Annotated in this window: 57 protein-coding genes, 1 tRNA gene, 3 pseudogenes and 1 riboswitch; of the genes and pseudogenes, 22 read left to right on the forward strand and 39 right to left on the reverse strand. The window is 47.4% G+C overall.

Annotation, left to right across the window (positions count from 1 at the left end):
* Nucleotides 1-267 precede the first annotated feature (267 nt).
* Both IEW48_RS06780 and IEW48_RS06785 read right to left on the reverse strand, forming a co-directional pair.
* Nucleotides 268-2,376 (reverse strand): heavy metal translocating P-type ATPase, encoded by a 2,109-nt coding sequence (locus IEW48_RS06780; RefSeq protein WP_188623126.1) that lies wholly within the window; start codon nt 2,374-2,376, stop codon nt 268-270.
* Between the two features lie 6 nt (nt 2,377-2,382).
* Nucleotides 2,383-2,787, reverse strand: a complete 405-nt coding sequence (locus IEW48_RS06785; RefSeq protein WP_188623127.1) for an ArsR/SmtB family transcription factor — start codon at nt 2,785-2,787, stop codon at nt 2,383-2,385.
* Nucleotides 2,788-3,045: 258 nt separating this feature from the next.
* Here IEW48_RS06785 and IEW48_RS06790 point away from each other — a divergent pair, with 258 nt between their 5' ends.
* The 4 genes and pseudogenes from IEW48_RS06790 (at nt 3,046) to IEW48_RS06810 (ending at nt 6,342) form a co-directional block, all read left to right on the forward strand.
* Nucleotides 3,046-3,408: a hypothetical protein gene (locus IEW48_RS06790; protein ID WP_188623193.1), complete on the forward strand. Its 363-nt coding sequence runs from the start codon at nt 3,046-3,048 to the stop codon at nt 3,406-3,408.
* An 87-nt stretch (nt 3,409-3,495) separates the two neighbouring features.
* Nucleotides 3,496-4,020: an ImmA/IrrE family metallo-endopeptidase gene (locus IEW48_RS06795; protein WP_188623128.1), complete on the forward strand. Its 525-nt coding sequence runs from the start codon at nt 3,496-3,498 to the stop codon at nt 4,018-4,020.
* A gap of 201 nt (nt 4,021-4,221) precedes the next feature.
* Nucleotides 4,222-4,995: a recombinase family protein gene (locus IEW48_RS06800; RefSeq protein WP_188623129.1), complete on the forward strand. Its 774-nt coding sequence runs from the start codon at nt 4,222-4,224 to the stop codon at nt 4,993-4,995.
* A 42-nt stretch (nt 4,996-5,037) separates the two neighbouring features.
* A pseudogene (locus IEW48_RS06810) lies at nt 5,038-6,342 on the forward strand (ISNCY family transposase).
* A 418-nt stretch (nt 6,343-6,760) separates the two neighbouring features.
* Here the strand turns inward: IEW48_RS06810 and IEW48_RS06815 are convergent.
* A tRNA-Pro gene (locus IEW48_RS06815) sits at nt 6,761-6,837 on the reverse strand.
* Between the two features lie 99 nt (nt 6,838-6,936).
* On the opposite strand from IEW48_RS06815, the gene IEW48_RS06820 reads away from it, so the two are divergent.
* From IEW48_RS06820 to IEW48_RS06830, 3 genes are all read left to right on the forward strand, one after another.
* The gene (locus IEW48_RS06820; RefSeq protein WP_188623132.1) at nt 6,937-8,166 is read left to right on the forward strand and encodes an alanine racemase; all 1,230 of its coding nucleotides are present in this window, start codon (nt 6,937-6,939) and stop codon (nt 8,164-8,166) included.
* 111 nt (nt 8,167-8,277) lie between these two features.
* A complete protein-coding gene (locus IEW48_RS06825) occupies nt 8,278-8,469 on the forward strand; it encodes a hypothetical protein (RefSeq protein WP_188623133.1) in 192 nt (63 codons plus the stop codon).
* A 90-nt stretch (nt 8,470-8,559) separates the two neighbouring features.
* Nucleotides 8,560-8,715 (forward strand): hypothetical protein, encoded by a 156-nt coding sequence (locus IEW48_RS06830; protein ID WP_188623134.1) that lies wholly within the window; start codon nt 8,560-8,562, stop codon nt 8,713-8,715.
* On the opposite strand, the gene IEW48_RS06835 is transcribed toward IEW48_RS06830, so the two are convergent.
* Nucleotides 8,712-8,957 (reverse strand): DUF1450 domain-containing protein, encoded by a 246-nt coding sequence (locus IEW48_RS06835; protein ID WP_503826749.1) that lies wholly within the window; start codon nt 8,955-8,957, stop codon nt 8,712-8,714. The two genes, IEW48_RS06830 and IEW48_RS06835, sit on opposite strands and share 4 nt — an antisense overlap.
* A gap of 164 nt (nt 8,958-9,121) precedes the next feature.
* Here IEW48_RS06835 and IEW48_RS06840 point away from each other — a divergent pair, with 164 nt between their 5' ends.
* Nucleotides 9,122-10,189 (forward strand): NAD(P)/FAD-dependent oxidoreductase, encoded by a 1,068-nt coding sequence (locus IEW48_RS06840; RefSeq protein ID WP_188623136.1) that lies wholly within the window; start codon nt 9,122-9,124, stop codon nt 10,187-10,189.
* A gap of 133 nt (nt 10,190-10,322) precedes the next feature.
* Here IEW48_RS06840 and IEW48_RS06845 read toward each other — a convergent pair whose 3' ends face one another.
* The 3 genes from IEW48_RS06845 to cysK all read right to left on the reverse strand — a co-directional run bounded on the left by IEW48_RS06845 (nt 10,323) and on the right by cysK (nt 14,575).
* Nucleotides 10,323-12,362 carry a penicillin-binding transpeptidase domain-containing protein gene (locus IEW48_RS06845; RefSeq protein WP_188623137.1) on the reverse strand — a complete coding sequence of 680 codons (2,040 nt, stop codon included), beginning with the start codon at nt 12,360-12,362 and terminating at the stop codon, nt 10,323-10,325.
* Between the two features lie 152 nt (nt 12,363-12,514).
* Nucleotides 12,515-13,648, reverse strand: a complete 1,134-nt coding sequence (locus IEW48_RS06850) for a bifunctional cystathionine gamma-lyase/homocysteine desulfhydrase (protein WP_188623138.1) — start codon at nt 13,646-13,648, stop codon at nt 12,515-12,517.
* A gap of 3 nt (nt 13,649-13,651) precedes the next feature.
* The gene (gene cysK, locus IEW48_RS06855; RefSeq protein WP_188623139.1) at nt 13,652-14,575 is read right to left on the reverse strand and encodes a cysteine synthase A; all 924 of its coding nucleotides are present in this window, start codon (nt 14,573-14,575) and stop codon (nt 13,652-13,654) included.
* A 210-nt stretch (nt 14,576-14,785) separates the two neighbouring features.
* On the opposite strand from cysK, the gene IEW48_RS06860 reads away from it, so the two are divergent.
* Together IEW48_RS06860 and IEW48_RS06865 are read left to right on the forward strand one after the other, a co-directional pair.
* Nucleotides 14,786-15,013, forward strand: a complete 228-nt coding sequence (locus tag IEW48_RS06860) for a NifU family protein (RefSeq protein WP_007504412.1) — start codon at nt 14,786-14,788, stop codon at nt 15,011-15,013.
* 123 nt (nt 15,014-15,136) lie between these two features.
* Nucleotides 15,137-15,628: a phosphatidylglycerophosphatase A family protein gene (locus IEW48_RS06865; protein WP_188623140.1), complete on the forward strand. Its 492-nt coding sequence runs from the start codon at nt 15,137-15,139 to the stop codon at nt 15,626-15,628.
* A 40-nt stretch (nt 15,629-15,668) separates the two neighbouring features.
* Here IEW48_RS06865 and nucF read toward each other — a convergent pair whose 3' ends face one another.
* Entirely contained in the window at nt 15,669-16,466 is a 798-nt protein-coding gene (nucF, locus tag IEW48_RS06870; RefSeq protein WP_188623141.1) for a 5' nucleotidase NucF, read from the reverse strand.
* Nucleotides 16,467-16,491: 25 nt separating this feature from the next.
* Nucleotides 16,492-16,950 (reverse strand): DUF86 domain-containing protein, encoded by a 459-nt coding sequence (locus IEW48_RS06875; protein WP_188623142.1) that lies wholly within the window; start codon nt 16,948-16,950, stop codon nt 16,492-16,494.
* Nucleotides 16,951-17,155: 205 nt separating this feature from the next.
* Here IEW48_RS06875 and IEW48_RS06880 point away from each other — a divergent pair, with 205 nt between their 5' ends.
* Nucleotides 17,156-17,422, forward strand: a complete 267-nt coding sequence (locus IEW48_RS06880) for a DUF3055 domain-containing protein (protein ID WP_007504402.1) — start codon at nt 17,156-17,158, stop codon at nt 17,420-17,422.
* A gap of 27 nt (nt 17,423-17,449) precedes the next feature.
* Here IEW48_RS06880 and IEW48_RS06885 read toward each other — a convergent pair whose 3' ends face one another.
* Nucleotides 17,450-17,746: a YutD family protein gene (locus IEW48_RS06885; RefSeq protein WP_188623143.1), complete on the reverse strand. Its 297-nt coding sequence runs from the start codon at nt 17,744-17,746 to the stop codon at nt 17,450-17,452.
* Between the two features lie 140 nt (nt 17,747-17,886).
* Between IEW48_RS06885 and IEW48_RS06890 the strand changes: the two genes are divergently transcribed.
* A complete protein-coding gene (locus tag IEW48_RS06890; RefSeq protein WP_188623144.1) occupies nt 17,887-18,750 on the forward strand; it encodes a YhcN/YlaJ family sporulation lipoprotein in 864 nt (287 codons plus the stop codon).
* A gap of 70 nt (nt 18,751-18,820) precedes the next feature.
* Here the strand turns inward: IEW48_RS06890 and lipA are convergent, their stop codons facing one another.
* On the reverse strand, nt 18,821-19,735 hold the full coding sequence (gene lipA, locus IEW48_RS06895) for a lipoyl synthase (protein WP_188623145.1): 915 nt from the start codon (nt 19,733-19,735) through the stop codon (nt 18,821-18,823).
* Nucleotides 19,736-19,956: 221 nt separating this feature from the next.
* On the opposite strand from lipA, the gene IEW48_RS06900 reads away from it, so the two are divergent.
* Entirely contained in the window at nt 19,957-20,982 is a 1,026-nt protein-coding gene (locus IEW48_RS06900; RefSeq protein WP_276529773.1) for a M23 family metallopeptidase, read from the forward strand.
* A gap of 8 nt (nt 20,983-20,990) precedes the next feature.
* On the opposite strand, the gene yunB is transcribed toward IEW48_RS06900, so the two are convergent.
* Entirely contained in the window at nt 20,991-21,701 is a 711-nt protein-coding gene (yunB, locus tag IEW48_RS06905; RefSeq protein WP_188623146.1) for a sporulation protein YunB, read from the reverse strand.
* 369 nt (nt 21,702-22,070) lie between these two features.
* Here yunB and IEW48_RS06910 point away from each other — a divergent pair, with 369 nt between their 5' ends.
* The 3 genes from IEW48_RS06910 to IEW48_RS06920 all read left to right on the forward strand — a co-directional run bounded on the left by IEW48_RS06910 (nt 22,071) and on the right by IEW48_RS06920 (nt 24,814).
* Nucleotides 22,071-22,829, forward strand: coding sequence for a metal ABC transporter ATP-binding protein (locus IEW48_RS06910; protein ID WP_188623147.1), 759 nt, complete (start codon nt 22,071-22,073; stop codon nt 22,827-22,829).
* Entirely contained in the window at nt 22,829-23,713 is an 885-nt protein-coding gene (locus IEW48_RS06915; protein WP_188623148.1) for a metal ABC transporter permease, read from the forward strand. The genes IEW48_RS06910 and IEW48_RS06915 overlap by 1 nt, the downstream gene beginning before the upstream one ends.
* A 138-nt stretch (nt 23,714-23,851) precedes the next feature.
* Nucleotides 23,852-24,814 carry a metal ABC transporter substrate-binding protein gene (locus IEW48_RS06920; RefSeq protein ID WP_188623149.1) on the forward strand — a complete coding sequence of 321 codons (963 nt, stop codon included), beginning with the start codon at nt 23,852-23,854 and terminating at the stop codon, nt 24,812-24,814.
* A 124-nt stretch (nt 24,815-24,938) separates the two neighbouring features.
* Here the strand turns inward: IEW48_RS06920 and thyX are convergent, their stop codons facing one another.
* The 19 genes and pseudogenes from thyX to IEW48_RS07015 all read right to left on the reverse strand — a co-directional run bounded on the left by thyX (nt 24,939) and on the right by IEW48_RS07015 (nt 43,073).
* Nucleotides 24,939-25,661 carry an FAD-dependent thymidylate synthase gene (thyX, locus tag IEW48_RS06925; protein ID WP_007504922.1) on the reverse strand — a complete coding sequence of 241 codons (723 nt, stop codon included), beginning with the start codon at nt 25,659-25,661 and terminating at the stop codon, nt 24,939-24,941.
* 60 nt (nt 25,662-25,721) lie between these two features.
* Complete coding sequence (locus IEW48_RS06930; protein WP_188623150.1) at nt 25,722-26,024, reverse strand: YunC family protein; 303 nt, start codon at nt 26,022-26,024, stop codon at nt 25,722-25,724.
* Between the two features lie 130 nt (nt 26,025-26,154).
* A complete protein-coding gene (locus tag IEW48_RS06935) occupies nt 26,155-26,409 on the reverse strand; it encodes a DUF6154 family protein (RefSeq protein ID WP_188623151.1) in 255 nt (84 codons plus the stop codon).
* 3 nt (nt 26,410-26,412) lie between these two features.
* The gene (locus IEW48_RS06940) at nt 26,413-27,882 is read right to left on the reverse strand and encodes a bifunctional metallophosphatase/5'-nucleotidase (protein WP_188623152.1); all 1,470 of its coding nucleotides are present in this window, start codon (nt 27,880-27,882) and stop codon (nt 26,413-26,415) included.
* Nucleotides 27,872-28,681, reverse strand: coding sequence for a sulfite exporter TauE/SafE family protein (locus IEW48_RS06945; protein WP_188623188.1), 810 nt, complete (start codon nt 28,679-28,681; stop codon nt 27,872-27,874). The genes IEW48_RS06940 and IEW48_RS06945 overlap by 11 nt, the downstream gene beginning before the upstream one ends.
* A 267-nt stretch (nt 28,682-28,948) precedes the next feature.
* Nucleotides 28,949-29,074 (reverse strand): annotated as a pseudogene (locus IEW48_RS17635) (MerR family DNA-binding transcriptional regulator); the annotation flags it as partial.
* A gap of 84 nt (nt 29,075-29,158) precedes the next feature.
* Complete coding sequence (gene sufB, locus IEW48_RS06955) at nt 29,159-30,556, reverse strand: Fe-S cluster assembly protein SufB (RefSeq protein ID WP_188623153.1); 1,398 nt, start codon at nt 30,554-30,556, stop codon at nt 29,159-29,161.
* A gap of 58 nt (nt 30,557-30,614) precedes the next feature.
* On the reverse strand, nt 30,615-31,073 hold the full coding sequence (gene sufU, locus IEW48_RS06960; RefSeq protein ID WP_188623154.1) for a Fe-S cluster assembly sulfur transfer protein SufU: 459 nt from the start codon (nt 31,071-31,073) through the stop codon (nt 30,615-30,617).
* Nucleotides 31,057-32,283: a cysteine desulfurase gene (locus IEW48_RS06965; RefSeq protein ID WP_188623155.1), complete on the reverse strand. Its 1,227-nt coding sequence runs from the start codon at nt 32,281-32,283 to the stop codon at nt 31,057-31,059. Before IEW48_RS06965 ends, sufU begins: the two co-directional genes overlap by 17 nt.
* Nucleotides 32,283-33,584 carry a Fe-S cluster assembly protein SufD gene (sufD, locus tag IEW48_RS06970; protein ID WP_188623156.1) on the reverse strand — a complete coding sequence of 434 codons (1,302 nt, stop codon included), beginning with the start codon at nt 33,582-33,584 and terminating at the stop codon, nt 32,283-32,285. The genes IEW48_RS06965 and sufD overlap by 1 nt, the downstream gene beginning before the upstream one ends.
* Nucleotides 33,585-33,607: 23 nt before the next feature.
* Nucleotides 33,608-34,393, reverse strand: a complete 786-nt coding sequence (gene sufC / locus IEW48_RS06975; RefSeq protein ID WP_007504898.1) for a Fe-S cluster assembly ATPase SufC — start codon at nt 34,391-34,393, stop codon at nt 33,608-33,610.
* 354 nt (nt 34,394-34,747) lie between these two features.
* A complete protein-coding gene (locus IEW48_RS06980) occupies nt 34,748-35,998 on the reverse strand; it encodes a peptidase U32 family protein (protein ID WP_188623157.1) in 1,251 nt (416 codons plus the stop codon).
* Between the two features lie 48 nt (nt 35,999-36,046).
* Nucleotides 36,047-36,976, reverse strand: coding sequence for a peptidase U32 family protein (locus IEW48_RS06985; protein ID WP_308747464.1), 930 nt, complete (start codon nt 36,974-36,976; stop codon nt 36,047-36,049).
* A gap of 177 nt (nt 36,977-37,153) precedes the next feature.
* Nucleotides 37,154-38,032 (reverse strand): MetQ/NlpA family ABC transporter substrate-binding protein, encoded by an 879-nt coding sequence (locus IEW48_RS06990; protein ID WP_007504893.1) that lies wholly within the window; start codon nt 38,030-38,032, stop codon nt 37,154-37,156.
* 52 nt (nt 38,033-38,084) lie between these two features.
* On the reverse strand, nt 38,085-38,762 hold the full coding sequence (locus IEW48_RS06995; RefSeq protein WP_276529774.1) for a methionine ABC transporter permease: 678 nt from the start codon (nt 38,760-38,762) through the stop codon (nt 38,085-38,087).
* Nucleotides 38,759-39,775 carry a methionine ABC transporter ATP-binding protein gene (locus IEW48_RS07000; protein ID WP_188623159.1) on the reverse strand — a complete coding sequence of 339 codons (1,017 nt, stop codon included), beginning with the start codon at nt 39,773-39,775 and terminating at the stop codon, nt 38,759-38,761. Before IEW48_RS07000 ends, IEW48_RS06995 begins: the two co-directional genes overlap by 4 nt.
* 99 nt (nt 39,776-39,874) lie before the next feature.
* A riboswitch (SAM riboswitch) is annotated at nt 39,875-39,986 on the reverse strand.
* 129 nt (nt 39,987-40,115) lie between these two features.
* Nucleotides 40,116-41,525 carry an anti-sigma factor domain-containing protein gene (locus IEW48_RS07005; protein ID WP_188623160.1) on the reverse strand — a complete coding sequence of 470 codons (1,410 nt, stop codon included), beginning with the start codon at nt 41,523-41,525 and terminating at the stop codon, nt 40,116-40,118.
* 2 nt (nt 41,526-41,527) lie between these two features.
* On the reverse strand, nt 41,528-42,358 hold the full coding sequence (gene sigI / locus IEW48_RS07010; RefSeq protein ID WP_188623161.1) for an RNA polymerase sigma-I factor: 831 nt from the start codon (nt 42,356-42,358) through the stop codon (nt 41,528-41,530).
* Nucleotides 42,359-42,650: 292 nt separating this feature from the next.
* Nucleotides 42,651-43,073, reverse strand: coding sequence for a hypothetical protein (locus IEW48_RS07015; protein WP_007504887.1), 423 nt, complete (start codon nt 43,071-43,073; stop codon nt 42,651-42,653).
* Nucleotides 43,074-43,251: 178 nt separating this feature from the next.
* Between IEW48_RS07015 and IEW48_RS07020 the strand changes: the two genes are divergently transcribed.
* Entirely contained in the window at nt 43,252-43,680 is a 429-nt protein-coding gene (locus tag IEW48_RS07020) for an FAD-dependent oxidoreductase (RefSeq protein WP_229703970.1), read from the forward strand.
* 123 nt (nt 43,681-43,803) lie between these two features.
* On the opposite strand, the gene trpB is transcribed toward IEW48_RS07020, so the two are convergent.
* The gene (gene trpB / locus IEW48_RS07025) at nt 43,804-44,976 is read right to left on the reverse strand and encodes a tryptophan synthase subunit beta (protein ID WP_188623162.1); all 1,173 of its coding nucleotides are present in this window, start codon (nt 44,974-44,976) and stop codon (nt 43,804-43,806) included.
* A 345-nt stretch (nt 44,977-45,321) separates the two neighbouring features.
* Here trpB and IEW48_RS07030 point away from each other — a divergent pair, with 345 nt between their 5' ends.
* The 4 genes from IEW48_RS07030 to IEW48_RS07045 all read left to right on the forward strand — a co-directional run bounded on the left by IEW48_RS07030 (nt 45,322) and on the right by IEW48_RS07045 (nt 49,092).
* Nucleotides 45,322-46,461 (forward strand): NRAMP family divalent metal transporter, encoded by a 1,140-nt coding sequence (locus IEW48_RS07030; RefSeq protein ID WP_229703976.1) that lies wholly within the window; start codon nt 45,322-45,324, stop codon nt 46,459-46,461.
* A gap of 157 nt (nt 46,462-46,618) precedes the next feature.
* Nucleotides 46,619-47,347 carry a 5-oxoprolinase subunit PxpB gene (pxpB, locus tag IEW48_RS07035; protein WP_188623163.1) on the forward strand — a complete coding sequence of 243 codons (729 nt, stop codon included), beginning with the start codon at nt 46,619-46,621 and terminating at the stop codon, nt 47,345-47,347.
* Nucleotides 47,344-48,114 (forward strand): LamB/YcsF family protein, encoded by a 771-nt coding sequence (locus tag IEW48_RS07040; RefSeq protein WP_188623164.1) that lies wholly within the window; start codon nt 47,344-47,346, stop codon nt 48,112-48,114. Before pxpB ends, IEW48_RS07040 begins: the two co-directional genes overlap by 4 nt.
* A 24-nt stretch (nt 48,115-48,138) precedes the next feature.
* Nucleotides 48,139-49,092 (forward strand): 5-oxoprolinase subunit C family protein, encoded by a 954-nt coding sequence (locus IEW48_RS07045; protein WP_188623191.1) that lies wholly within the window; start codon nt 48,139-48,141, stop codon nt 49,090-49,092.
* Between the two features lie 324 nt (nt 49,093-49,416).
* Here IEW48_RS07045 and IEW48_RS07050 read toward each other — a convergent pair whose 3' ends face one another.
* The 6 genes from IEW48_RS07050 to IEW48_RS07075 all read right to left on the reverse strand — a co-directional run bounded on the left by IEW48_RS07050 (nt 49,417) and on the right by IEW48_RS07075 (nt 55,239).
* The gene (locus IEW48_RS07050; RefSeq protein WP_188623165.1) at nt 49,417-50,328 is read right to left on the reverse strand and encodes a dihydrodipicolinate synthase family protein; all 912 of its coding nucleotides are present in this window, start codon (nt 50,326-50,328) and stop codon (nt 49,417-49,419) included.
* A gap of 82 nt (nt 50,329-50,410) precedes the next feature.
* Nucleotides 50,411-51,190, reverse strand: coding sequence for an IclR family transcriptional regulator (locus IEW48_RS07055; RefSeq protein ID WP_188623166.1), 780 nt, complete (start codon nt 51,188-51,190; stop codon nt 50,411-50,413).
* A gap of 69 nt (nt 51,191-51,259) precedes the next feature.
* Nucleotides 51,260-52,273 (reverse strand): ureidoglycolate dehydrogenase, encoded by a 1,014-nt coding sequence (gene allD / locus IEW48_RS07060; protein ID WP_188623167.1) that lies wholly within the window; start codon nt 52,271-52,273, stop codon nt 51,260-51,262.
* A 42-nt stretch (nt 52,274-52,315) separates the two neighbouring features.
* Nucleotides 52,316-53,599, reverse strand: a complete 1,284-nt coding sequence (locus tag IEW48_RS07065) for a TRAP transporter large permease (protein WP_371874840.1) — start codon at nt 53,597-53,599, stop codon at nt 52,316-52,318.
* A gap of 2 nt (nt 53,600-53,601) precedes the next feature.
* Nucleotides 53,602-54,120, reverse strand: coding sequence for a TRAP transporter small permease (locus IEW48_RS07070; RefSeq protein WP_188623169.1), 519 nt, complete (start codon nt 54,118-54,120; stop codon nt 53,602-53,604).
* 84 nt (nt 54,121-54,204) lie between these two features.
* Nucleotides 54,205-55,239, reverse strand: a complete 1,035-nt coding sequence (locus IEW48_RS07075) for a TRAP transporter substrate-binding protein (RefSeq protein ID WP_188623170.1) — start codon at nt 55,237-55,239, stop codon at nt 54,205-54,207.
* Nucleotides 55,240-55,432: 193 nt separating this feature from the next.
* Between IEW48_RS07075 and IEW48_RS17015 the strand changes: the two are divergent.
* Nucleotides 55,433-55,705: pseudogene (locus IEW48_RS17015) on the forward strand (transposase family protein); the annotation flags it as partial.
* A gap of 18 nt (nt 55,706-55,723) precedes the next feature.
* Here IEW48_RS17015 and IEW48_RS07080 read toward each other — a convergent pair.
* The gene (locus IEW48_RS07080) at nt 55,724-56,713 is read right to left on the reverse strand and encodes a C-terminal binding protein (protein WP_188623171.1); all 990 of its coding nucleotides are present in this window, start codon (nt 56,711-56,713) and stop codon (nt 55,724-55,726) included.
* Between the last annotated feature and the right edge of the window lie 114 nt (nt 56,714-56,827).

Here is a 56,827-nt window from a genome sequence, read left to right on the forward strand (position 1 = left end):
TCTGCGGTACGGGAAGTTCTAGTTCTTACGGAAGAGAAGTTTCAAGAGCTTTTCGATCAGTTTTTGTCGAGTTTGCCCAATTATATCAAGGGTTTACTCGGTGTTTCTGTCTGCGAAAGTTGAGTAATTAGTTTTAAAGGGAGGTGTGTGAAAAGCAAAAGAGGCTGTAAAGAATTGAAATCAAGAGGATCCTAGTCTGTAGACTTACGATATTTCTTTTTATCCAGGGAAGTCCCGCTTGCAGGACTTCCCTGGATAATTATACCTTTAATCTTTCACTTTCAATAATCGTATTCCATTTAATGTCACTAGAATTGTTGCCCCCATATCTGCAAGAATTGCCAGCCAAAGTGTAAGCCATCCCGGGAAAACGAGCAGAACAGCAATCAACTTCGTAATGAGCGCGAAGGAGATGTTCTGTTTAATCACGCGGACAGCATTTCTTCCTAGTCGAATCATGAACGGAAGTTTCGAAAGATCGTCAGCCATCAATGCGATATCTGCAGTTTCCAAAGCCGTGTCGGTTCCTGCTCCACCCATCGCAATGCCAACGGTAGCAGAAGCGAGAGCGGGCGCATCATTTACGCCGTCGCCAATCATGGCCACTTTACCGTACTTCTCGCGCAGTTCTTTAATTTTGGCCAATTTATCCTGTGGCAATAATTCCCCATAGTATTCATCAACACCAACCAATTTGGCGATTGCAGCTGCTGTTTGGTTGTTGTCCCCGGTCAGCATAATCGTTTTGGCGATTCCTGCTTTTTTCAATTCAGCAACGGCTTGTACGCTTTGTTCCCTTACCTGGTCAGCGACGGCAATCAAACCGAGGATCTTATCTTTGGTTCCCAGGATCATCACTGTTTTGCCCTGTTGCTGTAAAGAAGAAATCCTTTCTTTAACAGAGTCAATATTGTCATGCAGTTCTTCAAATAAACGGGGGTTTCCGATATAATACGTTTCCCCGTCGATTTTTCCGGAAGCTCCTTTTCCGGTAATGGCTGAAAACTCTTCAGCCGGCTGCGGAGTTATTTTGCTTTCAACTGCCCTTTTCACAATGGCTTTGGCCAACGGATGCTCGGACAATTTCTCAAGGCTGGCGGCGATCTCCAAAATCTCCGCTTCACTTTTGCCGTTCAGAGCTTCAATATCCGTTACAGCAGGTTCGCCTTTTGTCAATGTGCCGGTTTTGTCGAAGGCGATTGCCTTCAGATTGCCTGCTTCCTCCAAGTATACTCCGCCTTTGATCAATACACCGCTTTTCGCCGCCCTTCCGATGGCGGTTACGATCGCAACGGGTGTCGATACGACTAACGCACATGGACAGGCAACGACCAGCAATGCCAAGCCTTGATATAGCCAGCGCTCCCAATCGCCGCCGAAAAGCGGGGGAACAATCGCGATTGCGATTGCCAACGTCATCACAACAGGAGTGTAATACTTCGCAAACCGATCGACGAATGCTTGGGAAGGGGCACGTTCGTTTTGGGCTTCCTCCACCAGGTGAATGATTTTGGCGATCGTGGTATCCTCGACCAGTTTGGTCACACGGACGCGAATGGCTCCTTGTTGATTCAACGTTCCGGCATAAACGGGATCGCCCACGGTTTTTTCCACCGGCATGGATTCGCCGGTAATGGCCGCTTCGTTGATCGAAGAGGTCCCTTCAATAATCTCGCCGTCAATGGCAATCTTCTCACCCGGTTTCACGAGAATAACATCGCCCACCACCAGTTCTTCAACCGGCAGCCTGATTTCTTTCCCATTTCGGATGACCGTTGCTTCTTTAGGAGCGATTTCCATTAACGAGCGGATCGATTGCCGTGCTTTTTCCATCGAGTACGATTCGAGCATCTCGCTTACCGCGAAGAGAAAAACGACTATAGCCGCTTCTTTCCACTCCCCGATAAACAAAGCGCCAATAACGGCGACTGTCATGAGCACAAACATGTCGAAGCTCAAACGAAGCAGGTTGCGAATCCCCTTCAGCATCATCGAATGGCCGCCGATGAGGATAGAAAGCAAGAGGAACGTTTTGCTTAAGAAATCATTCTCTTGCAAAAGCAATCCGATAACCAACGCAACCAAAGAAATGCCTGTGGTAATCGCTTTACGGTTTGATTCCCAAAACGATTTTCCAACCGTTGATTCGGGAGCGCCTACAGGATGAATCGTAACATCTTCAATCTTCTTTATTTCCTTTTGCAGTTCGTCATCGGGGATGGCTCCGACAATGGTCAGTTTAGCTGCTGCAAAGTTCAGTTTTGCTTCCTTAACGCCAGGCAACGCCTGGACATGCCGCTCGATCTTGGCGGCACAATCCGCACAGGTCAATCCTCTTAACCGATATTGTCTTTGGACTGCAGAAGTTTCGGCCATATTGAGTTACCTCCTTTCTTTTAGGCGAAGTGCTTCATCGATCAAATGGCGCACGTGCCCGCTTTCCAGACTGTAAAAAACCATTTTTCCCTCTTTACGGTGTTTGGCGAGGCCCATATTGCGCAGCATTCGCAGATGGTGAGATGCCGCTGCGTTGGTAGAACCGATAATCGTGGCCACGTCACAGACACAAAGTTCATCTTCCCGGCTTAGAGCGTATATGATTTTCAGCCGTGTCTCATCGGCCAACACTTTAAATAAAGGGGCCAGGCCTTCTGTCCGATCAACTTCCTGTTGTCGGCGCGCTACCTTTTCTGGATCAAAGATGAATGTTTCACAGGTATCGTCTTGTTTGGTTTTGGATATCTTGATCCCAATCCCCCTTTTGCTTATGATTGACTTTTCTTCCATGTTAAAATCCCTCCTTCTCTTACCAATACTCAAATAATCAAACAATCATTTACTCGTTACAAAATTATTATGTACTAAATGACATTTATGCGTCAACATCTAAATATACATTTGATTATTTTATCAAATGATGGGAAGGGATTGAGAACAAACCCTTATCATATGAATTCTTTTAGATATCCGGTTCCTGTTTCTTCAGTTTTTCCGTTTGTACTCAAAAAGGATGGATAGCTCTCGCGATAGAGTTTATGTCGGATCATGTTCATTGAAAAAATTAATCTCGTTGTGAGCGAAAAATTATTGCAACAAATTGCATCGGAACAGCAACGACAGAGAGAATTGCTGACACAACTCATCAGTATCATCAAATCAACAAATGTCAAAGTATCTTATTTGGATTCCAAGGTGTCTCAGTTAGATTCCAAGATGACTCAAATAGATCAGAAAGTATCGGAATTGGAGAACACTGTCGGTGAAATACTCAAACTGCAAAAGAAACAGGAAAACTTGCTACAGCAGTTAAGTCAAGGCCAAGAGCGTCAAGACAAAATTTTGGAGACGCTTGCCTTGCGTTCTCTTGAGCAAGAAACGGAAATACGGGAAATGAAACGGATTAAATAAAGCCTATGGACTTTACACATAGGCTTTTTTTGGTACAATGTAATAGAACAAATGTTCTATTACTAAGTGCCTATAGGGGGGTTGACAATGCTACATATGTACTACAAAACTGCATTTGAAGAAAAAATAGAGCATCTGTTCAAGTCAAAAGGTATTGTTCAACCTGAAGATTTGTGTTTGGAAAAACTGTCGGATCTTTTCAAGGTCCAGATCGTCTACATACCTAATGCTCCCCAACGAGCCATGTGGGATGATAATTTATCCGTCATCTTTCTTGATTCGGCCAAAACACCTGCTGAAGTGAGAGAAGTGTTTTTTCATGAGCTTGCACATCCTCTATTACACGAGGGAAATCAGCTTGGTATGTTTCCTGAATTTCGCAACCTTCAAGAAAATCAGGCCAAAGTTTTTCAGTTGTATGCTGCCATGCCTTTTTTTATGATCAAGAAACTGGATTTACCCAGTGAGGACAGATTGATTATCGGGCTATTATCAGATGTTTTTAAGGTTACACATGGGTTGGCTAAAAAAAGATGGTATCAAATCAAACAACGGATATACACGGCACAGTTTTTGTGCGGATCGGCTATTCCAGCCCTTAAGCGAGTTTGAGGAATCTCTAGGAGTTTCTGTATTTTTGTCTGAATTGGTTGTTAATAACCAAAAACCGAACTGCTTCGGAATCAATATAAAGTCCATTCGTCAAAGGACAGAAATGGCAGGCATCTCCATAAACAACATCTGTTTTCTTGTGATACAAATGGGTGATCTGGAGGAAGTTTTGCACATGGCTAGAGTGAGGTGGAAAACAATATGTACGCGGTAGGTTATGTCAGACAGTCAAAAGAAAGAAAAGACCGGGAAAGCATATCGCCAGAAACACAAATTGAAAAGATTAAGCAGTTTGCCAAGTTACAGGAAACCAAAGTGGTTAAGATTTTTAGAGATATTGATATTAGTGGTTTCCGTGTTCATTATTCAAAGCGTACCGGTTTGATGGATATGCTTGAATATATAAAAGCAAATAAGATCAAAAAAGTGTATGTATATAACTTGGCACGATTATCACGCCGGATTAAAGACTTCCTTGAGATCACCAACGAGCTGGAGAAATTTGATTGCAGTGTGGTTTCAGCCACCGAGATGATTCGTGACAAAGCCGTTAACATGTGGGGAGTCAAGAAGATCAGCAATTATCTTAACCGAAAAAACATACCTTCTCCTATTGACGGCAAATGGACAAGTCAAGCCGTGAAATATATACTCTTGAATCCATTTTACAGGGGTTATTTGCAATATGACGGGAAACTATACGAATCGCCACTGGCTCCGAAGGTGTTCTCACCAGAAGATTGGGAGAAAATACAGGAAAACCTCAACCGCTACGTAAACCTGGGTCCTCGTGGAGAAGTATCCCCTCATCTTCTTACCGGGTTATTAGTTTGCGGTGCTTGCAATTCCAGGATGGAGATCAGGTACAATGGCTCAAAAAGAGCAAGACGTTACATCTGTTCAAACAGGCAAAATGCTTTTGTCAACAAATGTCCATCTTCTCTGTTGTTCGTCTGTGATATTGTCATATTGTAACGCGTCAGTGAAAATGTCACTATGGGACAGGAGAAGATTACAATGAGCAAAAAAGAACTGATGCGTTACAAGGTCGTTAGTCGGTGGATTGATGGTCTCATAACAGGGAGTGAAGCTGCTGAACTGTTGAATTTAAGCTATCGCCAGGTTTGCCGCCTGAAAAAACGCATACTTGAGGAGGGAGAAAGTGGGGTCATACACAAAAACAAAGGGCGCAAACCGGCTCATGCCTTGGATGATGAAGTCCGCCAAAGGATTCTAGAACTTCACCAAAGTGAACGATACAAAAACTGTAATGATGTTCATTTTGCTGAATTATTGGCCAAATATGAAGGGATAGAGGTTAGCCCTTCTACCGTACGTCGCATACGCCTTGCGGCCCGGATCAAAGCCAAGCGCAAACGCCGGCCTTCAAAGGCCCATCGTCCGCGAAAAAGGAAACCCTAGGCCGGCATGCTGGTTCAGATGGATGGCAGTTTTCATCGTTGGCTGGAGGACCGGGCAGAACCCATGTGTCTTTTGGCCGCTATTGATGATGCCACAGGAAGAATTGTGGCCGCTGTTTTCCGTCCACAGGAGGACACTGAAGGATATTTCCTCTTAACCCGGCAAATGATTGAACGGGAGGGCATCCCAATGAGTATCTATTCCGATCGGCACATGATCTTCCGTTCCCCTCATGACAAGCTCACGATTGAGCAAGAACTGGCAGGGGAGTCCAAGCCATTGTCGCAATTTGGCCAAGCACTGAGAGATCTTGGCATTGAACACATCCAGGCCCATACCCCACAAGCCAAGGGACGGATAGAACGGCTGTTTGAAACACTCCAGGACCGCTGGATTGTTGAATTACGTCTTCGTGGAGTGGATTCCATTGAGGAAGCCAATCGTGTCTTACCCGAGTTAATCGAGGAACACAACAAAGCTTTTGCTGTTGAACCGACGGATCCCCATAGCGCTTTTGTTCCGCTGGAACAAAACCAAACGAATTTAGATTTGATTTTATGCTACCGTCATTGGCGCACTTTAGGAACGGGGCAAACACTGTCCTTTGACCACAAAACCTATGTTGTTGCTGAGGACAGCCAGAAAACCGTTATTCCGCCCAAAACACGCGTAGAGGTGCGTCAGACACTGGATGGAAGACTCTTTGTGTGGTACAAGGGCAAAGCCTATGCGTTGAAGGAAATACCTAAACCTAAACGCCAGGCTGCCCCGTCAAAACAAAAAGCGGGCTCAGAGCGAAAGCCCCATAAGCCTGACGAAAATCATCCTTGGCGGAAACCACTGTTTAACCCAAGAACAGCACCAGAGACTGCGAGGTGTAGTCAGACAGCGCCAAGCTGATACAGGGACCTTCATCCCTTAATGACCATACAGCCTGAGCAGCGAACGAAATCAAGGGCAAGTGCAACGAGGGCGAAAGCCTTTACCCTTGATTTCGTGAGCGTAACAGGCTAGACTTGTGCAAGGGATGAAGGTATCAAATCAATATGACATTTTTACTGACGAATTAATGACGAATTAATATGACATTTTCACTGACGTTTGACACCTAATAGATGAGGGTTCACGGAGAGATCCAATCCTCCCTAGCGAGCCTCTTCATAGAGAATATTGCCATAAAAGAAGAACAGCGCACAGCTATTCATTCCCTTGTTGACAAGATTGTGGTACATGATGAGTGTGCAACATCCATCTTCCGGTTGGAAAAACAAAAATAAAAAGCACCTCTAACAAAAGAGGCACTTTGTATTTTATGTAATGGTCGGAACGGCGGGATTTGAACCCGCGACCTCACCCACCCCAAGGGTGCGCGCTACCGGGCTGCGCCACGTCCCGATCAGAGTGAAGAAACATGTTGTGAATCAGACAGTGAATAATTTATCATAAAATAGAAGCAGAATCAAGACCTTTTTTAAGATTTTAAGGAGGAATTTTATGCAAATCCATAATCGGCCAAAACCTTGGGACATTAAACAATTCCTGCCCCTCTCCACCCCCCGGGTGATGGTCCACTATGCCACCTTGTGCAGGAATATTGCTGAGATGAGTGACTTTGCCCGCCGGCACAACTTGGCCCTGCGTCCCCATTTTAAAACACACAAGACACTTGAAATTGTCCAGATGCAATTAAAGCATGGGGCTGCAGGCGTAACCGTGGCTTCATTAAGCGAAGCGGAAGCACTCATTTCCGCCTGGGAAACGGACCCATCAACGGGCACACACCCGCTTGGAAAGTTAGATCTATTAATCGCTTTTCCCATTGTAGGTGATGACCAGTTCACCCGTGCTGCACGGCTTAACGAGCAGGCCCGTCTGACGCTGATGGTGGACCACATGGAAGCAGCCCGCTCATTACATGCTTTCGCCCGGCGAAATGGCATCACCTTCCGGGTGATGGTGAAGATTAATACCGGATTGAATCGCTGCGGCCTGGATCCTGACCACAAGGAAGTGGTCTCTTTTGTTGAAAGGCTGTTGGAGTTGACCCACTTGCAGTTTATCGGCCTTTTAACCCATGCCGGTCATGCTTATGGAGCAGAAAATGAGGCTGAAAGGGAACGGATTGCCCGGCAAGAAGGAGAAATCATGGCACAGCTGGGAGAGGCTGTTAAAGCCCGGTTTCCTTCCCTTCCTGTGGAGATTAGTGTGGGGGCCACACCCACGGTCCGCATCTCTGGTACCGTTTCCGGTGTCACTGAAATCCGTCCGGGAAATTACGTTTTTAATGACCGGACCCAGGTCCGGTTAGGGAGTGCCACTTGGTCCCAATGTGCCTTGAGGGTCCTCAGCCGCGTGGTCTCCCATCCTGCCCCCGGGAGATGGGTGATTGACGCCGGGGCCAAAACACTGGCTCTAGACCAGGGCGCACATGGTAAAAGCGGTCTGACTGGGTATGGATATATTGTGGGATACCCGGAACTGGCCATTACCCGTTTGTCAGAAGAACATGGCGTGGTTGAAGGAACTCCGGGGACACGGTTAACAATAGGACAGTTTATCCAAATCATTCCCAATCATGCCTGTCCTGTCGTTAACTTGACCGACCGTTTGTTTGTGTATGGACGGGACCAAGCGGTAACAGAACAGGCTGCTGCTGATGGTGTCCTTTCTTCTGACGATGTCCATTCCGTTTGGCACGTGATCGGCCGCGGCAAAACTTATTAATCTTCACCTGAACCACGCACAAAGGTCCACAGAGCAGCTTCTTTTTTGAAATAATCCTGTTCCCCTGAGGCAAACTAAAGATCAGATGTTCATCTCAGGGAGGAAACAACAATGAAAAAGTGGTGGATCTTTTGTGCAGTCCTGTTGGCTATTTTATCAGGAAGTTTGATCTATTATTACACCTTTCACTTTCATCCAGAAAGTGAGGCCGCTCCAAGAACGGCCAGGCCTGAACAGGCTATCTATCCTCTGCAAAGTGAACAGAAAGGAAAAAAATCACCATGTTCATCCTTGACTCCATGACGGCCCCTTTAATAGACAGCGCTTTAGAAAAAGGAACGATGAGGGCAAGCAGCCTGATCTCAACAGTTTTGACAGCTGGGAGCAGCCTGGTTGGAAAAAGATTGGGTGGTTACCCAAAGGCCAGGCTCAAACCAAGTGTTTCGCTTCCGCCCCGGCGGACCGTTGACCGACATTTACGGGCAACGCTGGACGCTCCAAAGCTACATCTTATATTTATTTGGGCTGGATGATGAACGGCCAGGTTAAGAGAGCATCTCCTCCTCCTGCCGTTCAATCTCAGCCCGGATTTTGTTTAATAAGTCTTTAGTGGATTTGCCTGTGACTATCTTACCATTTACAAGCGCATAGGGGTAAGCAGCACAATCCACACAGTAACCGAGACAATCATATTCCACAACATCAATATTGGAATCTTTCTCCAGTTCCTCTTTGACCCTTTGTGTTCCTGAAGCGAGATTGGTTTGACAAAATTCGACAATCGGTCTCATCATGAATCCCTGCCTTTCTATTGTTATGCTACTTAATTTTGTCCATTGAAGTCAATCTTTGTTCATTTCGAAAGCGTGTTCATTATTTCGTCACAAGTTATTGCTTTTTTTTCAGCATTTATTTAGAATTTAATATTGTGATTAAGCAGGAAAGGAAGTCTACAATGGACAAACACATCCTCGTCTTGGGTGGAGGTTATGGCGGGTTGCGCATCATCCAGCGCTTGCTGGCCGCCAACTTGCCTAAGCATACACGCCTGACCCTGATCGACCGTATGCCTTATCATGGACTGAAAACCGAATATTACGCCCTGGCTGCAGGCACAGAGTCGGAAGCGAATTTGCGAGTTGCTTTTCCAAATGATCCCCGCCTTAAAGTGCAGCTGGGTGAAGTCACCTCCATCGATGTGGAACAAAACATGGTTCACATAGATGGGCAGGATCCTGTTGCTTATGATTACCTGATTATCGCCCTCGGCTGTGAAGATAAATATCACGGTGTGCCCGGTGCCAAAGAAAACACCCACAGCATTCAAACCCTGCCTAAAACCAGGAAAACCTACCAGGCTTTAAACAATATTAAACCTTATGGCCATGTTGCAATTATTGGCGGCGGTTTAAGCGGGGTGGAATTGGCCTCCGAATTAAGAGAAAGCCGCCCTGATTTAAACATTGCCATCTATGACCGTGGTGAAACCATTTTAAGCCCGTTTCCTGAAAAATTGAGGCGTTATGTTTGCCAATGGTTCCATGAAAATGATGTCGACCTTGTTCATAAGGCTAACATTGACAAGGTTGAGCCTCAACTGTTCTTCAATCACGGCCAGCCTGTTGAGGCAGATGAAATCGTCTGGACGGCCGGCATCCAAGCCAACCGCATTGTTCAAGCCCTCCCTGTTGAAAAAGACCATCTGGGACGGCTCGCATTAAGCCCTCATCATTACCTTGAAGATTATCCCAATGTATTTGTGGTTGGCGACTGTGCCAGCCTGCCCCATGCTCCCAGTGCCCAGCTGGCCGAGGCACAGGGAGACCAGATAGCCCAGGTGCTCTTGGCCAGATTGCATGATGAACCCCTGCCCCAGTTGCCCAAAATCAAACTAAAAGGTGTGCTAGGCTCCCTTGGTAAGAAACACGGGTTCGGAGTGATGGGTGACACCACTTTAATTGGCCGCATTCCCCGGGTGCTTAAATCAGGTGTATTGTGGATGTACAAACATCACTTAGGCTAAACAAACATCAAAGTTGTGTTGACAAACAGGACTGGGCTGTCCCATTGCTATCCGGGACAGCCCTTAACCGTTTAGAGACAACCATCAGCTTATACTGAGTGGCAGGCTTTGTTGAGGGATGTTAATCCTGGCCTTACTGAACGGACAGTGACTGAAGGTACGCATCAAGCACCTTCCTCACCTTGGGGACCACGTAAGCGCTTCCTCCCTTATCTTCAACCCCTTCAATCATCATCACCACCAAAACCTGTTCCTGGTCCGCATCAAAGGCCACAAACCAGCCATATTCCTTTCCTTGCTCGTCCAGGCTTGCTTTCAGTTCTGCTGTTCCTGTTTTGCCTCCAATGGTCCGTCCAGCAAGACGGGCCCCGCGTCCAGTTCCCTGGGGATGCTCCACAACCTCAATCAACGTCTGCCGGATGAGATCAGCGGTGGCTGGGGAGATGATCTGCTCTTTCCATAACGTGCTTTCCCCGTTTAATTCAAGCCTGGGGGCCACCAGATCACCCTGGTTTAAAAACGGGGTATAAGCGACAGCAAGATGAAGGGGGCTGATCATCACTTCCCCTTGTCCAAACCCGCTCACTGCCAGCTGAACATCATCCCATTGCTTTTCTTCATTGGACAACCTTGAAACGGTGACCGGCACATCCAGGGGAAGGGGAGTGCCAAACCCAAAAGCTTCCGCTCCCCGTTTAAAAGCCTCTTGCCCCAGCTTTAAGGCAGCTTGGGCAAAATAGATATTATCTGAATAAGCCATAGCCTGTGTTAAATCCACAGGCTGGCCTGGATCGGTGACACGGGTGACATGGTATTGTCCCCAGGAAGCGTCAGGCTGCCATCTTAAACCGGATACATGTATCGTTTCCTCGGGAGAAATCACCCCTTCTTCCAGGGCAATGGCTGCCGTCACCGGCTTAAAAGCGGACCCCGGAGGATAGGCCTGGTTAAAACGGTTAAACAAGGGCTTGGCTGGATCTTCAGACCACGCTTGCCATTGTTCAGGCGATAAACCCACAATAAACAGGTTGGGATCATAGGCAGGGCTGTTGACCAGGGCCAATATCTCCCCTGTCCGGGGATGAATGGCCACTGCTGTGCCAGCCTCTCCTTCCAGTTGACGGTACAGTTCCTCTTGAAGGCGGATATCAATTGTCAAGGTGATATTCTCTCCATGCACCGGATCTTGTTGGGCAATAATTTCCTTCCTGTTGTTATTTTCGTCTGTGGTGTAGATGATGGCCCCATGTTTTCCGCGCAAACGTTCTTCAAACCACTGCTCCACTCCCGTTTTGCCAATCCAATCTGTTTGGCGGTAACCTTTCTCCCTCAGTTCTTCCCATTCCTCTGCCGTCAGGGGCTGGATGTAACCCGTTAAATGGGCTGCGCTCTCTTTATGGGGATAGACACGTCCCGGAGTATCCTGAATCATGACGCCTTTAATAGACAATAACCTTGTTTTCTTTTCTTCATCATCTTTAGCAATGGTCGCCAGCGGCACAAACCAGTCGGGCTGGACCCAGGAAGCATCCAGCTCTTGTTTGATTCTGTCCACAGACAGGCCCAGCTCCTTGGCCAGCTGTTCAAGGGCCTGGTCAAGATCTTCCCCTTCCTCCAGTCTGGCCGGAACCACACCTACTGAGCCAAGGGTGCCGTTTATAGCCAGACCTATACCGTTGCGATCCACAATTTCCCCTCTGTGAGCTTCCAGGATCTCCACTCTGACTTTATCTTCCCCTTCTAATTGGGGAAAAATCATGCTTGGATCCCACACGATTCCCCATCGCTTTTCACCTGCTTCTTCATCTTGTTCCTGAACCAGCGTGACCGTGTGCTCAAAACGGACCTCCCCGGCCACCGTCTTCATGGTGACTGAAAAGGGAAACCGGACCTGTCCGTCCTCGTCCATTTCTGCCTCCTCAGGATAGGATGGCCTAACCTGCAAGCTGTTGGCGCCAATGCCGTCATAAATGTTTTCATAGCGCTCCACAACATAATCACGGTCATAGACGGCTTTCGCCTCTGTACTTAACAAATCATACATCGCGGCAAACTGGCCTGACTCCCACAGGGACACATAGTGGTCAAATGTTTCTTCCGGTGTGACCTCGTCAGCAGAACAGCCAGCGGCCAAGAACAACAGTGCCGCAACAGCGAAATAAATCAGCCTCATTTGTCTCCCTCCTCCTCTCAGACTTTCCTTGAACAACGCAGGCTTTACCCCTGTTTATACAGACATAGGCTGCCGTTTGTCCCAGCAGCCTTCTCTTGCAGTCTTGCTTCTATGATATTTTTATTTCTCATGTTAAATGCCTATGCTGTCACTTAGCCCAGGGCTTGCTCCAAGTCCTCAATTAAATCTTCACGATCTTCCAAGCCAACAGAGATGCGGATCAAACCATCACTAATCCCCAGTTCTGCCCTGCGTTCAGGCGGAATCGAAGCATGGGTCATTTTAGCCGGTACAGAAATCAGGCTTTCCACAGCACCCAGGCTTTCAGCCAGGGTGAAGTATTTTACTTTGCTGAGCACCTCTTCAGCCCGTTTGCCGCTGCCCACATCAAAGGAAAGCATCCCCCCGAAGCCGCGCGCTTGTCTTTTTTGCACTTCATGCCCCGGATGGTTTGGCAAACCCGGATAAAAAACGGCTTTGATATCTGGGCGGGACACCAAATAGTTGGCAATCTCCCGGGCGTTTTCCTCATGGGCCCGCATCCGGACGCCGAGCGTTTTAATGCCCCGGATCAACAACCAAGCATCCTGCGGCCCCAGAACTCCCCCTGTGGAATTTTGGATATGATGCAACCGCTCAGCCATGTTATCGTCCTTAACGACCGCTAGTCCAGCGACTACATCGCTATGGCCTCCCAGATACTTGGTGGCGCTGTGCAGGACAATGTCGGCGCCAAGCTGTATGGGATTTTGCCAGTACGGGGTCATAAAGGTATTATCCACAATCAGTTTTAACCCGTGGGCCCGGCACAGATCGGCAATAGCCGGGATATCGGACACCTTTAGCAAGGGGTTGCTGGGAGTCTCCAGGAAAACCGCTTTGGTTTTGTCAGTAATGGCTCCTTCCACCTGGTCAATGCGGCTGGTATCCACGAAGCTCACGTCAATGCCAAAACGGTTAAACACGGTGCTTAAGACCCGGTAAGTTCCGCCGTAAACATCATCACCTACGATAAAGTGATCCCCTTGATCAAAAAGCATGATGACAGCGGTGATGGCTGCCATTCCGGAAGCGAAAGCAAAACCGCGCTTGCCGCCCTCAATATCTTTAATCAGCTCCTCACAGGCAAAACGGGTGGGATTGCCTGTGCGGGAATATTCGTACCCTTTATGCCGGCCGACCCCTTCCTGGCGGTAGGTGCTGACCTGATAAATGGGAACGTTGACGGCACCTGTATGGGGATCGCCAACAATCCCGCCGTGTATCAACTTTGTATTTAATTTCATGTTTCAGCCCCCTTGATAAATGTTTTGACTCAGGTAACGCTCACTGCTGTCTGGAAAAATGGTGACAATGTTGGTTCCGGGCGGGGCCTGTTGAGCCTCTTTCAAAGAGGCGGCCATGGCCGCTCCCGATGAGCTGGCCACCAAGAGCCCCTCTTTTCTGGCCAGCTCCCGCACATAGAAGAAGGCTTCCTCATCCTCAATGGTGTGGATGGCATCAAAGTAACTTGGATCCATATACTCAGGCAAAAATTCCATGCCGATTCCCTCTGTTTTGTGCGGACCCGGCTCCCCTCCGTTTAAAATCGACCCTTCAGGCTCCACAATCACTGTTTTGATCTCTGGGTTTTTTTCTTTCAAGTAACGGGCTGTCCCCATAAAGGTCCCACCCGTTCCGGCACCCGCCACAAAAACATGGACCTGTCCATCCATTTGCTCCCAAATTTCAGGCCCAGTCGTTTGGTAATGGGCCAGCGGATTGGCGGGATTAGCAAATTGCTGCGGACAGAAAGCGTTTTCGATTTCCTGCTCCAATTGTTTGGCTTTTTTTATCGCCCCGCGCATGCCTTCTTCGGTGGGCGTGTTGATGACCTTGGCTCCCAAGGCCCTCATCAGCTGCTGTTTTTCAACGCTAAACTTTTCCGGCACAACAAAAATCACCTGGTAGTCTGTTTGAATGGCAGCCAGTGCCAAACCGATCCCTGTGTTGCCTGCTGTAGGTTCAATGATCGTGCCTCCGGGTTTCAATTTTCCCCGTGCTTCTGCATCACGGATCAAGGCTAATCCCAGACGGTCCTTCACGCTTCCGCCCGGGTTAAAATACTCCAGCTTGGCAAACAAGCGCACACCCTGGGGCAGTTCAAACTGCGTCAATTCCACAATAGGGGTATTGCCGATCAATTCTTTGACGTTTTTATAGACATGTTTCATCAGGTTCACCCTCATACTTTCTCTTGGTGCTGGACACTTCCATGATATGAAAAACTTGGTCTATTTGCAATGAAGATCCCCCTCTTATTGTCACTCGTTTTAATGATATAATAAAAGTAAGCTGAACTCAGCCAATCATTGGGTTAGATTTTTTACGCTGTTCCAGATATAATATGTGGTATAATATGGGGAGAAGGAGGAGTGATAGTGATGGAACTTGAAGCCAGGGTACAGGAAGTACTGGACAAATTGCGCCCTTTCCTCCAGCGTGATGGCGGAGACTGTGAACTCGTCGCCGTGGAGGATGGCGTTGTTAAGCTGCGTCTGTTAGGTGCTTGCGGCAGCTGTCCCGCTTCAACCATGACCTTAAAAGCAGGGATTGAACGGGCGCTGATGGAAGAGATTCCGGAAATCAAAGAAGTGGAACAAGTGCTGTAACCCCAGTAAGTTAACCCCTTCGCGTTACACGCAGAAGGGGTTTTCTTATGCATAAACAGGCAGGGCGCTGAACATGCTATAGCTTACGTTAAGCAAATGAACAGGATAAGGTGGTATAGCGCCATGGCAACCAGTCAACTTGAAGCATATGCCTTACAATTGTTGCAGGAGCGCGGGGTCACGGTCGAACAAATTGGGGAACTTGTCTTGTTTTTGCAGGAAAAATATATCCCCGATCTTGATCTGGAGGTCTGCCTGAAGCACGTCAAGCATGTACTGACCAAACGGGATGTCCAGAATGCCATCATCACCGGCATCACCCTGGACAAACTGGCTGAAAACAAACAGCTCGAAGATCCATTGCAATCCATAATTGAACAAGATGAAGGTTTATATGGCATCGATGAAGTGATTGCCCTGTCCATCGTCAATATTTATGGCAGCATCGGCTTTACCAACTTCGGCTATATTGACAAAGTCAAACCAGGCCTTTTAGCGCGGTTGAACGATAAAACCAATGGCTGCCATACCTTCCTGGATGATATTGTCGGGGCCATTGCCGCCGCTGCGTCCAGCCGTCTGGCCCACACCGTGTCCCGTCTGGGAGAAGGTTAGAGCGTTGTCCCAACCTGCAGCTCTCATCCTTTGATTTAATTTAATTGGAACAAGCTAAGAGGGAAAAGGCATCCAACAGCGTCTCCCATTCATAAGTCGGCTTCCGGTCTACACAGGCCAGGTCCTCTTTGGTGGTAAAGCCGGTAAACACAATGGCCGTATCCACTCCCGCCCGGATACCAGCCAAAATATCCGTCTCATAATTATCTCCAATCATGAGCACGTCTTCTTTGCCCAATCCCTTTTCTGCCATGATCATCTCCAGCATTAACGGTTCAGGTTTGCCGATATACGTTGGCTCGATCCCAGTCGCTGTCTGTACCACAGCTGTCAGGGATCCGTTTCCCGGCAACAGCCCCCGCTCAGTCGGCAGGGCTTTATCCTTATTGGTAGAGATAAATTGAGCCCCGGCTCTGACAGCCAGGGTAGCCTTGGCCAGTTTCTCATAAGTGACTTGGCGGTCAAGACCCATCACCACAAAGTCACACCGGGCCAGATCCTGCTCGTCCGCAACCAACTGACAGCCAGCCTGCCGCAAAGATTCCACCAGCGCCTTTTCCCCTACCACGTAAACAGTAGGATTTTTTTTGCGCTCTGTCACATATTGGGCCGTGACCACGCTGGTGGTGTAAACCTTTTCCGGCTGGGTAATGATATCAAACCGGGCCAGATGGTCCACCACTTGTTGGGGAGTTTTGGTGGCGTTATTGGTCAGGAATACATAATCGAGTCCCCTTTTTTCCAATTCCCTGATGAAAACCGGCGCTTCTTCAATTTTCTGGTCTCCCCGGTACATGGTTCCATCCAGATCCAGTACAAACAGCTTATATGTCCGCATCGGTCTGGTCACCTTCCTTTTTGTGTTACCTTTCCTTAGAATGGAGATTGCGAAAGGCGTGAACGGGCCCCAAATGATGCTCCAAGTAATGGCGGATTCGCTCAGGATAACGGCCCAGAGCCCCTTTTGTTTCCAGGTAAAGCTGCCATAGCTTTTCATGATCTACATCCATATAATGTTGAACCAGCATTTTGCGGCAAGCAACCAGCTTTTTCAAGCACTCTGCTTCATCAGAGGACAGGACTTCCTCTCCGCTCAAAATGTCAATCACGTCCTCATAACTGCCCGGATCCCTCATCATGAAGCCGTCTATCATCTGGTTGCCCACATCGACGACCGCCTCAATCCCCATCTGAACCCCCCGTTCAAATGCCAGGCGTTCAAAATGAGAGCTTGGACAATCCTGCAGCCCATTCAATATTTGGGTCAGCCCTTCAATATAGGCTAAACGTTTGTGTAACAAATCCAGATCAACAAAATACATGGCCCTCCCCCTTATGCCTCGTCATCCTGACTGTCCGGTTTGCTGTTTCGTTTGCCTGCCCAGAGGGTGATGCCAAAGGTGAGGATAATGGCTAACAATATAATCATGGCCATGCCGAGTGCTTCCATACCGTTTTGACTCCTTTTTGTTTTATTGACACACCTATTTTATACTAAGGAAGAAAAAAGTAAAAGGAGGCTCAGTGATGAACCGCGATATGCTCTACGACGAAACAGAAGAAACAAAAACCCGTTACGTGGGCTTTATTGGCGAACATAAACGCTATGACCTGGCGCTCACCCAAACGGATCGTTTCTATGGCAAAACATTGGTGATTGATATTCAATCGGGAAGGTCAGCGATCATTGGTCCGGACGATCTGGAGGAGGAAGGCTACCTGGCCCATGCCTTCAATTTAACGGAGGATGAAGCGGTGGAATTGCATCGTTTTCTGTCGGAAATCATTTTTTAAAAAATGGCGTAAGGAACCCTTCTTTCCTTACGCCTCGCGCTTTTTTACCTTTTTCAGCACGAAATAGGCACAACCAAAGTTGCAGTATTCCATAATGTATTCATCCAACGTGCTTATCTTGGCATCAAAGGCTGCTTTGGCTTTTTTGTTATGATCATCATAAAATCCCCTCAACCTCAACTGGGAATAACCCCAATCCCCCACAATATAATCGTATTTGTTCAACACCTCACTGTACCGCTGGCGGAAAGCTTCCGGATTCCAGCCGTGCCGGACATCTTTGACCACTTCGTAGGCTTGACCTTTAATGACGATATCAGCCACTTGACATCACCCCATTTCACATTCGGCTGCTTCACTTTGTTTATAACTATACTGGCTTTGGCACTGAAAGTAAAGGAAATAATTGATACAAAAGTTTACTTGGCCTGGTGGGCATCTTAAGCTCAGGAGGTGATTTGACCATGCATAAACGAGGATTGGCTGTAGTGCTGGCAGTCTTTCTAAGCATCAGTTTAGCTGCCTGCCGTGATGTCGATGAAACCGCACCTTATGATACAAAATACTTTATGGCTCAAGATCCGGACGCCGCCTTGCACAAAGGAGGTGCCCATGAAGGGCCTCAAGGCAGACAATACCGTTCTTTATATGGCGATGGGGGAGGGCGGAGAGAAGCACAAAACTTCGGAAACCGCTTCTTTCGCTTTGACCGTGATTCAGGCTTGAGAGATCACCTGTTGGACGATGACGGGCCCCTCGGTTCCAGACGTCTGCAGGAAGAACGACCAGGTTTTGCTCAGCCCCTGGGGTTCAGGGAGTATTCAGCCGATGATCCTGAAGCTAGCTACCGTGGTTTTGGCGCCCAAACCTACATTGACCGCCAGATTTTGGCAGATACCATCGCCCAGGTGGTGGTTGGGCTGCCAGACATAAATACAGCCACGGTACTGGTTACCGATGAGGAATGCCTGATTGGCTACACTGCCGACAGAAAGGGGCCAGAGATCCATCAGCAGGTGGAAATGTCCGGCTTAAGCGTTGCACCGCGCTGGTATAAAGTTTATGCCACTGATGATACCCGCTTAACCAACCATATCCGCCAAATCGCCAATGAATACACGCGCAATTATGACCCGGAAAATTTAAATAACGAGGTTAATACTCTGGTGGAACAGCTGGGAGGTCCCCAAACCGCTCCCGAACAAGAACGCCGAATGAAAGAAAATAATCAGACCCGCAGGAGTCCGCAAGAAATGGACAGGAAAGAGACCACCGAGCGTAACCAAAGGTTTGGCAATCTGAACCGGAAAGGAAACATTAACCAGTAATAGAAAAAAAGAGTGGCATGAAGACCACTCTTTTTGCTTATGCCCAAGTTTAACAACTTGGATAAATCCCCTAACTGTAAGTTTTGGCCTGAGAAGTGTTGGCCTGAGCCGATTGAACTTGTTCGTGAGCATGATAAGACGAACGGACAAGGGGACCCGATTCCACATGTTTGAAGCCCCGTTTGTAGCCTTCTTCCCTGAGGCGGGCAAAATCATCGGGATGCCAATATTTAACCACTTTCAAGTGATTTTTAGTAGGCTGCAAATATTGGCCGATCGTCAGGATGTCCACATCATGAGCGCGCAAGTCATCCATTGCTTCCAAGATTTCTTCGTATGTTTCTCCCAAGCCGATCATGATGCTGGATTTGGTAGGGATAGAGGGCTGCATCTCCTTAGCCCGTTTTAACAAGCGGAGGGAACGGTCATATTTAGCCCGGGCCCGGACACGGTCGGACAGGCGGCGGACCGTCTCAATATTATGGTTTAATATATCTGGCTTAGCATCCATCACAATTTTCAGCGCTTCATCGCTGCCCATAAAGTCGGGAATCAGCACTTCCACACTGCACAACGGCAACCGCTTGCGGATCGCTTTAATGGTCTCGGCAAAAATGGTGGCCCCGCCATCTTTCAAGTCATCCCGGGCTACCGAGGTGACCACGCAGTGCTTCAAATTCATTTGCTCGGCCGCTTGGGCCACCCGTTCAGGCTCAGCCCAGTCTAATTCGGTCGGCATTCCGGTTTTGACCGCACAAAAGCGGCAAGCCCGGGTGCAAATATCCCCTAAGATCATAAAGGTGGCCGTTTTGTGCACAGCCCAGCACTCGTAGATGTTGGGGCAGCGGGCCTCCTCACATACGGTATGTAAACTTTTAGCGCGCATCATGCGCTTCAATTCGTGGTAATTCTCATTGGCATTTAATTTTATTTTCAGCCAATCCGGCTTGCGTTCAAACTTGGTTTCAGGCTTGCATCCTGACATAAGCAAACACTCCTTTATTTAAACAGGCTGGTGGTGCAACATTCCGCTATCGGTGATGACACCTCTATTATACCCTTTTTTATGATCTAAACCAAATGTGATGCATTCTTGCCCTATGCTTGGCATGAAGTGGCATTATGAATTAGTCCGCCTCAAACCAAACTATAAAAAGTCAAATCCGGCATAGAGACAACATTAAGACCATAATGGAGGTTATTCAAGTGAAACGCAGCATCACATGCTGGTTGACAGCGATCATCCTGTTATATGCTTTATCCCCCGCTCATCAAGCTTTGGCAAACATGAATGCCAATCAGGAAAAAAGCGAGCAAGAAATACTGGACGAAAGAATGGCTTTATATTTGAAATACGAGGCCCTGACATCAGTCCCTTGGTATTATTTGGCTGCCGTTGACCAGTTTGAACGTAACATTGCCCGGGTACGCAAGGATATTCCCGAACGTGATTCCCTGATTGCCATCTATTTCAGTGCAGATGATTGGGCTGGCCCTCTCAATCCCAATCCTGATGACGATCAGCCGGAAACCATCCGGTTTTTTGGAGGAATTGGGTTAGACGGCAATGGAGACGGCAGGGCCAACCGCTGGGATGATGAAGACGTGTTGTACACGATGAGCCACTACCTGGCCCAGTATGGGGCCAATGAAGAGGATTATCGCATTGCCCTCTGGGATTATTACAAACGGGAGCAAACCGTGAACATTATCTTGACCATTGCCCAGCTGTTCAACCATTTTGGCCGCTTGGACTTGGACGCGAAAGTGTTCCCTATTCCCTGGCAGTATAACTACAGCTACAGAAGCACCTGGGGGGACCGCCGCGGCTGGGGAGGACGGCGCATTCACGAAGGAACAGACATTTTTGCCGGTTATGGCACCCCTGTCCGTTCCGCCACCTATGGCAAAGTGGAGACGATTGGCTGGAATAAGTACGGGGGCTGGCGGGTTGGCATTCGGGACATTTATAACAACTACCATTACTATGCCCACTTGTCCAGCTTTAACAAAGAGATCAAAGCGGGGGACCTGCTTGAGCCAGGAACCGTGATCGGTTACGTGGGCAGCAGTGGCTACGGAAAACCTGGGACCAGCGGCAAGTTTCCTCCCCATCTCCATTACGGGATTTACAAAGATAACGGTCTGACTGAATGGTCATTTGATCCCTACCCCTTGTTAAGGCGCTGGGAGCTGGACGAACGCAAAAAACGTAAGAAAGGATGGCGCTAACAGAAGCGTCATCTTTCTTCTGTCATCTCCTCCACAGGGATGGAAACAGGGGGCTGACTCAGCCGGCCATCGCTGCCTTGAAAATAAACATTGGGCACTTCTCCCTGTAACAGGTGCCATTCAATGGGATATCTTGTGCTCACAACAGCCTCATCAGAAGAAAAGGGGATCACAATCCGAACATCGGCCACAATCTCAATATAAGCCGTTACCATCACCATGTTAATGCCTGCTTCTTCCAATTCAACAGTAATATCGGCTTTGGCAAAACCAATGGGAAACAGGCTGACAGGCACTTTGGGACCAAACTGGGCCAAAATATTACTGTCCAACGCTTGACCGAGGGGGATTTCGAAAGGTTCCTTCTCCAATTTCAACAACTCGAAATTGGCCCGTTCAATCACTTGATTCAGAATCCGGGACTGATTCTTGGAGTTAAACGAGATTAATTGGGTCTTTCCATCAGCGGATCTCTCAATATTTAACACACCGCCGTCATCAAAGTCTTCACTGATTTTTTTTGAAATCGCTTCATTAATGGCCAAGGTGGCCATTTGCTTCACATAGGTGTTGGCAATTTCAATCAAAGCCGGTTCCAGGTTGCGCTCCACGAACATAAAGCCTTGAACCGAGATTAGCGTAAACAACACCAAGATGATGATAAAAATGTATTTTTTCTTCAAGGGGCGTCCTTTTTTGGCTTTCAACCGGCGACCCATTTTCTCACCCCCTGCAGTTATGTTTATGCATATCAGCTTGTCTATCTGGACAAATTTTTTGTCATGGGTCGAAGCCGACATGTGGCACGCATCGTTCAAAAAAGTTGTATGAGGGAAACATTTTTATATTGACTAAACTTTTGCTTCGTACTAAGCTAAATAGTATAGGAGAATTTCTTGCTCATGTTATGTAGCAGTCCTTTGTAGAGATGCATATGCTGCTATAGCCCTTCGCAACAGCGATTTTTCTTTTATAGTTCAAAGTTGCCCTAGGGCAATTTTATTGAGGAAAGACAAAAATCCGCGTATTTAGAAGCAGATAAACGTATCTACAAGCAGATAAATCCTGAGAGAATAGGGGAATGCCTTATGCCTGACAGAGTGATAGAAGTAAGGAATTTAAGCGTGGCCTACCATGACCAAATCGTTTTGGAACAGATCTCTTTTGTGGTAAACAGCCATACCTTGGTGGGAATTATTGGCCCAAATGGCGCGGGTAAATCCACCCTGATCAAAGCCATTATGGGCTTGGTTCCCACCCTTTCAGGGGAAGTCAGGGTGTTTAACCAACCGGTTTCCAAAGTGCGCAAACAAATTGCTTATGTTCCCCAGCGGAATGTGCTTGACCAGGACTTTCCCGTCCTGGTGGAAGACGTCGTCTTAATGGGGCGCTATCCCCACTTGAGATGGTGGCAGCGCCCCACAGCTAAAGACCGAGAGATCGCCAAGCAGTGCCTGAAACAGGTCGGCATGCTTGATTTCTCTAAACGCCAGATTGGAGAACTTTCCGGCGGCCAGCAGCAGCGGGTCTTTTTAGCCCGGGCCTTAGCCCAGGAAGCAGACCTGTTTTTCCTTGATGAACCGTTTGCCGGAATCGATATGACCAGTGAACAGATTATCATCAATTTGCTTCGCAAGTTGCGTGATCAGGGAAAAACCTTGTTCGTTGTCCACCATGACTTGAGCAAGGTAGAAGAATACTTTGACCAGATTGCGTTGTTAAACAGGCAACTGGTCGGTTACGGCAACAAAGAGGATGTGTTTCAAGCTGACTTAATCAGCAAAGCCTATAACGGAAAAATCGCTTTTGTGGGTGACCGGGGCGGAACATTGGTGGTGAGCGGATAATGGCTAATCTGTCTTATTTTTTGTCAGCCGTGGGCCAATACACGTACTTGCAACACGCGCTCCTGGCAGGGATTTTAGTCGGAATCATCTGTGGAGTGGTGGGCTGTTTCATTATTTTGCGGGGCATGGCCCTGATGGGCGATGCGATATCCCATGCCGTGTTACCCGGTGTCGTCGTCGCCTATATGCTAGGGGCCAGCTACTTTATCGGTGCCCTGATCACCGGTGTGCTGACGGCCTTGGCTATCGGTTATATCTCTCAAAACAGCCGCATTAAAGAAGATTCCTCGATTGGGATCATGTTTACGGCGGCCTTTGCGCTCGGGGTTGTCCTCATTACGTTAAACAGGGGAACAGGGGTGGATTTATGGCACATCTTATTTGGCAATGTGCTGGCCGTTTCCCGTGCTGATTTATGGCTCACCGTGATCATTGGCCTTGTGGTGCTTGGCGGGATTGCACTCTTTTACCGCCCCTTGTTGCTCAGCACCTTCGATCCCACCATGGCCAAAGCGCTTGGCTATCCCACCAAGCTCATCCATTATTTGCTGATGTTTTCCCTGGCCTTGGTGACTGTTGCCGCCTTAAAAAGCGTCGGTATTATTCTTGTCGTGGCCATGTTGATCACTCCCGGCTCCACCGCCTATCTGTTAACAGACCGCTTGCCAGTCATGCTGTTCCTCTCAGCTGTTTTTGGCGTGATCTCTGCTGTCGTTGGGGTCTATTACTCCTTTATCTACGATGTAGCCACAGGTGCTTCTATTGTGTTGGTGGCCTCAATTCTGTTTGGGCTGGCTTTCTGCTTTTCTCCCAAACAGGGGTTGCTGATGCGCCGCTACAGGCGGTGGAAAGTTAAGAAACAGAACATGGCAAACCAGCTTTAGTTTGCTCAACCGGCTGAGCCAGCCCGCCTTCACCATTATGGCCTTCACCATTTTTGCCAAGTATGTTGTTCTGTGTTTGAAATTTTGATCCATATTTTATATTTTTTTGTAAAATTTATAACACAGGGAGGAGAAACCATGCCGATAAAACAAAGAACATCCCTCTTGGTCCTGGGGTTGATCCTGATGTTCAGCGCCGCCTTGACCGGCTGCGCCGGGGACAATGAAGCAACACCACAGCCCGAAGAGCCCCAAACTGAACAAGGAGACGGGGCACGCGCTGATGGAGAAGGACTGTATATTGCCACCAGCTTTTCTGTTTTGGCCGATATCGTCCAGAACATTATCGGGGATAGGGGACAGGTGGAGTATGTGGTCCCTATTGGAGAAGAGCCCCATGAATATGAGCCCGTGCCTGGTGACTTTAGAATCATTAGTGATGCCGATGTCTTTTACGTCAATGGCCTCGATTTGGAGGAATGGCTGGAAAAAATCGTTTCCAACGTGAGTGAAACAGAGATTGTGCCTGTCTCCGCAGGTGTGACACCCATTCCCCTGGTGGGCAGTGAGGAGGAGACAGATCCCCATGCCTGGCTGAACCCCCGCCACGTGATCACTTATGTGAAAAACATTACCGAAGACTTGATTGCCCGTGACCCGCAGGGAGAGGCCTTGTACCGGCAAAATGCCGAACAGTACATCGCCCAGCTGGAAGAGCTGGATGCCTGGATTGAGGAGCAAATGAGCCAAATCCCTGAAAAACACCGGGTCATTGTGCTCAGCGAAAATGCTTTCAAATATTTCGGAGAACGTTACGGATTTGAAACAGAAGGCATTTGGGAGATTAATTCCCACGAAGAAGGAACACCCCAGCAAATTGCCCGGGTGGTTGAGCTGATCTCAGCCAGGGAGATTCCCGCCGTCTTTGTGGAAACCACAGTGGACCAACGCTACATGAACCGTGTGGCTGAAGAAGCAGGCGTCAGGATTGCGGGTGAAATCTACACCGATGCCGTGGGGCCTGAAGGAAGCGGTGCCGAGACATATATTGAGATGATGAAACATAACGTCAATGTCTTTGTGGAAGGATTAACCCCTTAACGGGCTGGTTTTGACAGAAAAATGTACAATAAAAAGAAAAGCGCTCTTTTCTGCGGAAAAGGGCGCTTTTTTGTAATCTGAGCATCACAACCATCCTGGCCGACAAGAAATTTATTGTTTCTAATCAAATCTCTTTATTCTTTAACAGTTCAGCAAGGCTATGCTCAAAATAGGGCTTAACCAATTCATACACGGCACGGGCGTAGGCTTGAAACTCCGCTTGGGCATCGTGAGCCAGACGCTGGTTCAACATGTGGGCCACGCTTTGCAGACTGGCTGTCCAATACCATGGGGTGTACATGCCATAAGCGGATGGAAGTAACAACCGGGCTTGCTCCGGAGCAATCCCCGCCTCCAACGCCCATTCGTAGTCTTTTAAGCCCTCCTCCAGCTGTCTCTTCAAACGTTGTGTGGCTTCCCGGCCAATGGCGCGGTCCACCGGCTCCCCGGACCCTTGCTTGGAATGGTCCGGTTTGCTCCGCCAGGCATTCTCGTCCGGGATATACCATTCCGGCTCCATGGTGATATACCGTCTGGATGCCTCATTCCAGGCATCCATGACATGATCAGAACCGACAACATATTTCCACCACTGCCGGGCGATCATCAACGGGGCGTAAATTTCAAAGGAAAGCATGGCATGGCGAAAGGGAGAGGTGTGCCCCTCCCTGGCTAAAAATTTAATTAAACGGATATCTTTGTCTGACAACTGCTTAGATTCTTTGGCATAGGAAACACGTGCAGCATTGACGACACGGAGATCATCTCCCATGACGTCGACCAGGCGGACATAACCTTTATCCAAAACATCAATTTTTTCCAGTTTACGTTCTGTTTTGGTACCCAACGCTATCCTCTCCTTAACCTTCACGGATGGTGACATACAGTGCTTTGATCAGATCAATCTCTATATCATTCTTATAATGGCGTCTTTCCCTTTCATTCCCGCTTTGATCCCCAGTTTTTCAGCTGCTTTGGTCACCGATTCCAAAGGGGCTTCCAGCAATTGCTCAATATTGCGCACTCCCACAGCCCTGCCGGCAATAATTTCCCTGTCAGCCAGCTTTTCATTTAACAACTGGATATCCAATGCCCCGCACATGATATACCCTTTGCTAGTGGAGACCACCAGCAAATTGGTTTTAGGCAGCTTCACCTCGATGGCTAACACCTGATGGCCTTCCACTGTAATAGGTGTCAACGACATCATGATTGATCACCTCTTCTCCCCAACTCTTCTTTATTTAAACTATGACCCGGACGGTCAAAAGGTGAAGGAGAAGAGAAGATCGGTAACTTGACGAGTGCCTGGCCTTTCCCGTTTGTTACTTAACCAAGCTTTAGTGTATTTTATGATTTTCATCCACCGGACGGTGTTGTCCCAATCCTTCCCGGGCCATTTTTTCCTTAAGCTGGCCAATCAAATACTGTCCCACCATTTGAAACACTTCCTCGTCACTCATCTCTGCAATCAGTTTCATCAAATCTTCCCGGGTATGTTCCTGGAGCGTGTAAAGAATGAGAGCTACGGCATCTTCTTCATCCCCGACTAATTTATCCTTATAAAATTCATATAAATCATCGATAAATTTCATTTGTTACGCCTCCTTCTTGTTTGTGGTTTGCTTAATCCAACGTTGCTTAGCAGCACGCTCCAATTTCCCTTGCTTTAATCGGGCGGCCAGTAAATCCCTTAGAAATTCAGGGAGAAAGTAGTCAATCTCATTTTTCTCATAAATCTCGGGAAAGATGCCCCCAAACGTAAACATATCCACAGTGGCCACAGGATAAGTTTCGTGCAAATCGATGGGGCCGTTGGCTGTAAAAATATTGGTGATGACAGCATCCCCGCTCTCCGCTGGGCTATACTCCACCGAGAGCCCGTTTAAAGCCAGCATGCCCAGCCTTTCACCCCGGAAACCAAACCCTTTGATTTCCAGTGATTGCAAATCATGTTCCAGAGAACGGTCCAAAATCGACCAAATTTCCTCCCCTCTCAGGTGCAAGCGGCAGGCATTGATCGGATGGGGGCAAATCCGGTGAATATCCCGGAGCCTGACAACCCCTTGGGGTAAATGATCAAGAATTAACCCCGTGTTAACCATGGCAATCGGCGTTTGACACCAGTCACTCACCGCCTCAGCCAACAGGTTTCCCAGCATGGTTTCCTCATGCCAACTGATGGGAAGCGTCTTGTCGAGAACGGTAAGCGGATGGGCCAAATGGTGTTCAGCCTGCTTTTCCCATTTTTCCAAGAGCTGTACGCTCTCTGGATCCGCTTCTTCCTCCTGCACAGCTTCAGCCCGCGGGTAACAGGCAAACTGCCCGTAAGCATGATCATGGTAAACCTGGACACAACCGACGTACTGGCCAAATTTGCCTACCTGATGGATCCAGGTCTGGCCAACTTTTTGCCCATGGGGTAAGAAATGATGGGTGTGGGCGCCCAAAATCAGATCAATCCCCTGCACCTGTTTGGCCAGTTTTTGATCCCTCGGCAACCCCAAATGGGAAAGTACAAGAATAAAATCCACTTCTTGTTTCAGCTTCCGCACACATTGGGCCACTGCTTCAACCGGATCACCAATCCGCCAGCCCAATTGTTCATAAAAGCGGGTAAAATTGACCGTTGTCCCAATGATCCCCACCTTAAACCGGCCGAGGGTTTTCACATCATATGGCATGCACCAGGAGGGACGTTTCCCGTCAGCTTCAAACAGGTTGTTGATCAAAACTTTAAATTGAGCATCGCGGTATAAAGCAGATAATTGCTGATAATCAAAGGTAATGCCTTCGTTATTGCCAATGGTGGCATAATCATAGTCCAACTGGTTTAATAAGGCAACATTGACTTGCCCCTCGGTTCCCTCGGTAATAAAGTGGGCCCGGTCCACATGATCGCCAATATCAACTAAAAGATACGGCTCCCCGTTAAGCCGCCGCCGGCCTGTAAGCTGTTTGATTTTTGCTGCCACTTTAGGCCAATTTTCAAAATGGCTATGCACATCATGGGTGAAAATCACTTCAAAAGCAAAGGTGACGATCCCCGTTCCCTCCTTATCCCACAATCCCTTGCCAGATCATGCGCAAGCCAATGATGACCAGCATGAGCCTGAGCAAAAGCTCAATGCCTTTGGCTTTCATTTTAGTGGAGATATAGGCTCCCAAGCGCCCGCCAATCCAAGCACCAGGCGCCAGGCCCAGCACCAGCCACCAATCGATATGGCCGAAATAATAATGGGTGGCACTGCCCAGAATGGATGACAGGAATATGATGAACATTGACGTGGCTGCAGCCACCTGCACAGGAAAATGAAAGAGAAGAATCATGGCCGGAACAAAGAGAGAGCCTCCGCCAATGCCAAACAAACCGGACAACATACCTACTAAAAAGGCAATGGCCAAGCCCAATCCCCGGTGATAACCATAAGCATACTCTTCACCGCTCTGTGGATCATGATAACGCTTCGTTACGCCCCAGGAAATATCCTTCTTGCTTAACTTTCCCTTAACCGCCAGCAACAATGCCATTAAGATCATGAACAAACCGAAAGACAAGTTAAAATGCTTTATTTCCATGAAGCGATTAATATAGGCGCCAACCATGGCCCCTGGACCGCTGGCCAAGAAAAACAACAGGGCACAGCCGACATCTACTTTTTTCTGCTTAAGATAAGATAAAGTGGATGATAACGCCGTAACCGTCACCACAACAAGAGAAGTTCCCACTGCCATCTGCGGGCTGACTTGCATATCTGGATAAATAATACAGAGATAGATCAAGGCCGGAACAATAAATACACCCCCGCCCAGGCCGACTAAACTGCCAATGGTTCCGGCCACAAGTCCAACAATCATGAGCAACATAAACAGTCCAAACAAAAAAATCACTCCGCTTGTGCTATTAAATTGTATGTCTTACACCATATCTTTACCCCTATTATAGCAAAACAATCAACTGCCGTGCTGCAACTTTGCCTCCAAACTTTCTGGCTAATAGAGTAACGGATCGTATCACAAAGGAGGTCAGAGTAATGAAAAAAATGGTTGCTATTTCTGTTTAAGCTTTGCCTTGTTAGCCGGCTGCGGCGTACAGGACACGGGCCTTACAAGCGAGCAACCAGCTGGAGATCTGCGGGTGCCCCCGGGTGTCCGCTCAGGATTCAACAACCCCCTTTCCTCATAATAGCGGATGGTACGGGTGGAAATATCAAATTCTTGAGCTAACTGGGATATGGAGTAAGTTTCCTGCTTCTTCATCAGCTATAATCACCTGTTAATAAAAAAGCGTGCCCGAGAAACTCAGACACGCAAGTGTAACAGGGAACTGTTGATCGGTAAGGCTTAACCAATACTGCCTTCCATTTCAAACTTGATCAGGCGGTTCATTTCAACAGCATATTCCATGGGCAGTTCTTTGGTGAACGGCTCGATAAAGCCCATGACGATCATTTCTGTCGCTTCTTCTTCGGACAAGCCACGGCTCATCAGGTAGAAGAGTTGCTCTTCAGATACTTTAGAGACACTGGCTTCGTGTTCTAATGTGACGTTATTGTTTAAGATCTCATTGTATGGAATGGTATCTGAAGTGGACTCATTGTCCATAATCAAGGTGTCACATTCGATATTAGCCTTGGCTCCGTCCGCCTTGCGGCCGAAGTGAACAAGGCCGCGGTAGGTCACTTTACCGCCCTGTTTGCTGATTGATTTAGAAACAATGGTGGACGTAGTCTCCGGTGCCAGGTGAATCATCTTGGCTCCTGCATCCTGGTGCTGTCCTTTACCGGCAATGGCAATGGACAAGACACTGCCCCGGGCACCGCGCCCTTTCATGACCACAGCCGGATATTTCATCGTCAAGCGGCTGCCAATGTTGCCGTCCACCCATTCCATAACCGCATTTTCTTCAGCCACGGCACGCTTAGTCACCAGGTTGTAGATATTGGGTGCCCAGTTCTGGATCGTGGTGTAACGGCAACGGGCATTTTTCTTGACAATGATCTCCACCACAGCACTGTGCAGGGAGTTGGTGCCATAGATCGGCGCTGTACAACCTTCCACATAATGAACAAAGCTGTCCTCATCGGCAATAATCAGAGTGCGCTCAAACTGCCCCATATTTTCAGTGTTAATGCGGAAGTATGCCTGTAGCGGTGTTTCACATTTTACCCCTTTGGGGACATAGATGAAACTGCCGCCGGACCAAACGGCGCTGTTCAGGGCCGCAAATTTGTTGTCTGTCGGGGGAACAACCGTCGCCCAGTATTTTTTGAACAGTTCCTCATGCTCCTTCAGGGCCGTATCGGTATCCATAAAGATAACGCCCTGTTTTTCCAGTTCTTCTTTCATGTTGTGGTAAACCACTTCTGACTCATACTGGGCAGATACACCGGCCAGAAACTTTTGTTCCGCTTCAGGAATTCCCAATTTATCGAAAGTGCGCTTGATTTCCTCCGGCACTTCATCCCAAGACTTAGATTGTCTTTCAGAGGGTTTAACGTAGTAAACAATTTCGTTAAAATCCAGTTCTGACAGGTCTCCACCCCACATGGGCATCGGTTTTTGGTAAAAGATTTCCAGGGCCTTGAGACGGAAATCGAGCATCCATTGGGGCTCGCCCTTCATTCTGGAAATCTCTTTGACCACTTCCGGTGTCAGCCCACGGTTGGCCTTATAAACGGAGACGTCTTTAGTAACAAAGCCGTATTTGTATTCACCGATCTCCGGCATTTTTTTGGCCATTGGTTATACCTCCTTTTTGAGGATTATACTTATTATAACATACGATCAGGATCACCGATTATTTTTCTTGCTCTTCGCTGATCCCTTTCTCCATGGCTTTCCAAGCCAAAGTGGCACACTTGATGCGGGCTGGAAATTTAGATACGCCTTGCAGAGCTTCAAGGTCACCCAAATCAAACGTTTCATCATCATAATCCTTGCCTTGCATCATGTCTGAAAAGATGGCGGACAACTTCAGCGCATCATCCACGGTCTTGCCCTTAATCACTTCGGTCATCATGGAAGCCGAAGCCAGGGAGATGGAGCATCCTTCTCCCACAAACTTGGCTTCTTCAATTTTTCCGTTCTTGACAATCATTTGCAGCTGAACCCGGTCTCCGCAAGTGGGATTATTCATCCTGACCGTTAAAGCACCGTCTTCAATCTCCCCGCGATTGCGGGGGTTCTTATAATGATCCATAATCACTTGCCGATACAACTGATCCAGTTGAACAGGGTATTTATTCTCCAACGACATAACCGAAATACTCCTTTGTTTTCACTAGACCATCAACCAGTTTGTCAATCTCTTCCTTAGTATTATATAGATAAAAACTGGCTCTCGCTGTGGCCGTCACATTCAGCCATCTCATCAAAGGCTGGGCGCAGTGGTGGCCAGCACGCACTGCAATCCCGTACGAATCGAGCACCGTCGCCACATCGTGGGGATGAACGTCAGCCAGATTAAAGGTGACCAGTCCGCCCCGTTCTTTGGGTCCGTAGATAGTTAATCCTTCAATCTCCTGCAACCGTTCCATGGCATAGGCTGTCAGTTCATGTTCGTGTTTGGTGATGTTGTCCAACCCAACATCTTCCAAAAAGTCTATGGCTGCACCCAAGCCAATAGCACCGGCAATTATCGGGGTTCCGCCTTCAAATTTGTGTGGCAACTCTTTCCAGGTGGATTCATATAATTCAACAGTATCAATCATTTCCCCGCCATATTCCACCGGCTCCATCTCTTCTAAGAGCTTTTTGCGTCCATACAGCACACCAATACCGGTTGGACCACACATTTTGTGTCCTGAAAAGGCGAAGAAATCGACATCCAGATCCTGCACATCAATCTTCATATGGGGGGTGCTTTGTGCACCGTCAACCACCATCACCGCTCCGTTAGCATGCGCCAGTTGGGCCAGTTCCTTAATGGGATTAATGGTTCCCAAAACATTGGAAACGTGGGTGCAAGACACCACTTTAGTATTGGGTGTAATTTTTTGCCGCGCGTCGTCCATATTGAGGGTGCCATCTTCATTTAAATCAATATATTTCAAGGTGGCCCCGGTTGCTTTGGCCGCCTGTTGCCAAGGGATCAGGTTGCTATGGTGCTCCATCGGGGTGATGACGATTTCATCCCCTTCCCGGCAAACCTGGCGGGCGTAGCCGGTAGCGACCAGATTGAGGGCAGTGGTGGTGCCGCGGGTAAAAATAATTTCTTGGGTACTTTTGGCATTGATAAAACGGCGTACTTTCTCCCGGGCACCTTCATAGCCTTCTGTGGCATAATTGCCTAAGGTGTGCACCCCGCGATGCACATTGGAGTTATACAGCCGGTAGTACTTTTCCAGCGCTTCTATAACGGGCAGCGGTTTATGGGATGTGGCGGCGTTGTCCAGATAGACAAGGGGATGCCCATTAATTTCCTGATTTAAAATGGGAAATTGGGCTCTGATCTCTTGGATGTTCATTATTTAACTTTCCTTTCTATTACTTCAATTAACCGTTTTTTCATACCTTCTAACGGTATTTTTTCCACAACCGGGTTTAGGAATCCAAGGATGATCAGCCGCTCTGCTTCCGTTTGGGGAATTCCACGGGACATGAGGTAATACAATTGCATTTTGTCCACTTGTCCCACAGAAGCGGCGTGCCCGGCTGTGACATCGTCTTCATCAATCAACAGGATCGGATTGGCATCCCCCCGGGCTTTGTCGCTTAACATCAGCACCCGTTCCGTTTGCTCCCCGTTCGCTTTGGCAGCGCCTTTTTCAATCTTGCTGATGCCGTTGAAGATGGCCCGGGCTGCATCTTTCATCACTGCATGGCCTAGGATCTGCCCGTCGCTGGATCTTCCGTAGTGGATCATCTTTTGCACGAAGTTTTGAGATTGCTCGCCGCGGCCGATGACTACAGATTTGCTGTCACCGGTCGATCCATCCCCTTTCAGGATAGTCAGGTTATCTGAAACGGTGTTGCCGTCATGCATTTGCCCCAGTGCCCAATCAATATGTCCGTCCCGGTCAACCGTTGCCCGGCGGTAAACATAGTTGGTGACATCTTTGCCCAGATTGTCGACGGCAGCAAAAGTCACCTTGGCTCCGGGACCAACGAACACTTCAGCAACATAATTGTTAACAGCCTTGCCCTGTTCGGCACCGATCATATTTTCCACGTAAGTCACTTTACTGTTATCCTCAGCAACGATCAAAATGTGCGGGATCATCCCCACATGGCCATTTTCTTGCCAGAAGACACTTTGCAACGGCACGTTGACTTCAACATTTTTGGGAACGTAAAGAAAAATCCCGCTGTTAATCAATGCCGTATGAATGGCGGTCAGTTTATGTTCATCGATTTCAACCAGTTTGGCCAGGTAGCGCTGGATGAGGTCCCCGTGCTGCTTGACTGCGGTTTGAAGATCAGTGAAGATCACACCCTTATTTTTCAAATCCTCACTGAGGGCTTGAAATACGGGTCTACCGTTTTTATGAATTACCACATTCCCTGCGCCCTGCTCATCCCCAATGACCCGTTTCACCTCATGGGGCAGCTCTTCCACGCTGCTGATGGGAGATTCTTCCACATGATGGGTGAAGTTCAGCAGATTCCAGTCGGTAATGTTAGTTTTTTCAGGTTTGGGCAGTTCCAGCTTATCGCTCAGTTCAAAACCGCGCAGGCGCAGGTTCAGCAGCCATTCCGGTTCACCCTGTTGCCTGGAGTAACCGGTAATATAGTCCCGCGTCAGACTCGTTTTTGTCTCTACCGTCATTCTGTACCCTCCTTAATAGCCCCTTATGCGTGTTGACCCACTGTCTCATCTTTGATGCCCAGTTCTTCCTTGATCCAGTCGTAACCTTTTTCTTCAAGCTCCAGGGCCAGTTCAGGTCCACCTGATTTCACAATGCGGCCTTGCATCATCACATGGACAAAATCGGGCTTAATGTAGTTGAGCAGACGCTGATAGTGGGTAATGATCAGGAAACCGCGCTCCTCGCTTCTCATGCTGTTAACCCCGTTGGCCACCACTTTCAAAGCGTCAATGTCCAATCCAGAGTCAATTTCATCCAGGATGCAGATGCGAGGCTCAAGCATCATCATTTGCAAAATTTCGTTGCGTTTTTTCTCCCCGCCTGAAAAACCTTCGTTGAGATAACGATGAGCAAAAGATTCATCTATGTCCAGCACTTTCATTTTTTCTTCCAGCTGACGGATAAACTTCATCAGGGAGATTTCGTTTCCTTCGCCACGCTTGGCATTAATAGCTGAGCGGAGAAAATCAGCTGTGGTCACACCGCTGATTTCACTTGGATATTGCATGGCCAAGAACAAGCCGGCACGGGCTCTTTCATCCACATCCATCTCCAACACATTTTGACCATCCAGTTCCACAGAACCCCCAGTCACTTCATAATGGGGATGGCCCATAATGGCAGACGCCAAGGTGCTCTTTCCTGTTCCGTTAGGCCCCATGATGGCATGAATTTCGCCACCCTTCACTTCCAAAGAGAAGCCTTTTAAAATTTCATTTCCTTCCACAGCCACTCTCAGGTTTTCTATTTTTAAATGTGGTGCTGACATAGCGAATACCCTCCTATGTTTAATTATCAAATTTTCCTTATCCCCGTCAGATGCCTGGGTTTTCAGCTGGGTTTTCAATTGATTATCAACTTCAATATTACATCTTACAGTATATCATATGTTATAATCAAGAAAAGGGACAAGTAGTGAACCGAATCTTACTAAATTAAAATGATTATCATTTAGTATTAGTTTTATTTTAACATAAAGCGTCTTGCTCGCAAACCATTTTTCTAAATGTAAACGGTTTCGTTTGTCCGATACCCTGCTGGTGGCAGAGTAGCGCCTCTAAAGATCTATCCCGTTAGAAAATTAATGAGGGGACTCCTATCGAGTCCCCACTTACCTGGCTCATTATTTTCTCTTTCTCATCATGTCATACGGCCGGACAGGCTGGTCCACTTTCATTTTCACCGTCATCATCGGGTGCGGGGCGCGGTCCAATGGTTCATCCTCTTCATCCCACATGGCCGTCACTTTCTGTTTAAAGCGCACAAAGTTGGGGCCAAAAAACTCCACTTCATCGCCTACGCCAAAATTGTTGCGCTGTTGCAGCGTGGCAATCTGAGTATCCGGATTATAATCCAGCACCAGGGCGGCAAAGTCATACTTGGGAATCTTCTCCGGCTTACCGAACAATTGGTCCTTTTCTGTCGGAGTACCAAAATAGAAGGCAGTCGTGAGCGAACGTTGCGCCGCTTTCCAGATCTCATCCACCCATTCTTCTTTCAGACGGAAGTTCTCCGGATCCTCACAGTACTCGTCGATGATCTGGCGGTACACATTGCACACCGTAGCAATATAGTGGATACTTTTCATCCGGCCTTCAATCTTCAAGCTGTCCACCCCGGCATCAATGAGGAGAGGCACATGTTCGACCATGCTCAAGTCTTTGGAACTCATGGTGAACGGATCGCCATCCACACTGATCCGCTTCTCGCCATACAATTCATAAGGCCAGCGGCAAGACTGGGCGCACCCTCCCCGGTTGGCGTCCCGGGCTGTCATATGATTGGACAAGACGCAGCGGCCGGAATAGGAGATGCACATCGCCCCATGAATAAAGGCTTCAATTTCAATATCCACGTTGCGTTTGATCTCTTTGATCTCTTCCAGCGACACCTCCCGGGCCAGAACCACACGGGGAATCCCTTCCTGGGCCCAGAATTGGACCGCTTTCCAGTTGGTAATGGAAGCTTGCGTACTGATATGCATCTCCAAATCTGGAGCTGCGTCACGCCCCAGTTCAATCAGAGCCGGATCAGCGACAATACAGGCGTCCACGCCGATCTCCTGCAACTTTTTAAAATAGTCTCTAACGCCAGCCAAATCTTCATTATGGGCAATAATGTTGGCTGCCACATACACTTTAGCCCCGTAGCGGGAAGCAAAATCCACACCTTTGGCCATGTCTTCAAAGGTGAAATTACCGGCTTTGGCTCTGAGCCCGTACTGCTGGCCGCCAATATAGACGGCATCAGCCCCGTATCTCACAGCAAACTGCAACTTTTCCAAATTCCCGGCTGGAGCCAATAGTTCAGGCTTCTTCAAGGGGGCTTTGGCCTGCCCGTTGACGCGTGGGTCCACTTCCGTTTTGATCGCCATACGATCCACTCCTTTCTTGCTTTGGAAGACGTAGTGCCCTTTCCTGTTTTAATAGATTTGTTCTTTAAAGTAAAAGCCTGTGCCTAAACGCCGCTCGGGAGGCTGAATGCGTTTGATCTCGTCCAGCCAGCCGCCTACCTCGGCTTGAAAAGCATCGGCATCCTGCAGATACAGATCAATCGCCTGACGGTAAATGCGGGTGACTTGCTCCAGGTATTCCGTCGTCTTATACATCCCTTCTATTTTGAGACTGTCAATCTGACCGTCAATAAAGGCGGGCAGATGCTCCAACATACAAATATCCTCATTGCTCATGATGTGGGTACCATTGATGTCTTCAAACACGGGATAGTGGGTTTCTTCTTCTTTCTTCTCCTTTAGATACAAGTTCGCTTCTGGGGAAGTGGAAACATGTTCTTCACCAATATGGTTCAAATAGTTTTGCACCAGTTTGCGCGCTGAATGGAAGATGCAAGTCATGCCGTGGATCTGGGCCTGTATCTCAATATCGACCCGCCTTTTAGTCTCCAGTACGTTTTCCAACGATAATTCCCGGGCCACGATAGCTCTGGACGCCCCTTTTTTGGCCCAGTAGCGGACAGTTTCATAATTGGTGGAAGTGGTTTCTGTATTCCAGTGCAGGGGCAATTTTGAACCGATCTCCCACACGGTCATCAAGACAGCCGGATCCCCAAACACAATAGCATCCACGCCGGCTTGTTCCAAACTCTGAAGATAATCTGGCAATGTTTTTAGACGGTCATTATGAAACAAGGCATTGACAGCCACATACACCTTTGCTTGCCGGTCATGGGCCAGCCGCACGGCCTCCTCAATTTGAGGCAGTTCAAAATCCCCTGCTACTCGCAAGCCATAGTATTGGTGGCCAATGTAAATCGCATCGGCACCGGCATCAATCAGCCTTTCCGCTTCAGCGACACTTTTGGCCGTTACCAGCAATTCAGGTTTGTTCATCATACAGCTTCACCTCTAATGTACACATTATACTATATTAAATAGAAAAAAGGTAAGGATCCCAAGACGATCACTTTAGTTAATTTTGGTTAGAGCGCCATAAGAAAACGGCAGCGGAACATGCTGCCGTTTATTTAGTCTCGTTCACTTTTTTCAACTGTTCATCCCGGCTAGATGTCCTTAGAAGGCCGGCAAGACATTGCCCTCATAGCGCTCCTCAATAAATTGACGCACTTCTTCGGAGTTGAGGGCTTCAGCCAGTTTTTGAATCAATGGATCATTTTCCCTTTCTTTAACTGTGGCCAATACATTGACATACGGGTTATCTTCCGGGCTTTCCAAGATTAAAGCATCCTGAGCCGGGGTCAGCCCCACTTGCAAGGCGTAGTTGGTATTAATAATGGCCAGATCTGCATCTTCATAGGCTTGGGCCACTGTGGCGGCTTCCATGCCGACAAATTCAAAATTGTGCGGATTCTCCACAATATCCCGAACGGTGCCATAGAAGCCCACATCATCTGCCAGTTTAATCAAGCCATGGGATTCCAGGAGCTTGAGCACCCGCCCCACTTCGGAGACAGCATCAGGATGGAGAATTTTGGCTCCTTCAGGTAATTCTTCAATGCTGTCATAGTGAGCAGAATAACCGCCCATTGGTTCAATATGCACGCCAGTGACAACCACCAGATCATAGCCATGCTGTTCATTTTGGCTCTCCAGATAAGGAATATGCTGGAAGAAGTTAGCATCCAAGTCTCCTTCAGCCAAAAATTGGTTCGGTAACACATAATCGCTAAACACTTCAACTTGCAACTCAATGCCTTCTTCAGCCAACAGCGGCTTGACCACTTCATTCAGGATTTCAGCATGAGGCACCTGGGTTGCGCCAACAACCAGTTTACCCCCTTCAACTGTACCCTCTTCCTGTCCCTCTTCCTGAGTGGTCTCTTCCTGTGTCTCCTCAGGTGCAGCCTCATCATTTTGTTCCCCTGCCTGACCGCAGGCAGCCAAACCCAAGGCCAGAACAAATACTAAAGAGAGTAAAACTAGTTTTCTCATCTTTTTACACCCCTTTTGAACCGTTTTAATGTATGGTGATGTATGATCAACCTTATCGTTTGTCAATGGCTTTAACGATAAGGTCGCCCACCATTTGAAACAACTGCACAATGATAATGATGGCAACCGTCGCGATCAAGGTAACATCCTGATAATTCATCTGAAAGCCCATGCGGTAAGCATAATAACCTAAGCCGCCGGCACCGACCACCCCGGCCATTGCCGTATAGCCGATCAAGGCAATACCGGTGACAGTCAAACCGGACACCAGGGCCGGTTTGGCTTCCGGAAGCAGCACTTTAAAAATGATCTGCCTGTTGCTGGCTCCCATTGCCTGTGCCGCTTCCACCACCCCTTTGGGGATTTCCCGGAAAGCAATTTCTACTAAACGCGCATAAAACGGTGCTGCGCCTACTATGAGCGCCGGAATGGCAGCGCTCATGCCGTAACCTACCCCGAATATCAAGCGCACATAGGGGATCAGTAAAATAATCAGGATGATAAAAGGAATAGAGCGAAAAATGTTGACAATAGTCCCTGTCACACTATAAAACAATCGGTTTTCCCAAGGATTGCCCCGGGCTGTCATATACAACAAAACCCCCAGAGGAATACCCAAGAGAGCGGTAAAAAACAGGGAGACAACCGTCATATACAGTGTTTCGTAGGTGGCCGCCCACAACTCTTCCAGATAAACGTTGGGGAAGAGCGCCTCCCAGATTTCCATCATGATGCTAGCACCTCCACTCCCACCCCAAGAGACTTAAGGTGGCCGATAGCCCGTTTAATTTCAGCCTCTTCTCCGGTGACCTGAATAAGCAGGGTACCATAGGAGGATTCTTTTAAGCGGCTGATTTTACCCTGTAAAATATTAACTTCGATGTCAAACTGGCGGATCAATTGGCTGATCACCGGTTTGCCAGCCACCTCGCCCATAAACCGGCACTCCACAACCCAGCCCTGATCCACTTGCCAGTCTGCTGCACCAGACAAAATCTCATCCGATTTTGTCACCTGCTGGACAAACCGCTTAGTGATCTCCTGCTGGGGCTGGTGGAAGATGTCTGTCACATCCCCTACTTCAACGACCCGGCCCCCTTCCATCACCGCCACCCGGTCACAAATTTTGCGGATCACATGCATTTCATGGGTGATCAGCACGATGGTCAGACCTAAGCGGCGATTGATCTCTTTTAAGAGATCCAGAATGGAGTCCGTTGTCTTGGGATCCAAAGCGGATGTGGCTTCATCACACAGTAAAACGTGCGGGTCATTAGCCAACGCACGGGCAATGCCCACGCGCTGCTTTTGTCCGCCGCTCAGCTGAGACGGGTATTGATCTTCTTTGCCGTCCAATTCAACCAGCCTGATCAGCTCCTGGGCCCTCTGTTCCCTTTTGGCTTTAGGCACGCCTGCAATTTCCAAAGGAAACATGATATTCTCTTTTACAGTGCGGGACCAGAGCAGGTTAAAGTGTTGAAAAATCATGCCTATTTTTTGCCGTTTCTGGCGCAAGGCTTTAGTCGACAAGGCACTTAAATCTGTGCCATCCAGAATGACTTTACCCTCCGTCGGGGTTTCTAATAAATTAATCATGCGGATCAAGGTGCTCTTACCTGCCCCGCTATAGCCAATCACACCAAAAATCTCGCCTTTTTTAATGGACAGCGAAACGTGATCTACCGCTGTAATTTCTTGTTTATTTGACTTAAACCGCTTAACCACATTTTGTATGTCAATCATTGTTTCACCTGCTTTCCACCCTGGTAAAAGGGCAGAGGAATCAAATAAACAAAAAAATCCTTTCTGAGATGCAGAAAGGATGTCGCTGGTCACTTCATCCTCTCATCTCTCGAAGACTTTTACATCTTCGCAGGAATTGGCACCTTTCCAGACTCTGTCTGGCGGTTGCCGGGTTTCATCGGGCCAGTCCCTCCACCTCTCTGGATAAGAGCGATGTTTTGCTCCTTTTCTGTTTTGACCAGGGGTTGGAATCTCAGCAACAACTTCTGATAAAGTACTATATCACCGTCCACCACACTTGTAAATAGCAACAGCAAAAGATTATATTTTCATAATATTTTCAGAGCTGAGTAAAAATAAAAGAACCTCCTGTGCCGGAACGGGATTCCTTAACAGGAGGCTCTTGCGGTTTCAGTTTTTCCTTTGGTTGTCCCGGCCTCTCCAGCTTATTGTCTTGGCTTTCGGTATTAATATTGTTCCTGTCTGTGGTGTATCTGTCATTATTTTGATTCAGTGGCTTTCTCTCTATTAACCTGTCATCTGGCTTTTCTGACCTATGCAGTTTTACAGGAGATTTAACTGGCCGGGAGTCATTATTTTCTTGCACATGGGCAGGCTGTTTATTCTTTTTATTGGAAACATGAGCAGAAACAACCGGCCCCTGCCCCTGGAAGGACAGCGTATCCTCCTCTTCCGTCTCTTCTTGGCTGTCAGGGGCGTGTTGCTCAACGGCATGTTGCTCAGCATTGTTAGTATTAGTAGGCAAGGTTTCGGATTGAACGGAATGATTTTGACGCTTGTTGGGACCGTTATCATGAGAAGATGGTTGATCCGTATGTCTGTTTATTGCTTCGTTTGGGTCAAACGGGGATAATGGACGGGATAATACCGGATCAAGTCCTCCTAATTCCCTTGCCAACTCAGAAACAGAACGTTCCTTTATTTCCTCCAAGTCAAGATTTAGTCCCTGTTCCAAGGCATGCAGATAGATGAGATATTTACCAGGGGATACGCCAGCCTGCTTTGCTTCATGGAGAATCGTTTGATCCGTGTTAACCTGATGGAAAATAATGTAGTGATCAGGTTGTGATGATTGAGTACTGCTTTTATGATTGGCTGAAATTTCTACTGGCTCATCCTGTTCTCCACTGCTCATTGCTCTAAAACCTAAAAAAAAGTTTTCAGATTGAATCAATTGGGCCTCTGCTTCTTGCAAGGCCATGACAATATACGGATCATAATCCCGAATGTCCCGGTCTCCTACAGCTGAGGTGGTGACCAGCACATCGGTCACATCTTGTAAATAGCCTTGATCCTGAGCTGTGATCAACATATTGGCAATGACATTTTGGAGAGAACGATGTGACCAGTCATCCATATACTCAACCAGCCGCTGGCCATCTGCGTTAAGCCCTTTCAAGGACAGCACTTCCATGGACTTATTGACACTCATTTCCACGCTGGGATTCAGATCAAGATGCACATAAGCAACAGCCGTATGGTCTGGTCCCAGGACCATATAGGCCATTAACATAGCAACTAGAAGAAAACATGAGGCCACCAAAGCGATGGTTGGAATGTGGAAAAACCTCTTCTTTTGCACACCAACCTGTTGATAAACCGGCAAATCAATTTCATCTCCAATTTGAAGCTGATCATCCTTACACTTGCGCACAGCGTGGAAAGAGCCGTCCTTGGCCAGCACAATCGCTTCATTTTCTTTCACTTCAAGAACAATCCCTTTGGACACCCTTATCCCTCCTTTCTATGCTGGATTTGTTCAGGTTCAATATAAACCCGTAAAGATTCAAACTGGCCGATATAGATTAGAGCCATTGCTATAATATATTTTCGGTTGCGTTCGACGGTTTTTCGACTGCACTGCACAAATTTAAGCAATTGTTTTAATGGCAATTGTTTTTTCTCCATTAAATAGTCGGCCAGCTCGGGTTTGCTTGCCAGTGTTTTGGCAATTTGCTTGGCATTTTCTCTGGCATCAATATGTTTAGGACAACACTCAACCAGTTCAGAAAAGGTAATATCAAATTTTTTCAGTAACAGTTGGTATTCCTGGATTTCCTCCCTTCTCCTCTCTCTTTCCAATTCTTCATGATATTGGGAGATTGAGGCGTTAATTTGAGCCAAACTCTCTAGCTGTTCCTCATCATCTTTGGATTCTTGTTCAAGAAATATGTCCCGCGTCTGTCTCGTTTCTTTACGGATGTAATCTATCACCCGCCGGCGGATTACCATTTCTGCAAAAGATAAAAAATGACTCCCTTGATCCGCGTCATAAGTTTCGATCGCTTCATTAAATGCTTCCATGGCAATGCTGAACTCATCGCGGGAACGGTCAATATATTGCTTACACACCTTTGACGTAACCTTAATCATGAACGGTGTATATTGACTGATCAATTCATTGCGCATCTCAATGTTTACTTTCGCTTGCTTAACCAGTTCCTCAATCGATGACGTGTCGTGCTCAATAGATGACGTTTCTGTTTTGTGTTCAATAGATGACGTTTCTATGGAAACAGATGATTGCTTGTTTAACCATTTCCCCACAATCATAGCTAACAAGGGTTTTTCACCTCTCATTTATATAGCATTCGGTGATCGGCTGCTGCTTAGAGGGGTTAAAGAGGTTTCTTTCTTATGACTGGGCTTAACCCATCACTACCCATCCTAACATAAAAATCTTCTTTCCAACATAGTTTTCCAGACCCTTTATAGAATCGTAAAATTTACCCATTGTCTCACAACAGCAAGGAGTTAGCCGTCACTGCCTGGTCGCCGCCAAATAAAAAAGCTGCTGGCAACCCAGCAACTTCATGATACGATACCTCGTATAGAGCAGAAACTTTAACAAGCTTTATAAATTAGAGTTTTTAGACTTGCTCTGTTCCCGGCGTAAACGGCCGCTTAAAACTTTTAAACGATACAACAAGTCTTCCTGCCACTTTTGATCCCGCAATTTCTTGGCCACCGCTAAAAGATCAAGGGCGTGATCAATTTGTGCCCGCAGCACCTCTTCGGTACTTCCATTTATCTCAACACACTGATCAAACAGAGATTCCAGATTGTCCACATCAACATAGTCAGTGAAATAAACTTCTGGGGCGTGATCTGCGTGGGCATATTCAGCTAAAATTTCATACTCATCCCGAACTTTTTCGTGCACTTCAAATGACTGGCAGATGGGACAATACAAAATTGGAACATTGTGAATAAGCGTTCGCTTATATTTTACTGTTCCAATGGCCCCTGTCATACTGGCTCCACAGCAAAAACTCATCTCTAACCCCTCCCCTCTTAACTCTAGGTTATCACAGGATCCAGACAAGTACCAGCCACAAAATTCTATCAATCGGCCTTCCGTTTCAATCTTTGAGGAACTCCATGAGCATGGCATCTTTTCCACCCCCGTCACGTTTATCAACGGCGAAGCCATTGTTGGCTACCGTCCCAACAAAATGAAACACATTTTAGGTGTGGATGAAGGGAAACACACAGCCCATGCGTCCACTCAACAAAAAGAAGAGCCCATTTTCCAGCCTGTCGATGAACACATTCTTGAAGAAGTGTGGGACTTTGTCACCATCGGCGGCGGTCCGGCGGGGGCATCAGCTGCCGTTTACGCTGCCCGGGGGAATTTGAAAACGCTTGTCATTGACAAGGCCCCTGCCTCCGGCACATTGGCCATCACCCATAAAATTGCCAATTATCCGGGTGTGCGTGAGGAATTAACCGGCCTGGCTTTGCTGGAAAGAATGCAGCGTCAAGCCAAAGATTTTGGGGCTACATTTGTACAGAGCCAAGTGCTCTCCGTGGACTTTAGCCAAGAGATTAAAAAGTTGGAGATTCCGGAAGGCACGATCAAAGCCAAATCGGTTTTCACGTGATGAGGGTCACCCGAATAACCTTATTACCCCTCCTGAAGTTAAAGGAGGGGTTTTTTGGTTATTATAGGTTTTCCACTCGACTCTCGTTAGGTACAAGGTTGCGCCCAGCCAGTTAAGGCACCATCAGCCGTTTCGTTTGAGCATGTCAAACACCTGCTGCACATCTTTATCCCCACGGCCGGATAAGTTAACCACGATCACCTGGTCTGGGCTCAAAGCAGGGGCCAGCTTGCAAGCATAGGCTACCGCATGGGCACTTTCCAAAGCAGGAATAATGCCTTCTGTCTGGGACAACAGCTGAAAAGCTTCCAACACTTCCTCATTGGTCACCGTGACATATTCCGCCCGTCCAGACACTTTTAAATGGCTGTGTTCAGGGCCGATGCCCGGGTAATCCAATCCGGCTGCAATGGAGTACGTAGGTCTCGGGTTGCCTGCTTCGTCTAACAAAACAAGACATTTAAAGCCGTGGATGACCGCCGGAACACCCTCTGTCAAGGTGGCAGCTTGATCAGGTTCAACACCAATGAGGCGGACATCAGGCTCATCGAGATAATGGGCAAAGGCGCCAATGGCATTGCTGCCTCCGCCCACACAAGCAATGACGGCATCAGGTAAACGCCCTTCTTTTTCAATGATCTGTTGCTTGGACTCTTCGCTGATAACCGCTTGAAAATGTTTAACCATAGTGGGAAAAGGATGCGGGCCCACAGCCGAACCCAATAAGTAAAAGGTATTTTTATAGTTTTGAACCAGATCATTAAGCGCTTCATCCACCGCATCTTTTAAGCGGCCTTGCCCCTTCTTAACCGCCACCACCTTGGCCCCCAAAAGCTCCATGCGAAACACATTCAGCGCTTGTCTTCGTGTATCCTCCGCACCCATGTAGATGGTGCAATCCATACCAAACATGGCACAAGCTGTTGCTGTGGCTACTCCGTGCTGTCCTGCGCCTGTTTCGGCAATGACCCGTTTGGCACCCATCCGCTTAGCCAGCAGAATCTGGCCGATCACATTGTTGATTTTATGTGAACCGGTATGATTCAAATCTTCCCGCTTAAGATAGATCTTGGCCCCACCCAATCTTTCGGTCAGGCGCTGGGCAAAGGTTAAGGGACTGGGCCTCCCTACAAACTCTTTCAAATAATAACGGAATTCCTGATTAAAGTCTGGATCATCCTTATAGGCTTCAAACTGTTCGGCCAGGATATCCAAAACGTTTTGTAACTCAGGCGGCACAAAACTCCCGCCAAATTCCCCAAAATAACCTTTCTGCTCTTGCTGAACTGTGCTCATCTTATCTCCTCCTCAACTCTGCTCAAAATTTAGAAATTTAAACCCATTTTATCATGATTAAGACAGGAAAACAATTGAAAACTGCTTCCTATTCTCAACCTTCGACGTATGTTTTTCAACTTAAGGTTCACTTGCCGTTGAACCGGGGTCATGATATACAATAGAAAGAACCTGGTCTCCCTAAGCGGAGGGAGAGAAGGCTATGCCTGACTATCCATTTCTGTTTTTAAGTTTTGAAAAAGGCAAAAGGAGGAGAACTTATTGCAACGGAATATTGAACAGCAAAAAGCGTTAGATCAAAATCCTGCCAAACGGCTGAAAGTTTTGTTAGGAGCAGCTTTCCTGATGGCTACTTCCGCTATAGGACCAGGCTTCTTGACACAAACAGCTGTTTTTACCGAAACCCTTTTGGCCAGTTTCGCCTTTGTCATTTTAGCCTCCATCATTTTGGATATTGGTGCACAGATGAACATTTGGCGAATTATTGCTGTATCTAAGAAAAGAGGGCAGGACATCGCCAATGCTGTGCTTCCCGGACTTGGCTATATAGTGGCTTTTTTCATTGTCTTGGGAGGCTTGGCATTTAACATTGGGAATATAGGCGGAGCCGGTCTGGGCATAAACACGCTGCTGGGTGTTGACACCCGCATAGGAGCTGTCATTACCGCTGCAATCGCTATTTTTATATTCTTATCCAAAGAAGCGGGAATGACGATGGACCGGGTGGTCCGCTGGTTGGGAGGGGTAATGATTCTTTTAACGGCTTATGTCATGGTTGTGAGCAAGCCTCCCGTTGGCGAAGCTGCATTACGCATGTTTGTGCCCCTGGAAATTGATTTCCTGGCCATCATTACCATTGTTGGCGGAACTGTTGGGGGTTACATCACCTTTGCAGGTGCCCACCGCCTGTTAGATGCCGGCATTTCTGGAAAAGAACATCTTAAACAAGTGACCAATTCTTCTGTTTCAGGCATTCTAATTGCTTCACTGATGCGGATCATTTTGTTTTTAGCTGTACTCGGCGTGGTAACAGCAGGTTTTTCCCTTGATCCGGAGAATCCGGCCGCTTCTGTTTTCCAGCACGCTGCCGGTGAAATTGGTTACCGTATTTTTGGACTGGTGCTGTGGGCTGCAGGCATCACGTCTGTTATCGGAGCTGCCTATACATCCGTCTCATTTTTACGTTCATTCCACAAAAAAATTGATCAGTATTATAAGTACTGGATTATTGGGTTTATCCTTTTTTCCACTTTGGTTTTCGTCTCGGTGGGTCGTCCAGTCACTCTGCTGATCTTGGCAGGTGCACTAAATGGCCTGATTCTGCCACTTTCATTGGGATCTATTTTATTGGCGGCTCACAATTCTAACATCATCGGTGATTATAAACATCCAGTATGGATGACGGTTTTTGGCGGGATTGTCGTGGTGCTGACCGCTTATCTTGGAATCCGAACATTAATCACAACGATTCCCCAATTATTTTGAAACATTATGGTAAAATGAATTTACATTCATCATGAGAGGGTGAGGTGAAGCCCTCTCATCCCAAATTTATTATAGTTACCTTACACAAACTTTCAGTTTTCCCTTGTTTCGATGTTTCCAGTCTCGAAATTTTGCCTCTGTATTGGAGGAGACACTCATGTTTAAGATCACACCACTTGGGGATACGGGGATCAGGGTTCAGCTGGGAAACACCATCTCTCCCGGGATTAATCAGCTCATCCGCAGTTTTTCATTACTGCTTGAACAAGATAAACACCCTGGTATTATTGAATGGATACCCACTTACACGTCCATCACCCTCTTTTATGACCCCTATGTGATCGGATATGAAGAATTGACCGCTTATCTTGGCCACATCAAAGGCAAGCTTCATCAGGCTGACACTCCGGCAGCTGATGTGATACATATTCCAACCTGTTACGGAGGGAAGCTGGGGCCGGATTTGGAAAATGTCGCCCGGCACAATGGTCTCGCTCCAGATGAAGTGATCAAGATTCACAGTGAACCTCTGTATCTCATTTATATGCTGGGCTTTACTCCCGGATTTCCCTACTTGGGCGGCATGTCCAAACGGATCGCCACACCGCGTCTGGATGTGCCCCGTTCTCTAGTCCCGGCCGGTTCAGTGGGAATTGCCGGTGAACAAACAGGGATTTATCCTATGGAAACCCCCGGGGGATGGCAAATCATCGGCCGCACGCCCGTTAAACTTTACGATCCTTCGCGGGAACCATCCATCCTGCTTAAAGCAGGAAATTATGTGAAGTTTGTGCCCATCTCATATGATGAGTACACACGAATTGAAAAAGCGATTGAGCAAGGATGTTACCAACCCCGAATAACGACATACGGGAGGGAAACATGATGGCCTATGAAGTGGATTTAAACAGTGATCTGGGTGAAAGTTTTGGCGCATATACCATTGGCCAGGACGAGCAGGTATTAAACTATGTCACCTCGGCCAATATTGCTTGCGGTTATCACGGGGGTGACCACAATGTGATGTCCCGCACAGTAAAAATGGCCGCCGAGAGAGGCGTGGGCATCGGGGCCCATCCTGGACTGCCTGATCTGATCGGTTTTGGCCGGCGCCTGATGCAGGTGGATCCAGAGGATGTGTATCACTTTGTGTTGTATCAAATCGGGGCACTGGCTGCTTTTGCCCGGGCTCACAAGACTGAACTGAATCATGTGAAACCCCACGGAGCCTTATATAATATGGCCAGCCGTGATCCTGAAATAGCTCTGGCCATTGCTGAGGCCGTGTATCACTTTGATCCCCAACTCATCTTGTTTGGCTTAGCAGGCAGCGAATTGGTCAAAGCAGGCCGCCAAACGGGTCTTAAAGTGGCTGAAGAGGTGTTTGCCGACCGCACCTATCAGCCCGATGGCACCTTAACCCCCCGCACTCAACCCCAGGCCATGATTCACGATCCGGAGGAAGCGGCCCAAAGGGTAGCACGCATGGTGCTGGAAGGGAAAGTACAAGCTGTAGACGGCACGGACATCCCCATCAAGGCAGACACCGTGTGTGTGCACGGAGACAGTCCCCAGGCACTCCTTTTTGTACAAAAGTTGCGAGATTCACTGACCAAACAAGGTATACACATTAAACGGGTGGGAACGTCTTAAAATGGTTCACAGAAAAATCGTCCCCTGTTTGAAGTGATCAAACCAGGCTTATACACGACCGTGCAAGATTTGGGACGGGCAGGATTTCAGCAATACGGGATGGTGGCCTCCGGCGCAATGGATCCCTTCGCCATACAGGTAGCCAACCTGCTTGTAGGCAACCGCCGCAATGAAGCCGCCTTGGAAATCACACTTGTAGGACCAGAGCTCCGTCTCTTAAACGATGTCGTGCTGGCCATTTGCGGAGCAGATTTGTCACCTTCCCTCGACGGCCACCAAGTTCCGCTGTGGAAATCCTTTTTGGCCAAGGCGGGGCAAACGCTCTCTTTCGCTGCTCCAAAACAAGGGGCACGAGCTTATCTGGCAGCCAGCGGCGGAATTGATGTCCCCCTTGTCATGGGCAGTAAATCCACATACACCAAAGGGAAAGTGGGAGGATTGAAAGGACGGCCATTGGCTAAAGGGGATGTGATTAATGGCGGAGAGGCCCCACAAGCCAAGGAAAAACTGGCCGGCCGGGGGCTTGTGAAGAGCGATATCCCAGTCTATCACAATAACCAACGGATCAGAGTGATCCTGGGGCCTGAACAAAGCGCATTTACGGAAGAAAGCATTGAAACCTTTCTTACTAAATCCTATCAGATTACCAACCAAGCCGACCGGATGGGCTACCGCCTGGCCGGACCAAAGCTCCGTCACAAGTCAGGAGCAGACATCATCTCTGATGCGGTTGCTTTAGGCACCATTCAAGTCCCTTCCAGCGGCGAGCCTATTATTTTGATGGCCGACCGCCAAACCACAGGCGGTTATACCCGTATTGCCAATGTTATCTCGGTAGATATTCCCTTTATCGCCCAGATGCGGCCGGGCGACAAAGTCCGCTTTCAAGCCGTCAGTGTCGAGGAAGCCCACCGGCTATACCGTGAGCGGGAACGCTTCTTGCGCTGCCTCAGCGTGGCCTGTGGGGTGACTAAGTAGGGAAATGACAAAACAAAACAGGGAGCTTGCACCGTCGCTCCCTGTATGGCTGGGCCCCGGCAATTGCCTGCCCAGCATACCTTTTCTTTTTCTCATTTTGACTCCTAACCGTTCCAATTCCTTGCGCAACATTTCCCGCCATTTCCGTCTTTCCCTTTTCGATGTTGCCTGCTGAACAACCCCTGGCATTGCATTCACCTCCCGTTGTGAGTATATAAGCCGCACAGGGATATGTGTACTCACCTGCAGAGGAGGTGTGTGTATTTATATTATAACATTTTCTTTATATTAATTCACCACGGCCCTTTTTAAGATAACAACTGCTTAAGACAACAACTGCGCTTTTTGCAAGAGTTGTTTAAGCTTTTCCCGCTTTTGTTCAGTCAAAGGACGGGCTGGGGGCAGAACAGCAGTAGAAATCTCTATCCCTCTCAAGCGAATCGCTTCTTTAATCACATTGACAAAGGGAACATCTAGTTTGTACATAGCCAGAAGCGGGGCCAGGCGTCGATGCAATTGAATCGCCCTGCTGTAATCCCCCTGTTGAAAGGCTTCGTATAAACCCACCGTGATTTCCGGAGCGAAGTTAGCACTGGCCGGGATCGCACCGTCTCCCCCCAAAGCCAGTGTGTTGAACAGGTGGTCATCAAACCCTGCAAAAACGGCAAATTCTGGCCTGTTATGTTTAATTTGAACAATTATCTCCCGAATATGTCCAGCTGTGTCTACTGTATCCTTCAGTCCGACAATATGCTCATAATCCATGGCCAGCCTTTTAATGAACGCCGGAGTTAAATCCTGTCCGGTAAGCAGGGGAAAATTGTAGATCAGAATAGGACAAGTAACTGCCTCCGCCACACGGGCATAGTGGGCATAGAGATGATCTTCTGCCAGGGGCCAATAGTAGGGATTAAGCACCAGTACCCCGTCGGCACCTGCCTGTTGAGCATGTTTACTTAACTCAACCGTTTCGGCCGTACTGGGGCTGCCGGTGCCAATCATAACCGGCACACGCTTAGCCACATATTCTACGGCAAACTCGGCGACCTGTTTCCGCTGCCCTAACCCCATCTGGCTGAATTCACCACCGGTGCCCAAGATCAGCAACCCGTGCACACCGGCTTCAATCAAGTGATCCAACAATTTTTTCATTCCATCCTTATCCAGATCACCCTGTTCATCCACAATGGTAGGTACCGGGGGAATGATACCTTGAAACGGATGTGTTTTGGCCATTGTGTCATCTCCTTATATCGCTAATTTTTTATGTCACCTAACTTTAACTTATAACCCTTACTTAAATTAAACTCTTAACTCATCAAGTTACTTCAGCAGCAACATATCCTAATGCATTGGAAATAAGCAGGGCATAATGTTTGATTATGCTGCTCAGCTCCGTTTTAACACGCTCTTCAGTCATGCGAAAAGTGGGACCTGATATACTGAAAGCGGCTACAATTTCACCTTCATAATTGCGGATCGGGGCACCAATGCAGCGGATGCCCTCCTCATGTTCGACGTTATCAATAGCAAATCCTTGGCTGCGGACCTTGGCCAGCTCAGTCAGCAACGTTTTTAAATCGGTGATGGTCTGCTTCGTTTTAGCGGGCATGCCGGTGCGGGCCATAATGGCTGCTATTTCATCCTCAAGCAGCTCCGAGAGCAGCACTTTGCCAACGGCGGTGCAATGCATCAACACCCGGTTGCCTACTTTGGAATACATGCGGATTGTATTGTCGCCTTCCACCTTTTCCACATACACTGCCTCATCACCATCACGTACACAAAGATGGATCACTTCGTTAGTCGCCTTGCATAAAGCCTCCAAATAGGGTAAAGCCACCTTGCGCACATCCAGCTGATCCATCAGTGAACCAGACAGGTACAATAGGCGCAAACCAAGCTGATACTGGCCGGTCTTAGGATTTTGACGGATATATTGCCGTTCCAATAATGTTTTCAGAAAGCGGTGAATCGTGCTTTTAGGCAGGTCCATACGGTTGCTCAGTTCAGTCACACCCAACCCTTCCGGTTCATCAGCTAAGTATTCTAAAAGGGTGAGGGCACGATCAACAGATTGGACGATATCTTTACGCATCCAGATCACCTCTACCCCTATCATATCAAAGCGGAGGTAAAACAGAACCAATATAAACGGTTCACCTCCCTACATAGAAGTAAGTTCCTGGTACACTACATCCGTGATGGGAATGCCTTTTTTCAGGCGTTCTTCTTCTTTCAATTGTTCCGGTTCTCCTGGTACCATCACCCGTTCAAACCCAGGTGCTGGCGGTACTTGATGCAATTCATCAATCATTTGATCGATATGAGTTAAAAAATTGTCTGCGGTTGTAAATATGGATATGTCAATAGCTATAAGTAGATGTCCTAACTTGCGCTTTTTGTCATAATCCCCATACATAGCCGTTATATGGGGACCAAAGGCAGAGCCGGTTAATATGCCAGACAATACATCAATCATCAAGGCCAGACCGTATCCTTTTGGCCCTCCAAATGGGAGCAAAGCACGCACTCGATGAGGATCCGTAGTTGGATTACCCTGTTCATCAACCCCCCACCGATCCGGGATAGACAAACCTTGATTGCGGGCATGTAGCACTTTGCCAAAGGCTACTTCGCTTGTTGCCATATCAAGAATAATCGGTTTATGTTTCTTAGCCGGTACACCAAAGGCAATAGGGTTGGTACCAAGATAGGGCTTTGCTCCCCCAAATGGCACCATCACTTTATCAGTATGGGTCAGGGCAATCCCGATCATTTTTTGTTCGGCAGCCATTTGAACATAATAAGATAATGCTCCGCAATGGCTGCTGTTAATCACCCCAACCATACCAATTCCCTGATACTTTGCCCGGTTGATCGCCTCCTGCATGGCTTCTTTAGCCACTACATGCCCCAATCCGTCATCCCCATCAAAAAGGGCAACAGAAGGACTTTTTTCATCCACTTTAAATTGAGGACGGATATTGATACCACCGCTTTTGATTCGCTTCACATAATGCATGGTGCGCAACACTCCGTGGGAATGAACCCCGCGTAAATCCGCGTGAACCAAAACCTCAGCCACCGTATAGGCATGCTTATCTGGCACACCAACTTTTATCAATTGCTTAGCACACAATGAGATTAACTCATTATAACTAACAATGACATCACCCATCTGATACCATCCCTCTCTTTCACATGTTGATCGTAAAATATTTTACTTGGTTAGTATTTCTAGTGGAACAAGTACGAGTTCTGGTACAAAGATCAAGATCAACAGAATAATGATCTGAGCCAAAAGGAAAGGCCATATCCCTTTGGTGATATCAACAATACTGATTTTACTGATACCACATCCTACATACAGCACCGTTCCCACAGGAGGTGTAATTAAACCAATACACAAGGTCATTACCATAATGATCCCAAAATAAACCGGATGAATACCTGCTGCTTCAATTACAGGCAACAGAATAGGGGTAAAGATCAAAATAGCTGGTGTCATATCCATAACCAAACCGACCAATAGCAGAAAAATCATGAGAATCAAGAGCAGCAACAGGGGTGATTCAGTCAGCCCGGCCAGAAGGCCTACCACTTCAGCTGGAATTTGCGCCACTGTGATCACCCAAGCCGTCACCATGGCTGCCGAAGCCAGAAACATGACCACACCTGTTGTTTTGGTGGCATTAACAAACACCTGGGGCAGATCATTTACCTTTAACTCCCCACGATAAACAGTCATGCTGATTAACAAAGCATAAACCACGGCTACAACGGCGGCTTCAGTAGGCGTAAAAATACCGCCCCGCAATCCAACGATGATAATTACAGGCAACAACAGAGCCCATATAGCCTTAGCAAATGCTTGCAGACGTTCCTTATTGCTGGCCTTAGGCATTTTTTCATAATTATTCCGCTTGGCCACAAAGTACCAAGCGATCATTAAGCCCAGCGCAAACAAAATCCCCGGTACAATACCAGCCATAAACAGTTGTGTAATAGAGACTCCCCCTACTACACCAAACAAGATTAAGGGGATACTTGGCGGAATAATGCCTGCAATAATTCCTGATGAAGCTACTAAACCGGTTGAACGTTTAATATCATATCCACGGGCAGCCATCATGGGGATTAACATGGCTCCCAATGCGGCTGTATCGGCTACAGCAGATCCGGATAATCCGGCAAACAACACACCAGCCAGAATGACCACGTATCCCAGTCCGCCCCGGATGTGTCCGACCATTTTAATGGCAAAGTCCACCACTCGGCGTGAAATCCCGCCCGCATTCATAATCTCTCCTGCTAAGATAAAGAAAGGGATAGCCATTAATGGAAAATTGTTGGCCCCGTTGATTAAGTTTTGGGCAATAATTTGTGTATCAAAATTACCCATCACTATCATCATGGCGATCGAGCTGATCAACATGGCTATGGCCACTGGCACACCTAGAAAAAGGAAAGCGAACAACACACCGAAAAAAACCCATATCATGATGATTAATCCTCCCTAGCGGAATGATGAGCTTCTGTTTTGGCCCAGCTCGGTGCATTTTTGTTAAACAAGACAAACTGGCAGGTTTGCACCGCACTAATGATCATCATAATCAGACCGGCCGCAATCCCGGCTACGTATAATACGGAAATTGAAATACCTGTGGCAGGTGCAAAATTATTAATGTTCAGTTGATACATTTTAAGTGCACCATCTACAAACAAATAAAGAACGGCAATAACGATGAAATTAATCAAGGCATAAACCGCTTTTTGCAACCCAAGTGGAAGCGAACCTACAAACAAATCCACGCCTAGATGCGCTTTCTCCTTATGCGCAACTATTGCCCCCAAAAAGACAATATAAACAAATAAAAAACGAGCCAATTCTTCTGACCAAGTAATCCCTGAGTCAAAACCGTAGCGTAAAACAACATTGAGAAATACCAAAATAACCATCGTAGAAAAAATAACTGTGATAATCCCATACAACAGTCCGTTTAAGAAATGTAAAATTTTCGTCATGAAGAGTCACCCCTTCCCTTTCATGGTCAGAAATGGATATAGGATAACCTATATCCATTTTTGAACAAGAATAAGTACTCCTCTTTATTGTTGAGTAATACGGTTATAGAGGTCTTCTGCCCACTCATATTTTTCAAAGAGTTCTTCATATACTGGCTGCATGGCGTCCACCATCTCTTGTCTAAATGCATCATCAGGCTCAATGATCTCCAATCCTTGCTCTTGTAGGTACTGCTTCATTTCACTTTCCTGGGCAATTAACAGTTGCCATTGCTCTTCGGCAGCTGCATCGGCTGCTTCAGCTACGACTTGCTGCAAATCTTCACCTAAACCATCCCAAAAAGCTTGGTTAACCAGATAGATGTTAGGACTGAAGATATGTCTAGTTTCAATGACATGACTCTGAACCTCATAAAATCTTGAGTGAACTAAGGTGGCATATGGGTTTTCCTGTCCATCGATAACACCTTGTTCCAAGGCAGTAAACACTTCGGAAATAGCAAGCGGGATCACACTGGCCCCTAATGCTTCACCCACACTGATAAAGTTTGGGATATTGGGCATTCTCAATCTGAAACCATTGAAATCTTCCAAAGACTCGATGGCTCTGTTGCTGGATACAACTCGAAAACCATTAGCTGTCCAGTTTAAGGGTTTGACACCAAACTGTTCAAAGGCCTGGGCAATTTCTTCCCCAATAGGGCCATTTAGTACCTTTTTAGCATGATCATAATCACGGATAATAAAGGGCCACTCCACAACACCAATTTTGGGTTCACTGTTCTGGAGAAACATACCAGCAATCACCATTTCAATGGTGCCGTTGCGTACACCTTCTAAAAACGCTTCTTCTCCTCCTAACTGACTGTTATCATAGATTTCTACTTTCAAGCGACCCTCTGAATTTTCTTCCACCATTGGCTTAAAAGTTTCTCTCAAAGCCACATTTTGTGGATGATCGGAAGCGAAGTAGTTGGCTACTTTAATGGTCTTTACATCACCCGCAGCATTTTCCTCACTGCTTGCTGTTGTTCCTTCCTCTCCTGCTTGTCCACAAGCGGCTACCAATCCAATTAATATCAATAAGGCACCTGTTCTTAAAAACGTTTTCAAATTCATAAGAAAGCCTCCCCCTTTTTGTGATTGGATCTTTTTAGCCATTCACTTGCAACTATTTTTTGTCCTATATGAAAGCTATGAAAGCTTGATCCACGCCATGCTGGAGATTCGTCTTCTCCCGTTTACCTACTGCTTGTACACCCTTTTTAGGCATCCCCCCTTTCAAATGCTTCATTCTAAATAGAGGCTGCTAAAAAAGTATGTTCAATCGTTTAAGAATTCTTTCAAAGGACAAAATGCCGTTTCTGTTCATATTTGCGCTTGGCTCTCTGATCAACCAGCAACGCCTGAGGGTCAGCGACCGTGAAACGGTACAACAAATCACGGAAAATCCTACTTGCAGTACTTCATCTTCTTGCCTGAATTTCAAGAGACACCGCCCTCTAATCATTCATTAATGACTCACTTCTGGAAAAGGTTAGGGGCCCATATCATCAATGAAGTCAATGAATGGATCGTTAACGAATAATGAGAACATGTCCACCTACTGTTTGAGTACAGTTAGTACGTCTTTGTTGACCAAGTAAGTAGGCGTTTGGCCTTGAAGCGCTTCCAAAACATTTCTGGCACACTTACTGCGCATCTCATCCTCAGATTCTTCCGAGTACCAGGCTACATGGGGTGTTAATATCACATTATCCATTGTGAGTAAAGGATTGTCAGGCTGAATCGGTTCAATCTCAACTACGTCCAGCGCCGCACCGGCAATCTGCCCCGCTTGCAGGGCTTCAATCAAGTCTTGCTCATTGATGACCGGTCCCCTCGCCGTATTGACAATCACAAGGTTTTTCTTAGCGAGTTTAAAGAGATCCTTGTTAATCAAGCCTTTTGTCTCGTCAGTTAATGGGATGTGAACAGAGACAAAATCCGCTTTTCTAAAAATCTCTTCCAATGAAGCTGGCTCAGCTTGAGCCTCGTGGATCACATCCTCCGGTACGTACGGATCGTACACGAGCACATTAAAGCCGATCGCGATTAACTTTTTGACCAGACTGCGAGGAATCCGCCCAAACCCTAAAACACCGACAGTCTGAGTTTGGAAACGGTGAATGGGGATGCCTTTTTTATAATCCCAAACCCCATTTTTCACATATTGGTTGAGAAGAACCACCTTCCTGGCCCAGCTCATCAACAGAGCCAGTGTATGATCAGACACTTCATCCATACAGTAATCAGGCACATTAGCCACGTAAATCCCTTTTTCCGTCGCCTTGGGAATGTCAATTGTATTAACACCAACTCCATAGCGGGAAATCACCTTACATTTTTCCAGCTGTTCAATAACTTTGGCTGAAATCGGAGCATATTGATTGATGATACCATCAGCATCTTTGGCGATCTCGATAACCTCGTCCTCTGTACGAGCTTGTCCCTTAACCAATTCCACATCAGGCAAGGCCTGGAGAACACGTTCTTCGTAGCGTAAATCGTAATACTCATAGTCAGTTACAACAACTTTCAATTTCTGTGTCACTTCCTAATCCCCCCACTTTGAACTGACTTAAGCGTTTACAAGAGACGATAATAATAGATTATGTTTTATAATATAAAACTCATTTCTCTATATAAGAATTATACACGAAAGAAT

It is taken from the genome of Caldalkalibacillus thermarum (assembly GCF_014644735.1).
Lineage (GTDB): Bacteria > Bacillota > Bacilli > Caldalkalibacillales > Caldalkalibacillaceae > Caldalkalibacillus > Caldalkalibacillus thermarum.

Excerpts from the sequence above, each read along its gene's own strand:
- IEW48_RS06780 (WP_188623126.1), bottom strand. The coding sequence starts at position 2,376 with ATGGCCGAAACTTCTGCAGTCCAAAGACAATATCGGTTAAGAGGATTG.
- IEW48_RS06785 (WP_188623127.1), bottom strand. The coding sequence starts at position 2,787 with ATGGAAGAAAAGTCAATCATAAGCAAAAGGGGGATTGGGATCAAGATA.
- IEW48_RS06790 (WP_188623193.1), top strand. The coding sequence starts at position 3,046 with ATGTTCATTGAAAAAATTAATCTCGTTGTGAGCGAAAAATTATTGCAA.
- IEW48_RS06795 (WP_188623128.1), top strand. The coding sequence starts at position 3,496 with ATGCTACATATGTACTACAAAACTGCATTTGAAGAAAAAATAGAGCAT.
- IEW48_RS06800 (WP_188623129.1), top strand. The coding sequence starts at position 4,222 with ATGTACGCGGTAGGTTATGTCAGACAGTCAAAAGAAAGAAAAGACCGG.
- IEW48_RS06820 (WP_188623132.1), top strand. The coding sequence starts at position 6,937 with ATGCAAATCCATAATCGGCCAAAACCTTGGGACATTAAACAATTCCTG.
- IEW48_RS06825 (WP_188623133.1), top strand. The coding sequence starts at position 8,278 with ATGAAAAAGTGGTGGATCTTTTGTGCAGTCCTGTTGGCTATTTTATCA.
- IEW48_RS06835 (WP_503826749.1), bottom strand. The coding sequence starts at position 8,957 with ATGAGACCGATTGTCGAATTTTGTCAAACCAATCTCGCTTCAGGAACA.
- IEW48_RS06840 (WP_188623136.1), top strand. The coding sequence starts at position 9,122 with ATGGACAAACACATCCTCGTCTTGGGTGGAGGTTATGGCGGGTTGCGC.
- IEW48_RS06845 (WP_188623137.1), bottom strand. The coding sequence starts at position 12,362 with ATGAGGCTGATTTATTTCGCTGTTGCGGCACTGTTGTTCTTGGCCGCT.
- IEW48_RS06850 (WP_188623138.1), bottom strand. The coding sequence starts at position 13,648 with ATGAAATTAAATACAAAGTTGATACACGGCGGGATTGTTGGCGATCCC.
- cysK (WP_188623139.1), bottom strand. The coding sequence starts at position 14,575 with ATGAAACATGTCTATAAAAACGTCAAAGAATTGATCGGCAATACCCCT.
- IEW48_RS06860 (WP_007504412.1), top strand. The coding sequence starts at position 14,786 with ATGGAACTTGAAGCCAGGGTACAGGAAGTACTGGACAAATTGCGCCCT.
- IEW48_RS06865 (WP_188623140.1), top strand. The coding sequence starts at position 15,137 with ATGGCAACCAGTCAACTTGAAGCATATGCCTTACAATTGTTGCAGGAG.
- nucF (WP_188623141.1), bottom strand. The coding sequence starts at position 16,466 with ATGCGGACATATAAGCTGTTTGTACTGGATCTGGATGGAACCATGTAC.
- IEW48_RS06875 (WP_188623142.1), bottom strand. The coding sequence starts at position 16,950 with ATGTATTTTGTTGATCTGGATTTGTTACACAAACGTTTAGCCTATATT.
- IEW48_RS06880 (WP_007504402.1), top strand. The coding sequence starts at position 17,156 with ATGAACCGCGATATGCTCTACGACGAAACAGAAGAAACAAAAACCCGT.
- IEW48_RS06890 (WP_188623144.1), top strand. The coding sequence starts at position 17,887 with ATGCATAAACGAGGATTGGCTGTAGTGCTGGCAGTCTTTCTAAGCATC.
- lipA (WP_188623145.1), bottom strand. The coding sequence starts at position 19,735 with ATGTCAGGATGCAAGCCTGAAACCAAGTTTGAACGCAAGCCGGATTGG.
- yunB (WP_188623146.1), bottom strand. The coding sequence starts at position 21,701 with ATGGGTCGCCGGTTGAAAGCCAAAAAAGGACGCCCCTTGAAGAAAAAA.
- IEW48_RS06910 (WP_188623147.1), top strand. The coding sequence starts at position 22,071 with ATGCCTGACAGAGTGATAGAAGTAAGGAATTTAAGCGTGGCCTACCAT.
- IEW48_RS06915 (WP_188623148.1), top strand. The coding sequence starts at position 22,829 with ATGGCTAATCTGTCTTATTTTTTGTCAGCCGTGGGCCAATACACGTAC.
- IEW48_RS06920 (WP_188623149.1), top strand. The coding sequence starts at position 23,852 with ATGCCGATAAAACAAAGAACATCCCTCTTGGTCCTGGGGTTGATCCTG.
- IEW48_RS06930 (WP_188623150.1), bottom strand. The coding sequence starts at position 26,024 with ATGATGTCGTTGACACCTATTACAGTGGAAGGCCATCAGGTGTTAGCC.
- IEW48_RS06935 (WP_188623151.1), bottom strand. The coding sequence starts at position 26,409 with ATGAAATTTATCGATGATTTATATGAATTTTATAAGGATAAATTAGTC.
- IEW48_RS06945 (WP_188623188.1), bottom strand. The coding sequence starts at position 28,681 with ATGTTGCTCATGATTGTTGGACTTGTGGCCGGAACCATTGGCAGTTTA.
- sufB (WP_188623153.1), bottom strand. The coding sequence starts at position 30,556 with ATGGCCAAAAAAATGCCGGAGATCGGTGAATACAAATACGGCTTTGTT.
- sufU (WP_188623154.1), bottom strand. The coding sequence starts at position 31,073 with ATGTCGTTGGAGAATAAATACCCTGTTCAACTGGATCAGTTGTATCGG.
- IEW48_RS06965 (WP_188623155.1), bottom strand. The coding sequence starts at position 32,283 with ATGAACATCCAAGAGATCAGAGCCCAATTTCCCATTTTAAATCAGGAA.
- sufD (WP_188623156.1), bottom strand. The coding sequence starts at position 33,584 with ATGACGGTAGAGACAAAAACGAGTCTGACGCGGGACTATATTACCGGT.
- sufC (WP_007504898.1), bottom strand. The coding sequence starts at position 34,393 with ATGTCAGCACCACATTTAAAAATAGAAAACCTGAGAGTGGCTGTGGAA.
- IEW48_RS06980 (WP_188623157.1), bottom strand. The coding sequence starts at position 35,998 with ATGGCGATCAAAACGGAAGTGGACCCACGCGTCAACGGGCAGGCCAAA.
- IEW48_RS06985 (WP_308747464.1), bottom strand. The coding sequence starts at position 36,976 with ATGATGAACAAACCTGAATTGCTGGTAACGGCCAAAAGTGTCGCTGAA.
- IEW48_RS06990 (WP_007504893.1), bottom strand. The coding sequence starts at position 38,032 with ATGAGAAAACTAGTTTTACTCTCTTTAGTATTTGTTCTGGCCTTGGGT.
- IEW48_RS06995 (WP_276529774.1), bottom strand. The coding sequence starts at position 38,762 with ATGATGGAAATCTGGGAGGCGCTCTTCCCCAACGTTTATCTGGAAGAG.
- IEW48_RS07000 (WP_188623159.1), bottom strand. The coding sequence starts at position 39,775 with ATGATTGACATACAAAATGTGGTTAAGCGGTTTAAGTCAAATAAACAA.
- IEW48_RS07015 (WP_007504887.1), bottom strand. The coding sequence starts at position 43,073 with ATGAGTTTTTGCTGTGGAGCCAGTATGACAGGGGCCATTGGAACAGTA.
- IEW48_RS07020 (WP_229703970.1), top strand. The coding sequence starts at position 43,252 with ATGAAACACATTTTAGGTGTGGATGAAGGGAAACACACAGCCCATGCG.
- trpB (WP_188623162.1), bottom strand. The coding sequence starts at position 44,976 with ATGAGCACAGTTCAGCAAGAGCAGAAAGGTTATTTTGGGGAATTTGGC.
- IEW48_RS07030 (WP_229703976.1), top strand. The coding sequence starts at position 45,322 with ATGGCTACTTCCGCTATAGGACCAGGCTTCTTGACACAAACAGCTGTT.
- pxpB (WP_188623163.1), top strand. The coding sequence starts at position 46,619 with ATGTTTAAGATCACACCACTTGGGGATACGGGGATCAGGGTTCAGCTG.
- IEW48_RS07040 (WP_188623164.1), top strand. The coding sequence starts at position 47,344 with ATGATGGCCTATGAAGTGGATTTAAACAGTGATCTGGGTGAAAGTTTT.
- IEW48_RS07050 (WP_188623165.1), bottom strand. The coding sequence starts at position 50,328 with ATGGCCAAAACACATCCGTTTCAAGGTATCATTCCCCCGGTACCTACC.
- IEW48_RS07055 (WP_188623166.1), bottom strand. The coding sequence starts at position 51,190 with ATGCGTAAAGATATCGTCCAATCTGTTGATCGTGCCCTCACCCTTTTA.
- allD (WP_188623167.1), bottom strand. The coding sequence starts at position 52,273 with ATGGGTGATGTCATTGTTAGTTATAATGAGTTAATCTCATTGTGTGCT.
- IEW48_RS07070 (WP_188623169.1), bottom strand. The coding sequence starts at position 54,120 with ATGACGAAAATTTTACATTTCTTAAACGGACTGTTGTATGGGATTATC.
- IEW48_RS07075 (WP_188623170.1), bottom strand. The coding sequence starts at position 55,239 with ATGAATTTGAAAACGTTTTTAAGAACAGGTGCCTTATTGATATTAATT.